The sequence below is a fragment of the Bacteroidota bacterium genome, assembly GCA_026391695.1.
Lineage (GTDB): Bacteria > Bacteroidota > Bacteroidia > Bacteroidales > JAGONC01 > JAPLDP01.
The window spans coordinates 1-57,671 of sequence record JAPLDP010000069.1 but is presented as its reverse complement, the minus strand read 5'-3'; the positions used below and the strand labels follow the sequence as shown (position 1 = coordinate 57,671).

Below are 57,671 nucleotides of genomic sequence, written 5' to 3'. Positions count from 1 at the left end.
CTATCCAGGATAGACCGCTTTATGAAGATCAGATCCTGTTTTCACGCAGTTATAAGCTTTTGAATGATTATGTTAAAAAATATCCTGATTTGCAGATTGTAATAGGTGCATCAACCTATAAGATTTTCAATGACAATGAACCCCTGAGCCATACCGCAAGGAAATTCCATGATGCTGAAAAATATTATGACGCTTATAATACGGCCATTCTTATCAGCCCCAATGACACTTTTCAGCTTTATCACAAATCAAAGCTGACACCTGGAGTTGAGATCATGCCATATTCCGAATACCTTAAGTTTCTTGAAAAAATGACCATAAACCTTGGTGGTACTGTCGGCAGTTTAGGTACAGATAATGAGCGAAGGCCATTCTCAATTCCTTCAAAATCGCTCAAAGTCGCGCCGGCTATCTGCTATGAATCAGCCTATGGTGAATTTTGCGGACAGTTTGTAAAAAACGGGGCCAATCTGATTTTCGTCATTACCAACGATGGCTGGTGGGGTAATACGCCAGGCCATCGTCAGCATCTTACATTTTCATCCCTCAGAGCTATCGAGACACGGCGCAGTATAGCCCGGTCGGCGAACACAGGAATTTCTGCCTTTATCGACCAACGCGGCACTATCCACCAGGCTACAGCATATTGGGAACAAGCTGTTATTAAAGCGGATATCAATGCCAATTCAGGACTGACCTTTTACGTGAAGTACGGAGATTTTATTGCCAGAATTGCAACTTTCGTCAGCATCATATTCATCCTGATAACCGTCAGTATCCGCATAGTGAAAGCTATTAGCCGAAAAGTTCATTATTAATTTGCTTTCTGTTTTACTGCTACAGTAATAAATCAGAAAAGATGGCGGAAAGGAATCAGCAATCGTTCGAATAATTTATCAGGGAAAGGTCTTTTTAACCAGTGTTCATAATCAAAGGGTTCAGAGTTTTTAATAGTATCTTTGATATGCACGCCCAACAGGTCCAGAATCTGTTGATTTCTTCCAATGATGGCTATTTCATGCTGGTATCTGAAACTTCGGTAATCAAAATTCGAAGAAGCAATTGAAAACACCTTGCTGTCAATTAATACACATTTGCCATGAAGATTACCGGGAATATAAAATAAAAATCCGACATTGTGCCTGCACATCAGACCGATGTATCTGTTTCGCAGGATATCCACCAGACGGAGATCGGAATGTTTGGGCATGATGACCTTCACGTCAACACCACGGTGGGCTGCATCTATAAGAGATTTTCGCAGCATGAGACCAGGCAGAAAATATGGTGTTTCAATAACAATTTCTTTTTTTGCGGATTTGATGATATCAAGGTATCTCTTTCTTAATTTCTGCATGGCCATTGAAGGCACATCCCTGATGATTTCAAATTCCCTGTGCTTGATTGTTCTGACATACGACGGTTTCTCAAAAACATATCTTTTATAAATCCTGAAATCCTGCAGGAAAATATGTTTAAAGTGAACTGCAATATCATCAACCATCCTTACCATCAGGTCCCTCCAGTCCATAGCATAATCCACAATATTTGCCGATCCCAGCCAGGTAATTTTATCATCAATAACCAGTATCTTGCGATGATTGCGGCGGTGATTCTTGGTAAAAAAGTCAATGAAGAATTTGATCTTTTTAAAGAACCTGACCTCACCTCCGGACTGGATGAGCTGGGTAAAAGAAGCTTCTGTTACATAAGCCCCCCAGGAGTCAATAAGTAATTTCACTTCAATCCCTTCTTTCGCTTTCCTCGTAAGGGCATCCCTGAATAGATGACCTGCCGGGCCATCACTGAATTTGTACATTTCCAGATAAATGTACTCCCTGGCCTGTGCAATATCATCAAGCATGAGGGCATAAAAGTCAGGAGCCTTCTCGAAGATCTGATAATTTGAATTACTCATTTTCACCCTGTGGCATTTCACTCCAAAGATAACAAAGCCGCTTCATTGTTAATCATAAACTTATAAAAATGTAGAACCGATTTCATACCTTTGTTTAATAATACCAGGACATATGCTCAAATCGATGACAGGCTACGGTAAAACGGTAGTTGATATCCACGGAAGAACCGTCATAATTGAGATTAAAACCCTCAACAGCAAGCAGGCCGATATTTCAATCAAAACACCTCTGTTATACAGGGAAAAAGATTCTGAAATCAGGTCTCTCCTTATTGAAAAACTCGAAAGAGGAAAAATCGATCTTACCATTTATTTTGATAAGAGCGGTGAAGAATCAAATTTTTCGATCAACATACCACTCGCAAAAAAATACTTTCATGAACTAAAAAAATTATCAAATGAACTCGGTGAAAATGATACTGACGAGTGGCTTCCTGTCATCATCCGTTTACCGGAAGTGATATATGTTGAGAAAGGGGAGCTGGAAACCGGAGAATGGAATAAGCTAAAGGAGTCCCTCCTGCTCGTCACAGAACAAGTTGATGAATTCCGGAAAAAAGAAGGAGGCATCCTTGAGAATGATATCTCTAACCGTGTCTCATTGATCATACATTCTCTTGACTACATCGAAAAAATTGAAAAAAACAGGTTACTTATTGTACGAGAGCGGCTTAGAAAGGAACTTGCATCCTTCAAAAATGACCTGGTTATTGATGAAAACCGGTTCGAACAAGAACTGATCTATTACATGGAAAAACTTGATATTACAGAAGAGAGAGTTAGGCTGAAAAAACATAGTGAGTATTTCATAGAAACCCTGAAAAATGGGACTTCCAATGGCAGAAAGCTTGGCTTCATCACTCAGGAAATGGGCAGAGAAATCAATACTATTGGCTCAAAAGCCAATGACGCAGCCATTCAGAAGCTAGTAATCGAGATGAAAGATGAATTGGAAAAAATTAAAGAACAGCTATTAAATATCTTATAGATGGCGGGAAAACTGATCATTCTCTCCGCTCCTTCGGGTTCAGGAAAAACTTCAATAGTTCGACAGGTACTTCAGGCCGGATTGCATATTGAATTTTCTGTATCATCTTGCAGCCGTCCTCCACGCCTCAACGAAGTAAACGGCAAAGATTATTATTTCCTCTCACCGGCAGAGTTCAGGGAAAAAATTAATCACAACGAATTTATAGAGTGGGAAGAGGTTTACCCTGGACAATACTATGGTACTATGAAATCAGAGGTAACCCGTATCTGGAACAACGGTAACCATGTCATCTTTGATGTGGATGTGATCGGGGGCCTGAATATCAAAAATTTATATAAGGAACAGGCTATATCAATTTTTATCATGCCACCATCTATTAGTATTTTGGAAGAAAGATTACGTCACCGGAATTCTGAATCTGAGGATAGCCTGCGTAAGCGTTTAAAGAAGGCGGATTATGAAATGACTTTTGCCGACCGGTTTGATAAAATTATTATCAACGATGATTTACCTATAGCAGTGGACAAAACCATTCTATTAATAAAAGAGTTTATCCAGGATAATGCCAGTTAGAAACATCCAAAAATGAGCACATTGCAGCGAAATACAGTTGGATTATTTTTCGGTTCTTTCAATCCTATTCATATCGGGCATATGGTCATCGCCAATTATATGCTTGAATTTACCGACCTGGAGGAAGTATGGTTTGTTATTTCGCCGCAAAATCCATTTAAAATCAGAGAAGGACTGCTTGCTGATAACCACCGGTATTACATGGTCAATCTGGCAGTTGAAGATAACTACAGATTAAAAGCATCAAATTTTGAATTCCATCTGCACCAACCTTCATATACCATCACAACACTGACATATCTACAGGAGAAGTATCAGAAAAAAAATTTCATTTTAATTGCTGGTTCCGACATACTTCCGACATTCGATAAATGGAAGAACTATAAGCAGATTCTTGAACAGTACAAGATGTATATCTATCCCCGACCTTATACCGAATCCCATCCATACGGGAATCATCCGGGCATCAAATTTGTCAAAGCCCCACTTATGGACATTTCTTCCAGTTTCATCCGTATAGCCATTAAAGAAGGGAAAAATGTATCCTTTCTATTACCACCAAAAGTGTTTGATTATATTACAGAAATGCACTTTTATGAAGAGTAGAAAACATTCTATATAAAAGTTAAAGTTAATCCGCAAGTGAGGATCCTAAGAGGTGCCATCAGTCACTTTTTTCCCTGATTGGCAACCCTTTCCATCTTCTTTTTTATCTCTTCTTCATCTCCAATGAAATAATCGCGAACAACTTTTAAATGATCATCAAAATCAAACACATAGGGTATGCCTGTCGGAAGGTTCAGATTGACTATATCTTTATCGCTAATGCCCTTGAGAATCTTTACAACGGCTCTTAAACTGTTACCATGTGCCGCGATCAGAACATCGTTGGATACTTTCAGAGCATCCATGATTTCGCGGTTCCAATAGGGTGTCAACCGGTTTACCGTGTCTTTAAGTGCTTCCGTTGCCGGTATCTGTGAAGACGTAAGTGATTTATACTTAGGATCAAAGCGGGGATGGCGTTCATCGTTATAATCCAGCGGAGCCGGAGGTAAATCGTAACTCCTCCTCCAGAGAAGTACCTGTTCCTCTCCATACATGGAAGCCATTTCCTTTTTATTCATTCCCTGTAGCATCCCATAATGCTTTTCGTTTAATCGCCAGGTTTTATAAACAGGGATCCACATCATATCCATCTCATCCAGCACCAGCCACAATGTTCGAATAGCCCTCTTCAGGTAGGAAGTGAAGGCTACATCAAAATGATAGCCTTCTTTTTTAAAGATCCGTCCGGCCTCCTTTGCTTCTTCAATACCATATTCAGATAAATCTATATCAATCCAACCCGTGAAACGGTTATCCTTATTCCATATACTTTCTCCGTGACGTAATAATACCAATCTCTTCATAGGTCGATGTTTTTTAAAATATTCTTTTTCAGAATATTATTGATAAAGTTTTAGGTATAAAAAAATTTCGGCAAAGTTAATAAAATAATCAATATTTTTACCCAAAACACTCACCTGATGGAATCATACCGTAAAGTCAATATTGTTCTTGGCTGGCTGATTTTTGTCGCTGCATCTGCGGTTTATATTCTGACTTCAGAGCCTACAGCCAGTTTCTGGGATTGCGGGGAATATATTTCGACTGCCTATAAGTTACAAGTAGGACACCCTCCAGGAGCACCTTTATTCCAGATCATAGGCCGGTTTTTTTCCCTTTTTGCCTTTTCTAACCCCCATCTTGTTGCAAGAATGGTTAACACTATGTCAGCTTTAGCCAGTGGCTTCACCATTCTTTTTCTCTTTTGGTCAATCACTATGCTGGCAAAAAAGATTATTTTACACAATAATGCGATTACAAAGGGGAAACTTTATGCTATAATTGGCAGTGGTATGGTCGGTGCGCTGGCTTATACCTTTTCTGATTCCTTCTGGTTTTCAGCTGTGGAAGGCGAAGTGTATGCCATGTCATCATTTTTTACCGCTATTGTTTTCTGGGCCATACTTAAATGGGAGGAGTCATCCGATCAGATGCATGCATTACGTTGGATCATTCTCATCGCTTATCTCATGGGGCTCTCAATAGGTGTTCATCTTCTTAATCTTTTGGCTATTCCGGCCATTTCATTCATCTATTATTATAAAAAGTATCCCAGGCCTACATGGAAGGGTATCATTAAAACCCTCATCCTTTCATTTCTCATCCTTGCCTTTGTGATGAACGGCATCATCCCCTGGATTGTCAAACTGGCCGGACTTTTTGAGCTGTTCTTCGTCAATTCGCTTCGATTACCCTTTAATACCGGTACACTGATTTATTTTCTGTTACTTGTCAGTGGGATAATATGGGGATTATGGTACACCAGAAAACGCCAAAAAGTTATCTGGAATACCTCTATTCTATGTCTGGCTTTCATACTTATCGGTTATTCTTCATTTTTACTGCTGATTGTCAGGGCCAATGCAAACACGCCTATTAATGAAAACAATCCGCGTGACGCCATAGGACTACTATCTTATCTGAACCGCGAACAATATGGTGACTGGCCAATTCTGCGGGGACAATATTTCAATGCGCCGGTCATCGGCCAGAAGAATGGAAAGCCGGTGTATACCAAAGACAAGGAAAAAAAGAAATATGTAATAACCGATGAAAAAAAGGGTGTCATCCCTGTTTATGATCCGAGGTTCATGACCATTTTTCCAAGAATGTGGTGTAATAATGAACCGTACTATGCCGATGGGTATGAGCAATGGGGAAAAATATCAGGGATTCCTGTTTCGGTTCCCGGGCGCGATGATAAGGCAAGGACTCTCCTTAAACCAACATTCACTGAAAACATCAGATTCTTCTTCAATTACCAGATCAACTATATGTACTTCCGGTATTTCATGTGGAATTTTGCGGGCCGTCAGAATGACAATCAGGGTTATGGCGATTATCTGGATGGTAATTGGATAAGTGGTATTCGATTTATAGATGAAAAGCGACTCGGACCACAGGATAACATTCCCGAAAACCTTAACAGCAAAGCCCGAAACCGTTTCTACATGTTACCATTGCTTCTGGGGCTCATCGGATTGGCTTACCATTGGCAGAAAAGCAGTAAGGATACATGGGTTGTAGCCCTGCTTTTCATTATGACGGGTCTTGCCATTGTCGTATATCTAAACCAGTATGCGCCTCAACCCAGGGAAAGGGATTATGCTTATGCAGCCTCATTCTATGCCTTCGCTATATGGATTGGTCTGGGAGTTTTATACTTTTTTGAACTGCTAAGTAAAAAATTCGATCAGAAGCTTTCAGCAGTTATTGCAACAACGGTATGCCTGTTGCTGGTACCCGGTATCATGGCTAAAGAAGGATGGGATGATCACAACCGGTCAGGAAGATTTATTGTATTAAGCACGGCAAAGAATTATCTCAACTCCTGTGCACCCAATGCCATTCTTTTCACTAACGCTGATAATGACACATTTCCGCTCTGGTACGCCCAGGAAGTTGAAGGATTCCGTACCGACGTCAGGGTGGTTAACCTGAGCCTGCTCAGTACCGACTGGTATATTGATCAGATGAAAACAAAAGTATATGATTCTGAACCTGTGCCTTTTTCCCTGACAAAAGACATCTATAAACAGGGAAGTTTTGACATCACATATCTGATCGAAGAAGATAGTCTAAACGATTATGTCGATTTAACCACTCTTATGGACTTGCTTGAAACAAATCCTGATCAATTCCAGTTTATGAGTGAGATGGGACGCATAGATTATCTACCTGTTAAAAAGTTAAAAATTGCGGTTGATTCGGCCTTGGTTACCAGTAATGGAACGGTACCACTGCATTTGGCAAACCGGATACAACCTGTTGAATGGAAACTGGATAAGTATGTCATTTATAAAAATGAGCTGATGATATTGGATTTATTGGCATCCGACAACTGGGAAAGACCGGTATACTTCGCGTCTACCACCGGTGAAGATGCTTATATCGGGCTTCAGAACTATTTCCAGATGGAGGGCCTTGCCTACCGGCTTATTCCGGTCAGAGCTGATGAAAACGTTAGTCTGACCGGCCAGGTCAATACCGTGGTCATGTATGATAACCTCATGAACAAATTCGACTATACCGCACTGAACCAACCAAGTGTTTACCTTGATGAAACAGCCAGACGTATGATATCGAATTTCCGTAACAGTTTCAGCCGTCTGGCAATAGCCCTTGTTCTTGAAGGCAGGTATGATTCAGCTGTAGCTGTTTGTGATCGCTGTATCGAAATTATCCCTGACAACTGCGTGCCCTATAATACCCTGATTATTCCTATTGCTGAAACTTATTATAATACAGGAACCTTTGAAAAGGGTAATGCCATCTTCAACCGCTTACTTGATTATTATGACCAGGAACTGAACTATTACTTCTCATTCGATGACATCAAGATTCAGGAAATGCAATCACCCATTCAACAGGCGTTGGCCCTAACACAACATATCAGTAAAATTGCCTCTGGCTTCAAGCAGGATGAACTGATCATAAAGGCAGAAGAGATACTTACAACTTACTCAGCCTTGTACATATCAACGTTTAAAAGGGAATAAAGACCATCAAGTCATAATTTTATCACCTTCTGCGCAAAAGAACCGGAATCCTGAATGGCCTTCAGAATATAAAATCCGGGATTGAGTCCAGATAAATTCAGTTGATGGGATTGGTGGGGCTGCAATGTCATTTCGAATTTTGTGTGCAGGCTGCCGTCGATATTAAATATTTTTATTTCACTCACAGGTTCAAATCCTGCTCTGAACCATAGCACATCCATAACGGGATTTGGGAAAATAAAGGGTCTAGATGGATCACCGAACCCCTGAATACTAAGACTGACAGTGCTGCCTTTTGAGATTATCCATTTGTCCGGGTCGAAAAATACTGAGTCAACATGAAAACCCGGTCTTATCATAAAAGACTGCCCTGAATATTGATGATCAAAAACGATAAGGGTATCGGCACTTTCTCCCTTGAACAATAGAGGAACGGGAAGTTCGAAAAAACCAACAGAGGGAAGTGACTGCGACTGGTTAATAACGACCTCAATCTGATCATTTTCCTTATAAGTACATTTAATAAAATAAACAGGAAATCCTTCACCATAGTACCAATCGCTAAAAAAGCCGGTAAGATCCTTGCCACTGACTGATTCAAGGTGTTGCTTAAGATCAAAGGTAGTGGCATATCCATAGGCAAGATCGGGGTCATTAAGATAATTCCTGAGGGCTGAATAAAAATTGTAGTCACCAATAATCCATCTGATCATGTGGAGTATCATAGCCCCTTTACTGTATGATAAACGTGAACTGAATATCCTGGAAACCGAAGTTGTATCCTCACAATATACCGAACCTCCGGGTTGACTGGTCACATAATTGATGTTATTCCTTTTCCAGATCGGCCACCAATAGCCGTCGAACATATGTTCATAGGTTAAGCCTGCCAGATAGGTAGCAAAACCCTCATTCAGCCATATCTCATGCCATGACCTGCAGGTTATATAATCTCCAAACCAGGAATGAGCAAGTTCATGTGCCAATATCTCATGATTAAATGTACCGGAGAAAGTTATTGTTTGATTTTCCATGGCTCCGGAGGCTATCTGCTGGGCATGTCCATATTTCTCATTTCCAAAAGGATAAGGTATAAAAAGTTCATTGAAAAGTTCCATAACAGGAATTACGCCCGGAGTGATTCCTTTTATTCTTTCCAGATCTTCAGGAAATACAAAATTCATTATTTCCAGAGAATCAGAATACACATTTACATAATCAGAATATACCGAATAATTTGTCACAGCAATGGCGATCAGATAGGTAGCTATCTGGTAACGGTGTTTCCAGTGATAAATCCTATATTCCCCGTTAAAAGTCTCACTAAACAGAATACCATTACTCGCTGCACAGAATTGACCGGGAGTTGTAATGAATATATCGACAGAATCTATCTTATCTGAAAGATCATTTTTGCATGGCCACCATTCTTTTGCAAAGTAAGGTTCAGAAAAAGTATAGATAATTGGCGAGCCATTGTGGTGATCCTGCATAAAACCTTCATATCCGGTACCGGATCCAGGTATACCCTGATAAAATACGATGATGGAATCTAACTGATTTAGAGGCAATTTCTCATCAAGAAAAATCTGTAGTCTATCGGTGATAGTGAGGTCATATCCTACATGCGTACCATGAAATTTTATGGAATCTATGGTCATTTCATGGAATAATTCAAAACTGATTGTGTCAACAAGTGGTTTAACCGTTCGGAAATAAGATGTCACTGATCCTTTAATATATTTTAACGAAGGATCAATGAACCAGTTAAAGCGATGATAAACCAGATCATAATTAGATCCGATAAAGTTGGGAGCATGTGGTACAAACCGGGAGATACTTTTCTGTTCGTTGAATGCTAATTCTCTGATGTTATCGATTCCCGGAGGATACTGGCAATAAGCAGGAATTGCTGCAAGGACAAGAAATGTGAAAACCGGGATTATCCTGATTGAAAAATTCATCATCTTTGTAATATCAATTATAAAATTACGCGAAAGATTTGAACATCAGAAGAAAAATTATACCGGTACTGTTGGAACTGGCAGTGGTCATTATCATTTTCTCCTGTGCCAATCCGGTTGCTCCGACTGGTGGTCCAAAGGATATCAGGGCCCCGAAGGTCGTATCCTGTGATCCGCCTGACCATTCCATACATTTTACTAAAAAAAACATATCGATCACATTTGATGAATTTATTACCCTTGACCAGCCGCCGGAAGAAAAAATCATCCTGTCACCCCCGTCAAAAAATAAACCCGAATATAAATTAAAAGGTAAATCACTGATCATCACACTCACTGATACGCTGTATAAAAATACTACTTATACATTTTTCTTTGGCAACGCCATTAAAGACATGAATGAGGGGAATCCTATTGGTGATTACCAGTATATATTTTCTTCAGGTGATTATCTGGACTCATTAACATTAAAAGGCAGTGTTGAAAATGCATTGACCTGCGAGCCTGAAAAGAATGTCTGGGTAATGCTTTACGAATCATCTGAGGATTCGTTACCCTATAAAGCTATACCTTATTATATTTCAAGGACAGATGATAATGGTAACTTTTCTTTTTTCAATCTGCGAAGCAGGGCATATAAGTTATTTGTTCTTAGGGATGCAAACAGTAACTATCTGTACGATCTTCCCGATGAGCAGATAGCTTTTAGTGACAGTTTGGTGGAACCGTGGATCCAAAAACCTGTCATTCTGGGTGACACTGACGCCTCCACACCTGCTAAAACACGGATATTCTATTTATTTCAGGAATCAGATTCCGTTCAACGCTTAATGGAAGCTAAAACAATCAGAGAAGGCTTCATCCAAATGGTATTCCGTTATCCGGTTAAGAATTTGGACATTCAATATTTGAATCAGGAATATACCAGTGACAGGTTTATTCAGTCAATGAACCAGGCCAGAGATACTTTACTGCTTTGGATAAAACCACAGATACCGGATTCTCTCAGTTTTGTGATCCGGGATGAAGGTATGGAACCAGATACTCTTAGTTTATCTCTGGCTGCACCCCGGAGAAACTTGAAATCATCTAAACGCGAGACAGAAGTGCCAAAACTTGTGTTTTCGACCAACCTTGTTAACCTGAACAGACTGGCGGTCTATAAACCTTTATTGCTGAACTCTCCCTATCCATTAAAAACCGTTGATTTTTCGCGCATCCTGCTCCTTGAGGGTAAGGATACAGTAAAGACTGTCATCAGTATGACTGATCCAATTGGAAGAAGCATTTGCCTGGAATATAAATGGAAAGAGAATAAAAGTTATGAGATGCTAATTCCTGATTCTGTTTTCAGCGATATTATGGATTACCGCAATGATTCAATAATTCTGAAATTTACTACCACTTCATATGCAGATTATGGAAGTCTAAAAATGGATATACAAACCGGAGTGGTAAATAGACAAATTATTATCCAACTGCTCGATGAGAAGAATACTATTCTGAATTCAGAGGTAATCACCACAGATGCAACTCTTGAATTCAGAAATTTGCTGCCTGGTAAATACAGACTCAGGGCTGTGATTGACGACAACCGGAACAGACACTGGGACACAGGGACATACTTATCCCATCAACAACCCGAAAAGGTCATTTATTACAGTAAGGTTATTGATATCCGGGCAAACTGGATATACGAAGAATCCTGGTCACTTTAAGAAATCAATCTTCGCCACATCTGTTGATGCAGTGAATGATTTCAGTGAGGGATTCACTTCTCAGTGAGTAATAGATTTTCTTGCCATCTCTCTTGGAGTAAAGAACACCCTTACCTTTCAAAATATTCAGGTGATGTGATGCCGACGCCTGTTCAATTTTCAGGTGCTTGTAAATCTCGGTCACGCTGAGTTTTTTCTTCTCTTCCAGTAATTCAATGATGGCAATTCGCATCGGGTGGGCCAAAGCCCTCAGCTTACTGGCTGCTGATTCTAGTTTTGTAATATCAAGGACTGTTTTCATTACTTAAGATTTTTATGCAAATATATGAAATAACATAATAGATCAGTAAATATGTACATTATTTATTTTTCAATTTGAAAATAAATCAATTATAGTGAACTTTTTTCCGTCAAATAGCCCTTTATCACTTAATTTGAGTTCCGGAATTACCAGCAAAGCCATAAAAGAGAGTGTCATATAAGGAGCATGGAGTACAGAGCCGAGGGCTTTTGCTTTTTTATCCAGCATATCATATAATTCTGCTACTTTATTTCCATCATTTTCCGACATGAGGCCAGCAACAGGGAGTGGCAGAATGAGCTTTTCATGACTATCGGCGAGTGCAATACCTCCCTTAGTTCCTATCACCATGTTAACGGCACTTACAATATCCTCGTCATTTGTACCCAGAGCAATAACATTATGACTGTCATGAGCAACAGACGAGGCAATAGCCCCCCTTTTAAGTCCAAACCCGTGAATAAAATTTACAGCTGGTTTAGAGGGAATATACCGGTTAATGACAGTCATTTTCAGGATATCCCGGTCTGTATCGCTGACAATTAAGCCATTTACTACCTTTGGATTAACCTTTTCACAACCTGTGATCAACTGACCGTCAATAGCTTTCTGAATCCTTATCATCCCGCTTTGTGCCTGAATCTGGAGGTCTTCAACCGAAATTCTGGAGGCGGTAAAACAATTTGGAAGAGTATCACTTATCGATTTAATGAGGCTGGTGCCATTTTCCGCTACTTTAATCCCCGTGATATATGTTCCCAGAACCTTAAAATCAGTAAGATTATTTATCAGAATAAAATCGGCAGGATCACCAGGCTGTAACAGGCCGACATGAAGATTATAGTGCTGAACAGGATTATATACACAACTTCTCAGCACTGTTATAGGATCATAACCTTTTGCAATTGCTCTTTTCACAAGGGCATTCATATGTCCCTTTTGCAGATCATTGGGGTGCTTGTCATCAGAACAAAACATGATCTTATCGGGATGCAGGTTTATCAGTTCACTGAGTTCTTCAAAGTTCTTTGCTGCACTGCCTTCCCTGATCAGTATCTTCATACCGTATCCGATTTTATCCAAAGCCTCTTCCAAACTATAACATTCATGGTCGGTGGAAATTCCGGCACCTATGTATTTTTGTGCGTCTGGGCCTGTAACACCGGGAGAATGACCGTCAACAGGTTTATTATACTTTACGGCAAGTGCTATCTTATCCATCACCACTTTATCATTGTTCAACACTCCCGGAAAATTCATCATTTCGGAAAGGTATTTCACCTCATCCATTTGCAACAGATAATCAATTTCAGATAGTCCGATAGAAGCACCGGCAGTTTCAAAGGGGGTAGCAGGCACACAGGAAGGAGCACCAAAATAAAATTTAAATGGCACTTTTTTCCCGTTCGTGATCATGAACAAAACTCCGTTCAGGCCCAGCACGTTGGCAATCTCATGCGGATCAGAGACTGTTGCGACTGTTCCATGCACAACAGCCATTCTGGCAAACTCAGAAGGCACCAGCATAGAACTCTCCACATGTATGTGCGAATCAATAAGGCCTGGCAAGATATATTTTTCTTCGGAAGTCCTCTCCTCCTTAACTGAAAGTATCCGACCGTTACCGACAGCCAATGTTCCCCTGAATATTTTTTTTCTGACAATATCCACAATATGCCCGGAAATCGTAAACTGACTATCGGATTTCATATGTATAAAATATTTTCATGTACAGGTCACCAATTATCATCTTTTTTGGCCGGTGGAGGCTTCATAAACTTCTTCAAACTTGCAATGAGATCCTTCATTTGTTCATCCACCTTCATAAGCTTTGGATCACAGGTTTCATTATATACCGGATCATTTTTATCCAGCCAGCGTTCAAGCGGAAAGCTTGATTGTGCCTGAAGCAGAAAGTTATCAAATGTATATCTGTACCTGCCATCCTTGAATTCGAGTTTGAACGAATATAGAATGGTACCCCAATCCATATTTATTCCTTCATTGTTTGAGGTATAGATTCTAAAACGGTAACTTCCTTCTATTTTACCTGTTTGTGGGTCTCTGACTGATGTAATGCCGGATGGATTTTTGTAAGTTTTATTGATCCAGTTGACAGCCCGGTTGAAAAAGTCATTTTTCGTTCCCTCCTCATAAACAACTTCCTGATAAACGATTAGTCTTGTATCCGGATCAACAGGGACAATTGTATCGGAAGAACTGACAGTTTGTCCGGCCATCATTTTAAGAAAACCAAGGAAGAAAAAACCACTTACCGCTAGAAATACATGCTTCCTCATTTTAAAAAAAAGTTATATTATATAGGTATTTATAATCATGAATATTTACGTCAGATCCGTAAAATTATTGCAAGTTTACATAACTTTTTAACATACCAAATAAAAAAGGCTGTACCAAAACCGGACAGCCTCAAAACCAAGTAAAGTTAATGAAGTCTTCTTACTTTTACATCATTCCTCCCATACCACCCATTCCCGGATCATGTGTATGAGGTTTATCTTCTTTGATTTCGGCCAGAACACACTCCGTAGTCAACAACATACCTGACACGGATGCGGCCTGTTCAAGAGCAATACGAGCAACCTTTGTCGGGTCGATCACGCCTGACTTATAAAGATTCTCATATCTATCCGTGCGGGCATTAAATCCAAAGTCATCCTTACCTTCTTTTACCTTCTGAACAACGACAGAACCTTCCATTCCTGCATTTTCGACAATTTGACGCAAGGGTTCTTCGAGAGCCCTAAGCACGATAGCAATACCAGTGTCTTCATCATCATTTTCGCCTTTTAAACCATCAAGAGCTTTCATAGCCCTGATATAAGCAACACCACCACCGGGGATAATACCTTCTTCAATGGCAGCCCGTGTGGCATGCAATGCGTCCTCAAAACGGTCTTTCTTTTCCTTCATCTCAAGTTCACTTGCAGCACCGACATAAATAACAGCTACACCGCCTGCCAATTTGGCTAATCTCTCCTGCAATTTTTCCTTATCATAATCGGATGTAGTGGATTCAATCTGTTTTTTAATCTGGTTAATTCTGGCTGTGATATCTTTTTTATCCCCCTTACCACCTACTATCGTAGTATTCTCTTTATCGACGGTCACTTTTTCAGCCTGGCCCAGATAGGATACCTGGGTATCTTCCAGTTTATAACCTTTTTCTTCAGAAATGACATTTCCGCCTGATAATACGGCTATATCCTCAAGCATTTCCTTTCTTCTATCGCCAAATCCCGGAGCTTTGACTGCAACGATCTTTAACGAACCTCTCAATTTATTTACTACCATGGTAGCCAATGCTTCCCCATCCACATCTTCAGCAATCACTATCAGCGGACGACCCGTCTGCACGACCTTTTCCAGGATTGGCAGAAGGTCCTTCATAATGGAAATCTTCTTATCATGAATAAGTATGAATGGTTGTTCATATACGGCTTCCATTTTATCTGTATCAGTCACAAAATAGGGAGAGATATAGCCTCTGTCGAACTGCATACCTTCAACAACTTTAACAGTGGTTTCAATCCCTTTTGCTTCTTCTATTGTGATCACGCCTTCTTTCTTGACTTTGCTCATTGCTTCGGCAATGAGTCTGCCGATCGACAAGTCGTTATTGGCAGAAATTGCGGCAACCTGTTCAATTTTCTCAATGCTGTCACCAATCTGCTTCGTTTGTTTTTTCAGGTCGACAATGACGGCTGCAACAGCTTTGTCAATACCTCTCTTCAGATCCATCGGATTAGCGCCGGCAGTGACATTCTTCAGCCCTGTAGTTATGAGAGATTGTGCAAGTAAAGTAGCTGTCGTAGTGCCATCGCCGGCTGCATCACTTGTCTTGGAGGCTACTTCTTTTACTAATTGTGCTCCCATGTTCTCCACGGGATCTTTCAGTTCAATCTCCTTTGCGACGGTAACACCATCTTTGGAGATGATGGGAGAACCAAAGGATTTTTCAATAATTACGTTACGGCCTTTGGGTCCTAAAGTAACTTTAACTGCATCGCATAAAGCATCAGCGCCTTTTTTTAGTCTATTGCGTGCTTCAATATCGAAAATAATCTCTTTTGCCATTTTCATAGTTTTTTAATAGTTAATAAAATTTTCCCTGATGATATTAGATAATTGCTACGACATCCGATTCACGCATGATAAGGTAATTTGTTCCTTCAATGGTTATTTCGGTACCGGCATATTTACCGTATAAAACAGTGTCACCAACCTTGACAGTCAGTGGTTCGTCTTTTTTGCCTTTTCCAATAGCAACCACTTTTCCTTTCTGTGGTTTCTCCTTTGCTGTATCAGGAATAATAATTCCGCCAGAGGTTTTTTCTTCAGCTTTGGCAGGTTCAATTAAAACTCGATCTGCCAAGGGTTGAATCTTCAACTTTGCCATAACTTGAATATATTAATGTTAAACAATAAAAATAAATGAATCCGAAAATTTAATCTGATCGATAGCAATCATATTTTATGCCAATGCCCGAAAGTAAAAAAAATGTCAGAATGATATGACATTCTGACACTTTTGCTAATATTCCTGGAATCATATCTTCTATTCCTGTGGGGGGGCTTGATAATCAACTGGTGGTGATTGTTCCTCGGCTGCTTTTTGCTGGATCTCGCTCTGAGGTACATTAGATACTTGTATATTCCTTGGAATGACCAGTATCGACACCAGACTCATGACTAAAAGAGCAATGGCTAATGTCCATGTGGCCTTTTCGAGAAAATCAGCTGTTTTTCTCACACCCATAAATTGGTTCGATGAAGAAAAATTAGAAGCCAGCCCTCCTCCTTTGGAATTTTGAACCAGAACCACAAGACCCAATAAGAAACACGCAATGATGATTAAAATAGAAATCAAAACATATATACCCATTTCCTTATATTTTTAATTGTAAATATAACTATTTTTTTAATTTCTCAATTTGAGCTGCAAAGTAACTACTTTTTTCTGGAAATTTCAATAATAAACGTTCATAAATTTTAATTGCCCTGGCAATATTTTCTTGTTTGACATAAATCAGGGCTAATGTTTCACTGGCGATATCATCATTTTCTGACGCACCTTTACGTGCAACATCAACCGGATTAAAAAATTCAGTCTTCGACGGAGTAATTTGTGGATTCAGTTTTATAAATTCTTCGATTAATTCCTGGTTTACATTTTTACTTGCCTGAGATTCTCTATCTCCTGACGCTGCCAGATCTAAGGCGTCTAACTCAGCAATATTATATTGGCTGACAGCTTTTTGCCGTTCTTTTTGTAATGATAACACCCGAATTTTCAATTCGTCCAACAGTTGTTTGAGCTCTGCAAGTTCCTCCGATTCATCTTTTATATCATCGGTATAGGATTCCATCTGTTTTTCAGAATGAGGTGTCGCGTACTGGTCCTGCATCATGAATTCTTTTTCCCAGACAGAATTTCTATTATGCTCTGATCTTTCTGACATTAACTTTTTAAGCTTTTTACGGTCAGATGCATATGCTGCAGCTATTTTCAGCTGATTGGGGAAATGGATATGGTTAATATTGACCAGATTCTTGGCAAAGAGAAAATGAATGGTCTGACAGTAAGGATATTCCTGAACGAGTGAAGAGAGGATGGCCAGACTTCCGGAATCTAATTTTTCAGGTAGTTTAAGCCATGATTCAAACTGAGTACGGTACATCTGACAAAATTTTCTATAATAAACCTCACTATATAAACAATGACAATGGTTACCAGTTAACAACAGCTTTGTTAAAAATATCCTGAATCAAATCCTGGTCAATCACATCGATCAATCCGTCTTCCACATCTGCCAGGCTCAAAGAGCTTTCATAGTCCTGGAATCGCGAAAAGGATGTCTCAAAATTCTGTGACTCATTGAATTTATTTACGAATTTGACTTTGACCGTGATGGTAAGCCTGTTCAGGGCAGCCTGTTGATTACTTTGAATAGCAACAGGTTGTGTGTTATAGCCCGATACCTCCCCTTCGATGAGCAGGTCACCATTATTCTCAACCAGACTCAGGTTGGTTTCCCTCATGAATTTATCTTTCAATGCATCTGTAAAGCGTTGGCTTAAAGTAGGCTGGACAAGAGCAGCCCGGTTTGGGAAATATTTTATGGATATTGTTTTGACCTCAGGAGAAATAGATGCACCTGTAAATGAATAAATATGACATCCGGTGAGCAACACAAAAAAACCTATGAATGTCCATCCATTGAAAATACCTTTCACTGCTTCCTGTCCGATATCAAATAAAGCCGATAATTTTGGAATATTCACCACTATCCAAGTTTATATTCTTTGATTTTCCGGTATAGGGTTCGTTCAGATATGCCCAGCTCTTTGGCTGCATTTTTCCGTTTACCGCGATATTTATCAAGAGCCCGCCTGATCAGGTCCACTTCTTTTTTTTGTAAAGAGAGGGATTCTTCGAGAACTTCCGGATGCTGAATGGGTTCAGGATATTGATCATGGTCTTCATGATGGATTCTCATTTCCTCAATATCATTCCCAACAGGTTCCAACTCATGTATTAATTGCTTAATAATCTGTGCATTATCTTCCTGAAGGCTTTTTGCAGAACCCTCATTGCGTAAGATATCAATTACTAATCTCTTCAAGTCAACGATATCTTTTTTCATATCGAAGAGTACTTTATAAAGAAGATCTCTTTCAGAAAATTCGCTCTTCACAGTTTCCCTGTTATCATAGACTACCGGTAATTCACTGTACTGGCTTTGTGGTAGATATTTCAGCAGGATGTCTAATGTAATATATCTTTTCTCTTCAAGTATAGAAATCTGCTCTGTGACATTTTTCAACTGTCTGACATTTCCCTGCCAGCGGTAATCCATAAGATACCTTATTGATTCGTCGTCCAGTTGCAAGGGTGGCATTCTGTATTTTTCTGCGAAATCAGTAGCAAATTTCCTGAAAAGAAGGATGATATCTTCTTTTCTTTGGCGCAGGGGAGGAACAAAAATTGGAACCGAGTTCAACCTATAATAGAGATCTTGCCGGAATGTTCCTTTACGAATGGCATCAGGTACGGTGATATTGGATGCTGCTACAACACGTACATCGGTCTTTATCACCTTGGATGATCCAACACGGATAAATTCGCCGCTTTCGAGCACTCTGAGCAGCCTGACCTGTGTCGATAAAGGCAACTCAGCTACTTCATCCAGAAAGATAGTTCCTCCATTAACCACTTCAAAATACCCCTTTCGCGATTCATGCGCTCCGGTAAATGAACCTTTTTCATGCCCGAATAATTCGGAGTCGATGGTTCCTTCAGGAATTGCACCGCAGTTAACTGCGATATAGGCTCCATGTTTTCTTGCACTGAGGTTATGGATAATTTGGGGGAACACCTCCTTGCCAGTGCCGCTTTCTCCAGAGATAAGTACCGTTAGATCAGTGGGAGCCACTTGCCTGGCAATGTCAATGGCCCTATCCAGCAAAGGTGAATGACCAATGATACCAAAACGTTGTTTGATAGATTGAATATCCATTCTCAGATTGCGTTTTTAGTAACTTATCTTTCTTTTATCGGCCGAATTACGATACAAAATTACTTAATTTTCTTTGAAATCAATGAATCAGAGATATAGAGTACACATACCGACTCATTGATATTGGCATAATAAAGAACTCTATTTCGCTTTCAGAATAGCCCAGTAACTATCAAAGTTAACAATTAATGATGGACAAAGGATATTTAATCATTTTTGATAACGATGATGCGGAGATCTTATATTATCTTGGAATAGCTTATTATCAGGATTATAATTACACGAAAGCCAAAGAAATATTAGACCTGTCAGAGTCATTATATCCCAATTACAAACAAAACAGAACAACACTCCAACAATTAAACCAGTGAGGTCTTATTATCTCACGGTGGCATGCAATTTTCCCTGAAAGGCAATTATCAATTTCTTCATGACCTGGTCAACTTCTTCATCTGTCAAAGTCTTCTCTTCATCCTGTATGAACAGACTTATGGCATAAGATTTTTTCCCAGATTCTATCTGATCTCCTTCATACACATCAAAAAGGCTAATTCGTTTTAACAGTTTTTTCTCTGTCTGATAGGCTATCTTTTCAATTTCCTTATACTGGATATTTTCAGAAAGCAGCAGGGCAAGGTCGCGTCGGACACCTGGAAACCTGGGAAGTTCGTGATAACTGATATGGTTTTCTTTTGTAAGATCCACGAACAGTTCCCAATCGAAATCGGCATAGAAAACATCCTGCCTGATATCAAATCGTTTGAGCACACGCTGATGTATCATGCCAAAGGAAATAAGTATCCTGTGATTGTATTTATAAACCAATCCATTGCTGAAAACACCGTTGGAAATGCCCTGACAAGATAAACGGGCAGAACAGATACCGGCTTTTAACAAAAGATTATTGACAATTGCTTTGACCGAATAGAAATCAACAAGGTCATCATCGGTATACCAGCTCTCTGGGTGTTTCTGGCCTGTCATAAAAACAGCCATATGATTATATTCCCTGTACCTGTCGAGGACATCAGATGAGGGAGGAGATTCAGAATATGAGAGATATATTTTGCCGAACTCAAAGAGCTTTAAATCCGGCATTTTCCGGTTGATATTGTGAATGATCGTTTCTAATCCGCCGAAAAGAAGTGTCTGCCGTAATACATTAAGGTCCTTGCTAATAGGATTGAGAATTTCAACATGATGCTCGGGTAAAAACTCATTTAACTCATTGATATACCCGGATGTCGTTAATGAATTATTCATGATCTCATAAAATCCGTTACCTGTAAGATAATCCGATATCAGATTCTGGATTTTGTTTTTATCCGGTTTTTCAGAGAATGAAAGGGAAGAATGCACACGATCCGGAATTTCTACATTATTATATCCATATATCCTGAGTATTTCTTCAATGATGTCAGCTTCACGAGTGACTTCAGCCTTGAATGTGGGAACAGATACATGCATACCTCTCCTTGTTTCATTCATGACCTCAACACCAAGGTCATGGAGGATATGCCTGATGACATCATGGTTCATTTTCTTGCCAATAAGTCTGTTAACATTCTGAAAATGAACATCAATTTCCTTATTTAAGGTCATCTTTGGATATATATCTTTTATCTCTGAGGAAACGCAACCCCCGGCCAGATCTTTTATGAGGATGGCTGCTCTTTTCAGGGCATATACAGTTCCATTGGGGTCAACACTGCGCTCAAAACGAAACGATGCATCGGTCTGCAATCCATGATGCTTTGATGTTTTCCGTACGCTTCTTGGGTTGAAATGAGCACTTTCGATGAAAATACGCCTAGTGCTCTCAGTCACTCCCGATTTAAGACCTCCAAATACACCGGCAATACACATCCCTTCATGAGCATTACATATCATAAGATCCTGTTCTGTCAATTCCCTTTCAATCTCATCTAATGTTATAAATTTCGTTCCGTGAGGTAATTTCTTAATGATGACCATATTGCCCTTGATCAGGTCTGCGTCGAAGATATGCAACGGTTGACCTGTCTCGAACAATACATAATTACTGATATCAACAATATTATTGATGGGTCTTATGCCGATAGCATTAAGGCGGTTTTTGAGCCATGGAGGGGAGTCGTCCACACGAATACCCGTCATTGAGACGCCCGAATAACGTGGACAAGCGTCCGTATCGTTGATGACAACCTGAATATCAAGGTCATGATTTTCAACTTTAAAGGATTCAATGGAAGGTAACAATAAATTCATTTTTGCGGTGCCTATACCAGCTCCGCCAATGTTATTCAATACAGCTGCAATATCACGGGCGACACCAATGTGTGACATAGCGTCTGTTCGGTTTGGTGTAAGGCCAATTTCATAAACATAGTCATTCCAAATATTAAAATATTGCCGGGCATGAGTACCTGTAACCGACTGAGGGTCAAGCTCCATAATACCTTCATGTGAAGTACCCAGACCGAGTTCATCTTCGGCACATATCATACCTTCTGAAAGTTCGCCACGAATAGCTGATTTCATAATTTCATAGGTTTGATTGCCCTCGTAAAGAATTGTACCCACAGTGGCAACAGGTACCTTGAGGCCTGTTCTGACATTGGCTGCACCGCATACAATACGTAATAATTCAGGTTTCCCAATATCTACCATGGTAATGCTCAGGTGATCAGAATTCGGATGCTTCTCACAGGATACAACCTCACCGATGACCACACCTTCCAGTCCGCCCTTCACGCCGAAAACCTTCTCATGGTTTTCCACTTCAAGACCGCAACCTGTCAGTAAAGTTGCCAGTTTTTCCTGATCAACTGCCAGATTGATGTAATCTTTAAGCCAGCTATAACAAATCTTCATGTGTATATAATAATGGTGAGTACAAATGTAAGGAAATAAATTCTGACAGGGTAAAATTACCGGATGAAATGTTCAGCTGATCAAGCCCCACTCAGTATCGTGACTGGTTAAATGCATCAACTGATCAGATAGTGGTTTATTTTCAGCATGTTCAAGTAATGGATCTTTTTCCAGGAGGCGGATGGCTATGTCTCGGGCATATTTCAGCAGTTTCTCATCACGCACCAGATCGGCAATTCTTAGTTGAAGGATCCCGCTTTGCTGAGTGCCTTGCATATCGCCTGGTCCCCGAAGACGTAAGTCTTCTTCAGCTATTTCAAAGCCATCGGAAGTCCTTAACATTGTTTCAATCCGTTTCCTGGCATCATGACCCAGATCGTCTTTGGTCATTAATATACAATATGACTGATCTGCACCTCTTCCAACCCTGCCCCTGAGCTGATGCAGCTGCGACAGCCCAAACCTTTCCGCGTTTTCGATGATAATGACGGTTGCATTGGGAATATCCACACCAACTTCAATGACTGTAGTCGCGACCATGATTTGAGTCTCACCCCGGATAAAACGCTGCATTTCAAAATCCTTGATTTCAGATTTCAACTGTCCATGGACAATACTTACTGCAAATTCAGGCAGCGGAAACTCTCTTATTATGGTTTCATACCCTTCCATGAGGGCTTTAAGATCAAGAGTTTCAGATTCCTGTATAAGTGGATAGACAATATAAATCTGACGTCCTTTTTTAATTTCCTGCCGCATGAAACCATACACTTTAAGGTGGCCAGACTCATAAAAGTGATAGGTCTTGATTGATTTTCGTCCTGGCGGAAGCTCATCGATGACTGAATAATCCAGATCACCATATAAAGTCATTGCCAGTGTCCGGGGAATAGGAGTAGCTGTCATGATAAGTACATGAGGAAGAATGGCATTTTTTTTCCAGAGACGTGCACGCTGTGCTACACCAAAACGGTGCTGCTCATCGATGACCACCAATCCGAGATTTTTAAAACTCACGGTTTCCTCAATAAGCGCATGTGTGCCAATAACTATTTGTAATTCCCCTTTAAGAAGCTGTTCATAAAGAATTTTCTTCTCTGAAGATTTTGTTGAACGGGTCAGTAAACGTATGGTAATATTCAGACCTGCCAGCAAACGGTTTAAAGATTCATAATGCTGGAATGCAAGTATTTCTGTCGGCGCCATCAAACAGGCCTGAAATCCATTATCAATAGCGATCAGCATTGACATCAGTGCAACCATTGTTTTACCACTACCCACATCGCCCTGAAGCAAACGGTTCATTTGTTTTCCTGATCCGACATCGGCACGGATTTCCTTCATTACCCTCTTTTGGGCATTTGTCAATGGAAAAGGCAAATTGCGGTAATAAAAGCTATTGAAATATTCACCCACATGAGAAAAGGGATGTCCCTGGATTTTACTTATCCGGATCAGTTTCAGCCTTAGTAACCTCAACTGAATATAAAACAACTCTTCAAATTTCAGCCTCGATTCGGCTTTTGCAAGAATTGGCTGATCCTTTGGAAAATGGATATTAAGTAAAGCTTCTTCTCTTGAAATAAAGCCAAAGTGCTCGGTGATATCTTTTGGAAGCGTTTCAGGAATATGACCTTTTGCTGAAGTAACAAGGATTTTCATTACCTTACTGAAACCCCTTGAATTAAATCCGCTGGCCTTGAGTTTTTCTGAGGAATTATAAAAGGGCTGAAAAGTTTCGCTGACAGCAGATGCCTGAGCATTAAAAACATCGATCTCAGGATGAGGAATGTTATAGCGACCACTGAACAGTGCAGGTTTACCGAATACCAGATATTCTGATCCCGAAACAAGTTTATCCTTTATCCATTTTATACCCTGAAACCATACCAATTCGATTTCACCTGAATCATCCTGCAGGGTGGCCACCAATCGGCTGGCAGGTCCCTTACCGACCATTTGAATATGCCTTAGACGACCACAAATCTGCACATATGACAGGTCATTGTTTATTTCTATTATTTTATAAAGACGGCTTCTGTCGATGTACCTGAAAGGGAAATATTCCAACAAATCGCCGAAGGTATAAATGGAGAGTTCGTTCTTAAGCAGTTCGGCCCTTTTCGGTCCAATCCCCTTCAGATACTCTACAGGTGTTGTCAGAAATGTATAAGACAATGGAGATGCAATTTATATCCTGACAAAAGTACGATTAACGGTAGACGATAACAAAAAAAATCCCGCTCAGGGCGGGATTTCTCAATGTATAAACAGTTTTTGACCATTAATATTCCCAGAGATCCTGTTCGTACTGAAATATCTCATTTTTAATTCTTTCCGACTCGAGTATGGCATCCATACCGGCTGCATAATCCGAAATCTTTCTGTCAAAAACATTATCTTCTTTGTAGATATAACTGCTGAACATACGCTTCCAGAAGACATCATCATAAGTTAAACGTTGGGAGCTGTTATGACGGTTAAATACTTCAGATTTAGCGAATACTGTACGTGCTTCGGGGAAATATATCCAAAACATCGGTTTGATGCCCCTGTAATTTCCATTTTCGTCATAGTCATCAACAATGGGACAGATACCAAGAATTCTGACATCCATCTGTGACCGTTGTTTGTCAAAAAACCAATCTTCTTTAATTCTGAACATTTTGACATCTGTCGGTTTAAATTCGGTAACAACAACGGTATCATAGTAGTCATAAGGAGGAGAGGTTCTCTGGAATTTTTCCACTTTACGTATTTCAAACGTTTTAATAAGCTCATTGTAATTGAGAGGCAGGGTAAATTCATCTGTACCCCCTATGGGTGCTTCATAAGCTATGATTGTACCTTCCTTTAATGCATCCAGGATAACCTGCATAAGACTTCTCCATTGATTGTGAGGGGCCAGGGGATAATAGAAAGGCTGATTCAATTTTTCCCTCATGTCGATCACCCTCCATATTCTCTTTTGCCACAAAATATCTGCTTCGCGCACATAGGTATAAGGTACTGGTGCTTTTGACAGTATAGTCATCTTATCATAGATACCATCTCTTGGAGGGTTATTTTCCAGTACCTGAGAATATGAGGAAAGACTTAACAGTGTGATAAATCCGACAATTAAATAGCAAAATAGTTTATTCATAATATCCTCCTGAAACTAATTATTATCTTAATTCCAATAATATACTTGCCAACCTGCGTTCTCCGTCAGGTCCCTGAGCAATAATATTTTCAAACCATACACGAGTGCCGGCACTGGCGGATTGAATGATGGATTTCATTTCCTGTGAAAGCAAATTTCCCTGAGCATTAATTTGCTGGGTTTCAATCCCTTTCTGGTAGACAAATGTGAATGATTTGATAATATAATTGAGGTCAAAATCAAAATCTTCGGGCATTCTGGGTATTATACCACCGGCGGCGACAAGTGAATTCTTATTTACTTTACCTTCTCTTACATTTGCTATGTAGGCAACCGGATCGGGAACTCTTTTTACGCGGAATTCAATGGTTCCCATATCCCGGAAAGTACCTTCATATTCTGCTTTTACGGTAACCACGGCTTTACCAGTAGTACCGGCCGGTATTCTAGCAATATAGTTGTACCCGGATTCGAGAGGCACCTGTGTCAGGGTGCCAACACTCATAGAAGCCTGGATTTTTTCGGAGCTTATGCCAGGAACCGAAATAGACATAGGATTCTCGACGCTGGTATATAGAACATTCATCTTTGTTGCTGAAACAGTCAATGAGGGTTTGGCAACAATATATTCATCCTTGAAAGAATAGCTTTGGATATCTCCGGCAGGGGAAGCTACACGGATAATTCCGGCATATTTTTTAATGCCGGCGGAAGTTGCAGGAAAGTTCAGCTTCACCACGCCGCTCTGACCAGCAATTTTGCGGGCGTTGGTGATATCCCTGACGGTATCGACACCTTCAAGGTAATAGACTTCCGGATTTCCTTTTGTATCATAAGCCGCCACGATGACTTCTGCTTCATATTTATCACCTTCCAAAATATAATTGCTTTTCGGAATGACCTTGGCAGCTATCTTGTCAAATTTAAAATCCTCTGCAGTTATCTGGCTATATAAATGTGAAACCACGTCAAATTCTGCATTTTTAATCTCCGTCACCATCTTATTCAGGATAGCCACATCAGCAGCAAGTACGGTATAATAAAACAGATGCTGTTCCCAGGTTTGTTTTTTACCATCCGCATTCCTGAAATCCCCTTCAGTTATCAATCCAAGCCTGTCGCTATCTGAGGGCAAATCCATATAGGCCAGCATTTGTTGCCTGAAGGCACTTATCCTTCTTTTAAGTGCACCTGCTGTTCCCTGTTCACCGGTAGTGGATCTGCCAAAGAAAAACCGCGTTGGTTCCGTAAAACGGTCTTTGGCTCTTATTTTGGAAAGAGGTGTGGACTTAGCTGACTCAAGGGTTTTCGTCCTTGCGTCAGTAGTCATGATCACAGTATATTTCAGACTATCCAGGTAGTTAACCATTGCATTCGACAGACGCTGAACTTCTTCAGCCTTCTGGTAATAAAAACCAACCTTGTTGGGATTAAGTGCATACTGCTGTTGGAATTTACTGTAGGTCTGATCAATCTTATCTGAGAAAGTCTTATTGGTAATCTCCATGCTCTCGTTCACCACAACAAAGGCATCGAGCATCTGTTTTGACACGTTTAATGCCAAAAGAGAGGTCAACACCAGATATATCATGGCGATCATCTTTTGTCGGGGAGTTTCCTTATATCCAGCCATTTGAATAATTTGTTTTAAATCGTGAATTATTCTTCCTTCAACTCATGCTAACTTAACATTCATTGCCGAGAGCATATTTCCGTATACTTTATTCAGGGCTGCAATGTTTTGTGCCAGAGCGTTAACTTCATCTCTGTATCTGGATGTCATCTCTGTTGAAGCATTCAGATTTTCAAGGAATTTTTCCAGAGATGCCTGCATTTGAGTCGTTGACTCAACCTGTTTTCCGGTCCCTTTCAGATGTTTATCATATATTTCATTTAAAGCAGACAGGTTCTGATGATATTTGGATGTTTTATCGACCGATTCATTCAGGCTGTTCAAGAGTTGATTCATAGTGATCTGAAGCTTACTGCCGGTTTCCACATTCTCATGAGAACCCAGAAGTTGCAACTCATAGTTGGCATTCAACGCGCCGATTTGATCGGTCATTTTCTTAAGCTGATCGTTAAAATCCTTCATCTCCGTACCTGAAAAACTGAGATTCTGTGTGGATTTGGAGATTTTGTCAGCTGATTCGGTATATTTTTGTGCCAGAGTATTGGCTGAAGTGACGGCAGCCTTTATGGAGCTTGAAAATTCATCACTGGCTGACAGGTTACCTTTAAGGCTCTCGGAAGCTTTTGAATAAACGGACGATAGATTGGCGACACTTTGCGAGGCATTCTTTAGGTTGTTAAAATGGTCCTCGGCTGTGACAATATCTTTATTAAGCACTTCGGAAGTCTGGCGGTATGATGTTGAAAGTTCGCCAGCTGACTTGGATGCATCTTTTATATTCCTGACAAAGTCATTAGTAGCAAAAGCCGCATCAGAAATGTCGGACAACTTTGCGGTACTCTGGCTCAGGTTCTTCAATCCTTGCCCGAGACTTTCGATCAGTTGCTGATCTATCTTGGCATTGGCCAGCATATCATCCAGTTCTTCAGTGGGCTTCTTTTTCCCTTTTTTCAGCTGAGAGTCATCAACACCGGTATCGTGATACAATCCTGCCAATTCCGGATAGACCAGACTCCAGTCAGGCTCAACATAGGGAGGCTCAAAGCCAGAGAAAAAGAATATCAGGGATTCTGTTCCCAACCCGGCAATAAGCATATAATCAGCTCCGGGATAATGGTTGATTTTAAAAAGTGCGCCCAGAATGACCACCGATGCACCCCAGCCATACAACCTGGACATAAAGTGTTTAAACCCTCTGCGTCTCACTAAATTACTAATACCCATAACTGTTTTTGTTTTGTTAAATGTTATTATGTTATAAAATTATTTTCAATTAAAAGGCTTCTATTTATAAATATAAGAAGCTTTAGAAGGATTATCATCTTTTTGTCTGCCGAGATAGTTTTGAACGCATCTGAAGCCGACATAAGCTTTTGCTGTATCCTGAAATTCATAACTGCGTGAATAGACTTGCAGAAAGTAAGCAATATCTTTCCAGGAGCCGCCTCTGATCACTTTACGTTTCAAGGTGGGCGGATCAGTTTCTTTAGCGTTGTATGTATAGGATTGATTCATATCCCAGGCAAAATTGTAAGCTGACTCATCAAAGGCATCATTAGTCCATTCGGCGACATTTCCTGCCATGTCGAACAGTCCAAAGTCATTAGGAGGATAATGTGCGGCAATGACGGTAGTAATACCACCATCAGCAGCGTAATTTCCGCGCAATGGTTTAAAGTTTGCCAGAAAACAGCCTTTACCATTTCTGGTATAAGGACCTCCCCATGGATAAGGATTAAGGGCATTGCCTCCTCTGGCAGCCCATTCCCATTCAGCTTCTGAAGGTAAACGGAATTCATTGACACTGGCATCCTCTTTCAGGGACAGGAAGGAGCTGAGCAGCTGAGACCTCCAGATACAGAAAGCTTTGGCTTGTTTCCATGTAACTCCCACAACAGGATAATTATCATAGGCAGGGTGCCAGAAGTATTTTTCGGTCATCGGCTCATTATAAGAATAGATATAATCATGGAGCCAACACAACGTATCCGGGAAAATATTAATGGTTTCTTTCATGATGTATACCGAACGGTCCGTCAATCCCTGTGGACGGTTAGATAAGGCTCCCTCCTTAATATCACCCTGCTGGTCAAAATCTTTTTTTGCAGCGGCAGCCAGATCAATCCAATAATATTCATAATACAGCTTCCTTGTATCGAATTCTTTCTTCCTGTAATATCTCTCATGTTCAGGTAGATAAAGTTCTTCAAGTGCTGCACGTTCTTCTTCTCCATCCCAAACGATTTCATTCTCCCAGTTGAGAAAAGGAGGATCATAAACTTCACCGGTTTTATCATTTTGTTCGATCAGATAGACTTCTGGTTTGATGACTCCCAGGAGACGGCGTGCAATGGAATCCCTTACCCAATAGACGAATTGTCTGTATTCATTATTGGTGATCTCTGTTTCATCCATATAAAAAGCAGCCACTGTAATGGTTTTGGGCTGCTGTAGTTGTGTATACGGCACATCCTCATCGCCGGTACCGATCACATAGCTTCCTGCAGGGATATAAGCCATGCCATATGGATCAGGCTGATAAAAACGAGGCCGTTTCTGTACACCAATGAGTTCCCCGTTCCCGGAGTTTCCGCAGCTGCTCAGGATTAAGAGAACCACTGAATAGAAAAACAGTTTCTTCATATGTCGTTTTCGTTTTAAATTCCAGAAAAACTTATTATAAACGATTACTGTCAGCTATTTATTATAAATTACCAAATTTAGAAGTATTTTTTAATTCTTTACATGAAAACTTTTATAAAAATCGGGTGTTCTTGTAACTCTGCCGTAATTTCTCGACATCCAGTCGGAACCGATACCCTGCCATAATTTCATGACTCCCGCTGCTCCTATTCCCTCCAAGTGTTGAGGTAGTTATATCATATGAATAGCCTATTTCAAAATTTTTATATTCCATGCCAAGAATGACCACCACTGCATCCTCGAATCTATAGCTTAATCCACCCCAAAAGCGTTCCTTATATTTCAGCAAGGCAGAAATATCGAACTGGGCTGATGCAAAATCAGTCTTTAACAGTACGGATGGATCAAGCTCAAATGACGGATTGTAAGGCAATGTATATTGATATCCTGCCGTTATATAATAATGTCTTTTTAACTGCATTTTAAGTGCAGTGTTTTGTGATTCGGCCAAAGGTTTACTGGCAGACTGAATAAGCTGTGACGCGGATATGCTCAAATAATACTGATTAGGAACTTTATAATAAGCCCCTAAGGAAAAGTCAGCCAGCATCTGACGTTCTGCACCCAGTTGGGATAACAATGGATCATCGTCAACGGGTTTGAATTTTGAAAAATCTATGGCTTTGTCGAGAAAACCGACCATAAGACCAATACCCAGCAAACCCGATGGTGTATTCAGATGATATGAATATCCGATTTTTACAGTTATGTTTTTTTCAAATCCCAATTTATCATTTGTAATAGTTGCTCCCAACCCTCCATGTAATATTCTTAACGGTCCGTCAAGCGAGATTGTATACGTTTCGGGAGCTACTTTGTTACCATCAACATCTTTAAAGCCTACCCATTGCTGCCGGTAGAGCCCGGTTGCACATATCGCTTCACTCGTACCTGCAAAACCGGGATTAAAAAACAGATGATTAAACATGTACTGGCTGAATTGTGCATCCTGCTGTGCAAAAGAAATCACCGAATAGGAAATTAACATTAAAATTACAGTGGCTTTTTTATACATGACTGTAATGGTAGTTATGCCTCTTTTTAAAGTTTGCTAAAATACTAATTTTTTATCTATTCACAAAACGGTGAAATAAAACGGCTTTTCAAGATGAAATCCCAGTGATTCTTTCAGTGCTATATCGATAAAAATTTGTACCCGTGCAAATAAGCACAATATATAACTTCATTTCCGCACAAATAGTACACTTAACAATGAAATTATTTGTGGATGTATGTTTAAGGAATCCCAGATAAGTCTAATTATTATTCTTTTGCCCTTTCCGGATGTAAATATAATGTTTTTTATTTTAAGAAGTCATGGCATTCATTCAAAATGAAAAATTGTTTTCCAGAAAATGGTTTTATGCATACTCCCTGATGGTACTGGGCTCATTCATTATGACAGCAGGCTATGCCTTTTTTATATCACCAAATAAGATTGTACCTGGTGGTGTATATGGTCTGGCTATTGTTGCCCATTATTTGACAAAGGGCGTTTTTTCTTTTGCTCCCAATGGCTTACCTATCGGGCTGGTCGGATTGGTTCTTAACATACCCCTTACCATAATCGGAATCAGAATTCTGAATGCAGGTCAATGCTTAAGTAATTTGATGATATCGTTGCCATTTGCAAAAATGAGCAGTCCAAACAGGATGATCATACCCACAATCTGTGCATATTCCAGGAATTTATCACTGGGTTTGCGGCGTGTGACGATCTCATAAAATATGAAAAGGACATGCCCTCCATCCAGAGCAGGAATGGGAAAGACATTTAATATGGCCAGCATGATGGAGAGGAAAGCTGTCAGCCCCCAGAATGATTGCCAGTCCCAGACTGAGGGAAATATCCGTCCGATAGTTATGAACCCCCCGACCGATTCATAGGCTTTTTCCTGTGAGAACAAGAGTTTGAGAGACTTAAGATAGTTACCCACACCCTGATATGCTTTGATAGTTCCGGCAGGAATAGCTGAAAATACTGTAAAGTGCTTTTTCTGATATTGATAATAGTTCTCCATTCCCTTAGGGAATACGCCGATCAATCCTGAAGCAGGAATGCTGACCAGCAAATGAAGAGTATCAGCACCCCTGACCAGGTCGATAGTGACATTTTGATTTTTAAAATTTTGCAATTCAGCACGGAATTCCCTGAAATATGGGATATATCTCCCGTTCAAACCGATAATGTCGTCATCAGGCATCATTCCTGCTGATTTTGCGGCCGACTCACCAGTGAATTCACTGATCTCAAAGGGTATGCGTGGCCATATAATAGGATCCTGTGACTTAATGAGTTGGCTGATGATACCTTCAGGGATGTTTATATCCATTGAATGTCCATTGCGTTCGACCTGAATAGTCTTGGCCTCTTCAAGGACAATGGTAGGCGTGATTTTAAGAAAGTCCTCTACTTTATTGTTGTCAATGGATAATATCTTGTCGCCATTTCTCAGGCCCATTTCCAATGCCAGAGAATCGCAGGATATACCATATTTGTTGACCTCTGATGTAGGTAAGAATTCTTCTCCCCATGTAAAAAGCATCAGGATATAAATGGCAATAGCCAGCAGAACATTGACCGTGACACCGCCAAGCATAATAATAAGCCGCTGCCATGCAGGTTTGGAACGAAATTCCCATGGTTGCGGAGGTTTTTTAAGTTGTTCCTTATCCAGCGACTCATCAATCATCCCTGTAATCTTCACGTATCCTCCCAGCGGGAGCCAACCCAGACCATATTCTGTTTCACCTCGCCTGAACCTGAAAACAGAAAACCATGGATTGAAAAAAAGATAAAATTTTTCAACCCTTGTTTTAAAGATCTTCGCAGTAATAAAATGTCCAAATTCATGAAATATCACGAGAATGGATAAACTCATCAACAGTTGTAAAATCTTGATCACAATCTCCATGTCAGTATCTGATTATTATGCAACATAAAGTAATAACATAACGTCTTTTCATTTGTTCAATAAGCCAATGGCCTTTATACGTGTTTCGGCATCGGTTTGAAAATAATCCTCAAAAGAGGGTTTCTGAATAAACGGAATTGTCTGCATACAGGTGGCAATGACATCAGTCATCTCCATAAAGCCAAGGGTTCCTTTTAAAAAGGCATCTACAACGATCTCATTGGCTGCATTCAATACGCAGGGAATATTTCCGCCCCTTTTCAGTGCATCGTAAGCCAGTACCAGATTAGGAAATTTTTCCACATCAGGAAGTTCAAAAGTCAACAGTGGATAATCTATGAAATTGAAACGGGGATAATCTGTTTTAATTCTATATGGAAAGGAAAATGCATATTGGATAGGGAGTTTCATATCCGGCAGGCCCATTTGTGCTTTCATTGATCCATCCTGAAACTGAACAATGGAATGGATGATAGATTGTGGGTGTATGATCACCTCGATCTGGCTGGCATCGAGATTGAAAAACCATCTGGCTTCGATGACCTCAAGACCCTTATTCATAAGCGTCGCTGAATCGATGGTGATCTTGTCACCCATATCCCAGTTAGGGTGTCTGAGGGCTTCTTCCTTTTTAACCTGTTTCAGTTCAGGGCTGGTTTTGTTCCGGAAAGGGCCTCCGGAAGCTGTGAGGTAGATTTTTTCAACCGGATTTTGAACTTCTCCTGCAAGGCATTGAAATATGGCGGAATGTTCCGAATCGACCGGGAGAATGGCGACACCCTTTTCACGTGCTAATCGTGTGACAAACTCACCTGCAACAACAAGGGTTTCCTTATTGGCTAATGCTATCCGTTTTCCTTCCTCAACAGCTTTTACTGTTGGCTTTAAACCGGCAAATCCAACAATTGCGACAAGAACTATATCGATAGACTCCAGCTCGAGAATTCCCAAAACAGACTCCTGGCCGGCGAAGACTTTTATATCATACTGTGAAAGTGCCTCTTTTACCTTGTGGTAATGGGTGTCATCACCAATGACCACCGCGTTGGGTTTGAACTCGGCAGCCTGCTCAATCAATAAACTGTAATTGCTTTGAGCTGTGATGACCTCACATTCAAAAAGAGATGGATGTTGCCGCAAAACCTCCAGTGCCTGACGTCCGATTGAACCCGTAGATCCTAATATGGCGATTCGTTCCTTCACACATTGTGCCTGTTTGGACTATAATAATTTACCATCATAATATTGTCATTTCTGTCACCCTTCGGTCCGGATTTCATTTTTTACTGTCAAAAAAGTATATAATCCTGCGGATTAATCGGAAGGCCGTTGTACCATAATTCAAAATGCAGATGCGGGCCTGTTGACAACTCTCCTGACTCGCCAATAATAGCAATGGGTTCGCCTGCCTTTACAAAATCACCTACTTTCTTCAGCAGAACAGAATTATGTTTATAGACAGAGATAATATTCTGCACATGTTGGACCATTATAACATAGCCGGTCTCAAGTGTCCAGCCCGAAAAAATCACCATACCCTCCAGTGTAGACTTGACTGCTTCATTCCTGTCGGCAACAATATCGATCCCATAATGGTTCTCCCGAGGACTGAATGTATTTGTGATGATACCCTCGAGTGGAGTAAAGAATAAAAATCCACTGATGGAGGAGCGGGCCGAATTCATTGATTCATTGTAAAACCGGAGATCATACATGTCCTGGCTTTCAAATTCCGCACGGAGAATAGAATCTTCCATCGAATGCCCTAATGTGACATTCTGATAATTGGCCTGAGTATCCTGTGGCAAGGAAAGGTCACTCCCCACATCAGCACCGCTGATGATATTTTTTAAATTCACAATATAGATATCCTTCAGCTTGAATTCCCGCTCAATAGAATCAGCACGAAGTTGGAGTTCATAGACTTTTTTTTGGAGGTCCACATCCATATAACCCGGAATATATTCTCTCAGAGGGGTGAAAGCGATAATATAAGTAGTAAGGAATATCAGCAAGGTTGCCCCTGCTCCAAGAGCGACAAAAACATTCAGACGGGATAACCTGAATGACACCTTTTCCTCATAGGTTTCCTCATTCATGATCACCAGGCGATACTTGTCATGAAGCTTTTGAACCCACTTTTTTTTCCTTCTCTTTCTTTCCCTGGGAACTGGCATCAGTATTTATTTATACCAACGAAAATTTCTGCAAATATCGCAATTTTGGGTAGTTTCATAAAAATAAAATATTTTTGCACTTTTATAGTTATAACGATAACGCAACGTTCAGATATATTCCTATCAGTGAAAATATCATCAAATCTCTTGAGTATCCGCACATCATATCCGATAAAATATTCAGCACTCCTGGCTTTCCTGTTGGTTAGCCTGTTATGGTCATGTTCCACCAAGAAAAACACATTTACCCGAAGGTTATATCATAACCTCACTGCACATTACAATGCTTACTGGAACGGCAATGAAAGTTTTAAAGAGGGAGAAATTGAACTTTTCAAGGCCCTTCAGGATAACTACACCCAGATCCTGCCGGTTTTTAATTATGGTACATCAGCCAATGCTTCAGCCATCAATCCATACATGGACAGGGCTATTGAGAAAGCCTCCATCGTCATTCAGCGACATTCGATGTATTTTAATAATACCGAGTATGTCCGTTGGATTGATGACAGCTATCTGCTGATTGGCAAGGCCTATTTTTACAAGCACGAATACTCATTGGCCAGAAGGACGTTTGACTTTATCATCAAGCGCTATAGCAATGAACCCCTTTCATACAGTGCCATGGTATGGCTAGCCAACACCTATAATCAGCAGGGAGAGTGGGATAAGGCCCAATCGCTCCTTGATCTGGTTCAAAGCAAAATCGACAAAGAAGCCGTACCACGGGATGTAATTCAAATGCTTCCTTTGGTTTATGCTGATCTATATATTAAACAGGCTAAATATGACCAGGCTATCACTTACCTTGAACGGGGTGCAGAAATTAATACAAATAAATACCTGGTGACAAGGATCTATTTTATTCTGGGTCAGCTTTATCAGCGTAAGAAAGACCTGGAAGCAGCTTTTGATTACTTTACGCAGGTTGTAAGACGTAACCCGCCCTATGAAATGGCCTTTAATGCCAAAATAAATATGGCCAAATCATATGATGTCACATCCGGCAGCCGAAAGATTATTACAAAGGAACTCGAAAAAATGATCAAGGATATTAAGAATAAAGATTACCTTGACCAGATCTATTTTGCACTGGCAGAAGTGGCTCTTCGGGAAAAGGATGACACCTCGGCTGTAAAATATTTAAAACTATCCGTAAGTAAGAGTTTATCAAATAACTACCAGAAAGCTATCTCTGCTCTTACCCTGGCTGATCTGTATTTCTCATATCCGGACTATGAAAATGCCCAGACCTATTATGACAGTGCCATGATGGTTCTGCCTAAGGATTTTCCTGACTTTGACCTTTTGCAGAATAAAACACTCCTATTGACCGATCTGGTCATAAACCACCGGACTGTTAAAGAGCAAGACAGCCTCCAAAAGATTGCCCGGATGCCGGAAAAGGAACGAAATGATCTCATCGACAAGATCATTGCTGATTATGTTGAATCAGAACGAAAAAAACAGGAGGAAGAGGCTCAGCTTCAGAGACAGATCGGCAATGCCACACAAGATTATACACTGAAACAAAATATGGAACGGTTATCGGGCGGGCAATGGTATTTTTATAATCCCTCAACGCTGAGCTATGGTTATAATGAGTTTATAAAACGATGGGGTAACAGGAAGCTGGAAGATCTGTGGCGTTTGACCAATAGACAAATCATGTCATCTTTCGAAAGCGGCGATGAGGTTGCAAAAAATGACACCATTGCTGCCGACAGCCTTAAACTGAATGATCCAAAAAAACGCGAAACCTATCTGCAAAATCTCCCAATGACCGAGGATCAGATGAAAGCTTCGACCGACATGATCATTGAAGCGCTCTATAAACTCGGGTATATTTATAAGGAAGGTCTAAAAGATTATAAAAAATCCCTCGAATCGTTTCAAACACTCATTGATCGATATCCTGACAATATCCATCTGTTGGAATCGTATTATAACATGTATAAGATTTATGAAGAACGGGGTAATCAGGAGATTGCAGATAATTATAAAAATATCATACTTAATACTTACCCTGATAGTGATTACGCCAAAATCATCAAAGATCCCAACTATAATATAGTTCTGCAAGCCCAAAGAAATAAAGCTGATTTGCTGTATGAAGAGACCTATCAGGCCTACATCAATGAGCAATATCGGATGGTTCAGATTTATAGTGATGAGGCCATCGCCAATTATTCACACCATGCTGACCTCATACCAAAATTTGAATTCCTGAAAGCACTGTCAAAAGGAAAAACCGACGGTGTGGATTCGATGGCATTCGGATTACAGAATCTGGTTATAAAATATCCTGACAATGAGGTCACGCCACTGGCACAGAATATCCTTGAACATATCAAGAACAAAGGGCTGGCTCCTGCTGTCACGGGAGCTTCCGGCGAAAAAGCTCCACAGGAAACCACCCAAGCACCATCACCATATATCGTTGATCCCAAGGCTCTCCATTTTTATTTGCTCATCGTCGATGGTACCAAAGTCAATGCTAATGCCACGAAGATCAAAATCGCTGATTTTAATCTGAAGTATTATAAACTGGAGAACCTCGCCATCAGCAGTATTTTGCTGGATAATCAACGGCAGATGATAACCGTCAGCAATTTCCCCAATAAAGAAAAGGCCATGGCATATTATGAAGCTATCACAATTAGTGATTATGTATTTTCCAACATCAAACCAGGTGATTATACACACTTTGCCATATCCGGAGATAATTATAAAACCTTCTACCAGATAAAAAATACCGACCAATATCTGGATTTCTTCAATAAAAATTATTTATCCGGAAAATGATGATTCTATGAGAAATCACAAGAACAAACTATTATTTTGATTTTGTTTATATTTGCAATACGATAATACTATGCAATTTACATTCATAACCCATTCAGAGTAATAAAAGATCAAACATTATGGCTAAAACAAATATACCCGAAACTCCTTCCATTAATTTATTAGGTGCAGGAACAACTGTAAAGGGAGATATCAAATCCACGGGTGATTTTCGCATTGACGGATCACTGGTTGGATCCATTAACTCCCAGGGAAAAGTCATCGTCGGTGTGACCGGAAAATTAGAAGGTGAAATCATCTGTCAGAATGCAGATATATCAGGTGATGTCAAAGCAAATGTAGTAGTCACGGAGTTATTGTCGTTAAAATCCTCAGCAAAGCTTAGCGGTGACATCACAACCAACAAGTTAGCCATTGAACCTGGCGCCAAGTTCTCAGGAACATGCAACATGGACAATGCAGGGTTTAAACTTCCCCTAATCTCTGCAGAAGATGAAAAACCAAAAATCAAAGAAAAGATCGCTTGATAATTATGCCAGATATTCCAGTATTGCATTCCAGATGCTTTTCATCATTCTTGCTGGTGTATTTGCCGGAGTAAAACTTGATGACCTGGTGAACATCAGATTTCCTGTTTTTACTATTATTTTATCTCTCGGTTCTGTAGTTCTGGCCATTTATTATGCAATAAAAGACGTCATAAAAAAGGATGACCCATGATATCAATCCTTCCCGGTTTTTTGCAACGTCTGATGATTTTTTCACTAATCCTTGGAGTGATTGTATATCTGATATGTTACTTTCTACCAGAGCAATACGTTTCACGTGCCCTGCCTTTTTTATTTCCTTTTTTCATGGCTGTCACACTGATTGTCTTCCATTTCCTTATTAAAACCACTGAAAAAAAACCAGGTAAATTTTTCTCAAGGATTATGCTCATCACTGTAACTAAATTATTATTCTTCATACTGGTTATGGTCATCTACATGTTGATGCATCCAACGGATAAAATACCTTTTATGATGGCCTTTTTTATTCTGTACGTTTGTTATACGATTTTTGAAGTACATTCTTTTATCCATTATAATAATAAAACAAGATACTGATGATTTATATCACCCGCCGAGAAGGATTTAATGCTGCTCACAGGTTATTCAGACCAGACTGGCCGGATGACAAGAATATGGAGGTATTCGGGAAATGCTCCAATCCAAACTGGCATGGACATAATTACACCCTTTTTGTGACCGTGAAGGGAGAAATCGATCCTGAAACGGGATTTTTGGTAAACCTGAAAGATCTGAGCCAGATTATTAAAATTCAGGTCATTGATGTTGTAGATCATAAAAATCTTAACATTGAAGTCGACTTCATGAAAGGAAAACTGGTTTCGACGGAGAACCTGGCAATAGCTATTTGGGATATCCTTGAACCCCACATTAAAAAGCTGAATGCCACATTGCACAGTATAAAACTGGTAGAAACCGAAAACAATTCTGTCGAATACTATGGCATGTCATAAATACTCATTTAATGCCTAATAATATGAACAATGAAAACATAAAAGAGATGCTCCGGGAAAATGTCATGGATGGTTATGAGAAGTTTGATCTTTACAATTACGAGATAATAGAAAAACTCGGTTTTCATTATAAAGAAATCCTGAAGCTTATTGGTGAAGATCCCACTCGTGAGGGTTTATTGAAAACGCCGGAACGTATAGCCAAGGCCATGCAATTTTACACGCATGGATACGATCTTGATCCGGAAGAAATGATCAGGTCGGCCTTATTCAAAGAGGATTACAAACAGATTGTGATTGTTAAGGACATTGAGATTTACTCTCTTTGTGAGCATCATTTGGCACCGTTCTTTGGAAAAGCTCATGTAGCTTACATTCCTGATGGTGTCATTGTCGGTTTGAGTAAGATTCCCCGGGTAGTGGATGCATATGCCCGTCGTCTTCAGGTGCAGGAAAGGCTGACCACACAGATCAAAGAATGTCTTGAGAAGACACTGCATCCCCTGGGCGTTGCTGTGGTCATCGAAGCGCAGCACATGTGCATGTCTATGCGCGGTATCCAAAAGCAGAATTCTGTCACTACGACATCTGATTTTACAGGTCAGTTTCAAAATGAGGCGACGCGGGCAGAATTTAACCACCTCATCGGATCTAAACTGCACTGATGATCCCCGGCTAGACGACAGTCATTTAATAGCATAGCCAATTTCTGAAGTCATTTATCCAGACACAATGACTGATGGCATAAAGTTTGCCGACGAGGTTGAACTTTTTTATGGCCAGAATGTTTTTAATAAACGAAATTAAAAAAGAATACTATGGAGAACGAAATTCGTCCGTTTAATATATCACCATCAAAGTCAGAAGGATTTGCTCTTACCAGGACATTCCTTTCCGGTGTATTTCTCTGGATGTTCCTGGCATTGGCAATAACTGCAGTAACGGCTTTATATTTTGCCAGTCATCCATCACTTCTTTCATATCTTGTCACGACCACAGGATTGACCACGCTGGGCTGGATTGTCATGCTTGCACCTATTGGATTCGTTTTACTTATGTCGTTTGGTTATCAAAAATTATCGGTATCAGCCTTGACTTTATTATTCGTGGTATATGCCGTTATCATGGGTATGAGCCTGAGTTTTGTTTTTCTCCTCTATACCAGTGCCTCCATTTTCAAGACATTTATTGTGGCTTCGGCCATGTTTGGCACCATGGCAATTGCGGGATATACGACAAAAATCGATCTGACAAGGTTCGGTTCAATCATGTTTATGGGTTTGATCGGCATCATCATCGCCAGTCTGGTTAATATCTTTCTAAAGAGCAACACATTGGATTTCATCATCAGCTTTATAGGAGTGTTGGTTTTTACCGGTCTCACGGCCTATGAAGTACAAAAATTAAAGAATCTTGGAAATGTAGTTGTATCAGGCTCTGAACCAGCGCGTAAGATGACCATTATGGGAGCCCTGACGCTTTATCTTGATTTTATTAATTTATTTCTATTTTTGTTGCGCTTTCTGGGAGACCGCAAGTAATTCTTTTCTCCTGTTGAAGTATCACTAAACAATCACACTATGAAAGCTTATATTTTTCCGGGACAGGGTTCTCAGTATGTTGGTATGGGTAAGGACCTGTTTGATAAATATGAGGGAGCCAGGAAATTATTCGAAAGAGCTAATGATATCCTTGGATTTCGCATCACCGATATGATGTTTAGTGGAACTGACGAGGATCTGAAACAGACAAAAGTCACCCAGCCGGCAATTTTTCTGCACTCTGTCGTTCTGACACGGATGCTGGGTGATGATTTTAAGCCTGACATGGTGGCAGGACACTCTCTTGGCGAATTTTCAGCCCTGGTTGCCAACAAGACTTTAAGTTTTGAAGATGGACTGCGTTTGGTGGCCAAAAGGGCCGAGGCTATGCAAAAAGCCTGTGAAATCCAGCCATCTGCAATGGCGGCCATTCTGGGACTTGATGATAAAGCCGTTGAAGATACCCTTAAAACCATCAAAAATGAAATTGTCGTGGCAGCCAATTTTAACAGTCCCGGACAGGTCGTTATATCAGGTACTGTCAAAGGGGTTGAAACAGCCTGCGAGAAGCTTAAGAATGCCGGAGCCAAAAGAACCCTCATACTGAATGTCGGCGGCGCTTTTCATTCCCCATTGATGGAACCGGCCAGAGTGGAACTGGACAAAGCTATTAACAGCACCATCTTTAAAATACCTGTATGTCCTGTTTATCAAAATATCAATGCGCAACCGGTAACCAATCCCGATCTCATTAAAAACAACCTCATTTCTCAGCTGACTTCTCCTGTCCGCTGGACTCAGACTGTTCAAAACATGATTGCCGATGGTGTGCGTACATTTGTAGAAGTCGGACCTGGGACGGTATTGCAGGGATTGGTCCAAAAAGTAAAAAAGGATATTGAAGCTTATAGCGCTAAACCAGGTGCATAAAAAAGACCTGTTCTGACACACTCAGCTGGTGCCTGAAACAATTATCTTTTCCGATACTGTTCGTCATAATATTTCTGGTAATCTCCCGATGTGACATTGTTTAACCACGCTTCATTCTGAAGATACCAGTCTACTGTTTTTTCCAGACCTGCCTCAAATTTCACTGAAGGACTCCAATGCAGTTCCTTTTGCAGTTTAGAAGAGTCAATGGCATAACGCTGGTCATGACCAGCCCTGTCTTTGACAAATGTGATCAGATTAGCTGATGTACCTGCAGGCCGGTTCAATTTATTGTCCATGATTTCACACAATTTTCTGACTAACCGGATATTTTGCCATTCATTACTTCCGCCAATATTATATGTTTCTCCGTCACGGCCATTGTGAAAGATCAGATCTATAGCCCGGGCATGGTCTTCAACATATAACCAATCCCTGATATTTTCGCCCTTTCCATAAACCGGAAGAGGCTTGCTATGCCTGATATTGTTGATCACCAGCGGAATCAGCTTTTCAGGAAACTGGAAAGAACCATAATTATTTGAACAGTTGGATATGACAACAGGAAGATGATACGTATGATAATAAGCTCTCACAATATGATCAGAACCTGCCTTTGATGCAGAATATGGACTGCGGGGATCATAGGCCGTTGTTTCAGTAAAATACCCTTCATGACCAAGTGAACCGTAAACTTCATCAGTGGAAATATGATAAAACCGTTTCCCGGAATAATTTTCTCCCCACGAGTGCCTGGCGGCATTCAGAAGTACCAGGGTCCCAATGATGTTAGTCATTATAAAATCCTTGGGATGAGCAATGGAACGGTCAACATGGGATTCGGCTGCCAGATGAATGACCCCGTCGAATCCTTTTTTATGAAAAAGCCCGTCGACAAAATCTTCATCCGAGATATCTCCTTTCACGAATTCATAATTCGGCTTATTTTCAATATCTTTCAAGTTTGCCAGGTTGCCGGCATATGTCAGCTTATCCAGATTAACTATACTGTATTCAGGATACTTATTAATAAAAAGCCTGACAACATGCGATCCAATAAAACCAGCTCCACCGGTAATTAAAATGTTCTTTCTCATAATACTATCGGGGTTTAAATATGAATTATTTTATCAATGTTACACCTGATAACTGTCGGCTGTCAACTGTTTTTGCCTAATGCCTTTTCCCATTCCCATGCTGAAAGGATCATCTCGTCAAGATCTTTTAAGGCTTTCCATCCAAGTTCCCTGTTGGCTAATGAGGTATCGGCCCAAACCTGTTCCATATCTCCCTGTCTTCGATCGACAATTTCAAAGGGCAACTTCATACCCGACACCTTTTCAAATGATTTGATGACCTCCAATACAGAATATCCGCGCCCTGTTCCCAGATTAAAGATCTCATAATCCCGTTTATTTCTACCTCGTATTAAACGTTGCAGAGCGACAATATGGGCTTTGGCCAGATCCGTGATATGAATATAATCCCTGATGGGGGTGCCATCCGGAGTAGGATAATCTCCGCCAAAGACCCGTAAATGATCGCGTTTTCCAATAGCTGTCTGGGTCACATATGGAATAAGATTATCCGGAACGCCAAGCGGCATTTCACCGATCAGAGCTGACTCATGAGCTCCTATCGGGTTGAAATAACGCAGGGATATGGCCTTTATTCCAGAGGACATAACGGTATCTTCAATAATTTCCTCTGACATCTTTTTTGTGTTCCCGTAAGGCGAGGATGCGGATTTAAGCGGAGTATCCTCACTTACCGGCAACTGATCAGGCTGACCATAAACCGTACATGATGAAGAAAAAACAAAAAATGCCAGGCTGTGCTTTTTCATCGCGTAAAGCAGGTTCAACAAGGCTACGATATTATTCCGGTAATACTTCAGCGGCTCTTTCACCGATTCTCCTACCTTTTTAAAAGCAGCAAAATGAATAATACCTGTCAGGTCACTATGTCTTCTGAAGAAGTCTGCAACTTTTTTTTCATCCGTCAGATCGAAAATTTCAACATCGGGTGATATACCGGTAATCTTTTTAATAGCCTGAACAACCTCGAACTTTGAATTGCTCAGATTATCAATGATCACCACTTCGAAGCCTTCCTGCTGGAGTTCAACAACCGTATGTGATCCAATATATCCTGTTCCTCCTGTGACCAAAATTTTCATGCCGAATGATTAAATACTAAAATTAATCAAAGTCCATCACACTGTTTTCACTTCCGCATGATTTTTTGCAGAAATGGGTGATAATCGCCTTTTAATCCGGAAGGCAAGGCATTCCGGATTTCATAGGCGATTCGAATACCTGGCCGTGCATCATGTACGGTGAAACCATCACCCTCCAGAATTTTCTTGTAGCTCACCGTATGCAAGTCGGTAAATCCTTCACTGAATTCAATCTCTTTTCCATCGAGAGTTAAAGAACGGTATGTTTGCTGACCTCTGGCCTTTATTTCGTCAGGAAGCAATTCAAAATCAAGGCTTAAAAGCCACCTGATCCGGGCATTTTTAAGGTATAAGAAACCGGCTACTGTTTTCTGGTCAGAAAAATGAACCGTACTTTGCTCAACATCCCCGAAGATGCTGGTTAACACATCAAAAAAATGTACGCCGATATTTGTTGCCACACCTCCTGATTTGATGATATCCCCTTTCCATGAATAGAAATACCACCGCCCCCTGCTGGTTATGTACGTGAGGTCAATATCATAAATTTTATTTTGCGAGGATTCGGAAATCTTTTTTTTAAGCTCCTGAATAACAGGATGGAGACGTAACTGAAGAATGACATTAATCTTTTTGCCTGTCTCTTTTTCAATCTCATCCAAGGCATCTACATTCCAGGGATTAAGGACCAGGGGCTTTTCACAGATGGCATGTGCATCATTTCGAAGGGTCAGCCTGATGTGGGCATCATGAAGGTAATTGGGAGAGCAAATGCTTATGTAATCGATCTTCTTTTCACCCTGTCTTCTCAACTTATCAATATGCCTGTCAAACCGTTCAGGTTCGGTGAAAAAATCGGCATCGGGAAAATAACTGTCAATTACGCCGACACTATCGCAGGGATCGAGCATAACTATCAGGTCGTTGCCGGTTTCTTTGATCGCCTTCATATGCCTTGGAGCGATGAATCCGGCTGCTCCGATGAGGGCGAATCTGACTTTGTTCATATTTTTTTTCATAACACGCAGGCTTTATTATCTTTTCATGACCTGGCCATCTTTCAGGATATAAACCTCTTTGCTTTCCGGGCATATAGCGATACCTTTATCATCAAAGTGAAGACGATGTCCATACTCACTCATCCATCCTACATGGCGGGCCGGATTTCCAACAACGAGAGCGTAAGGAAGAACAGGCCGGGTGACCACTGCACCTGCACCGATGAAGGCATAAGCTCCAATCTCATTTCCACAGATAATTGTGGCATTTGCGCCAACAGTAGCTCCCTTTCGGATGTATGTGCCGGTATACTTATCCTTACGGACCACAGCACTCCTGGGATTGATGATATTGGTAAAAACCACCGATGGCCCCAGGAATACATCATCTTCACAAATCACCCCGGTGTAAATAGATACATTATTCTGAACCTTGACATTAGCACCCAGCCTGACGCCGGATGCAATGAATACATTTTGCCCTATATTACATAACCGGCCAATAACAGCGCCGGTCATAATATGGGAAAAGTGCCATATTCTGGTTCCCTTACCGATCGTACAACCCTCATCGATAATGGCTGTTTCATGGCAATAATAAGTTTTGTCCATAGTATTATGAATTGACATATTCCAGGACAGCTGCCGTGATGTATTCCAGCTGGTCCGTGTCGAGTTCTGAATGCATTGGCAAAGAAATCACCGAACGGCACAACTTTTCAGTAAATGGGAAATCTCCATCTTTATATCGCGGATCTCTATATGCCTTTTGCATATGTAAAGGTACAGGATAATAGATCATAGCTGGAATATGTTTCGAATTTAAATACTGCTGTAATCCATTCCTGTCTATGTCGTTGGTAATCAAGGTATACTGATGAAAGACATGCGTAGATGCCGGGAACCTGTATGGCACTTTCAGCCTGGGATGCCCGACAAAGGCGCGGTCATAGAAATCTGCCGCCTGACGTCGTCTTGAAGCATATTCATCAAGATACTTCAGCTTAACATTGAGTATGGCCGCCTGGATGCTGTCGAGACGTGAATTCACCCCTACCAGGTCATGATAATATCTCACCACCATTCCGTGATTTACAATAGCCCTCATTTTTTCGGCCAGACGGTTATCATGGGTAAAAATAGCTCCACCATCACCATAGGCACCAAGATTTTTAGATGGAAAAAATGATACGCAACCGATCTCACCCATTGTGCCAGACTTTTTCTTTTGATCATCACTGAAAATATAATCAGCTCCTATCGACTGGCAAGCATCCTCAATGATAAAAAGGTGATGTTCCCTGGCAATGTTCATAATGGACTCCATGTCGGCACATTGACCAAAAAGATGCACAGGAACGATCGCTTTTGTTTTCGGTGTAATGACTTTACGAATGGCTTGAGGGTCAATATTAAAGGTTCCGGGATCTACATCCACAAGTACCGGCGTCAATCCTAGCAAAGCAATGACTTCTGCCGTAGCGATAAATGTGAAGGAAGAGGTGATCACCTCATCGCCGGGCTTTAAACCAAGTGACATCATGGCAACCTGCAAGGCATCCGTTCCATTGGCACAAGGAATGACGTGCCTGACGCCAAGATATTTTTCAAGATTCACCTGGAATTCCCTGACAGCCGGACCATTGATAAAGGCGGTGGAATCCAGGACTTCATGAACAGCTTTATCTATCTCTGTCTTAATTTTTTCATACTGACCTTTCAGGTCAACCATCCGGATCTCTTTCATGAATTGAATTTTACATAAAAACTGATAAGATCAACGATTAGTATATCAAGGCGGCAAAATTAATGATATTTTGACGTTCTGTGGAGTGTTCAACAAGTCAGATCAAATTTTCAAAACAACAAAACGTTATATTGTTAACTTTGCCCTGATTATACAAAGTCATGAACAGATACAGATTATTCATAGTGGCCATCTTATTTTCATTGCATGCCTCAGGACAATCGAGTATAAAGGATTCTGTCATTTCTATGTCGCTGATAGCAGCAAACTTTGGTTTTCATATTCCCGGAGGAGACATGGCAGACCGTTTTGGTGCAGATTTCAACATCGGCGGTTCATTTCTGATCAAGACGGGACATAACTTTCTTTTAGGTGCAGAAGGGAGTTTTATTTTCGGAGGTCAGGTCAAGGATAAGGATCTCATACTGGCTGACATCTCCACCAGCCAGGGTTATGTTATTGACAGGTATGGCAATTATGCGGATATTTTCTTTTATGAACGCGGCTTTTCAACTTTCTTCCGTTTGGGAAAAATAATTCCTGTCATTGGTCCGAATCCTAATTCAGGTTTGTACGCTTCCGGCGGCGTTGGTTACCTACAGCACAAAGTGCGGATTGAAAACAAGGAAAATACAGCTCCCCAGGTTGAAGGCGATTATAAGAAGGGCTATGATCAGCTTACAGGAGGATTTGCTATCAGCGAACAGGTCGGGTACCTGAACTTAAGCAATAAACATATTTTCAACTTTTCTGCCGGTCTCGAGTTCATCCAGTCATGGACAAAAGCACTGAGAAGCTATGATTTCAATCTGATGGGGAAAGACCTATCCAGGCGGCTGGATCTGTTCTTCGGGATGAAGTTCAGCTGGTTTATTCCGCTATATAAAAAAGCCCCGGATAAATATTATTATTTTTAATCTGACGGGGTTATACTACAATTGCTTTGCCCTGAAACAACAGGAAAATTTGCTACACGATGCATTATATATATGATCTGGTTCTAAAGGTTTTCTATCTGGCTATCCGTTGTGCCGGCATATTTAATTTCAAGGCAGCAAAATGGATACAGGGCCGGAGGAATCAATTCGATCATATCAGCCAGGCCATCAAAACCGAAAGGCCATTGGTATGGTTTCACTGTGCGTCACTGGGTGAATTCGAACAAGGACGGCCGGTACTGGAAGCCTTCCGTCGTGAACATCCTGATTTCCTAGTTCTGCTCACATTTTTCTCGCCATCTGGTTATGAGGTCAGAAGAAATTATCCCGATGCAGATTATATCTTTTACCTTCCCTTTGATATCAGAAAAAACGCTGAAAAGTTTATCTGCTATACTAAACCCACACTCGTTTTTTTTGTAAAATATGAATACTGGTATAATTATATTGATATCCTATTCCGTCATAGTATCCCGATACTCATGCTGTCGGCCATCTTTCGTCCAAATCAGGTGTTTTTCAAATGGTACGGTGGCTGGTTCAGGCATCAGCTGAAGAAAATATCCTTTTTCTTTGTTCAGAATGACCTGTCGGTCGGGCTGCTCTCAGATATAGGCATCACAAATGTCATGACAAGCGGCGATACCCGGTTCGACCGTGTATATGATATTTCACAAAAACCCGGATCTTACCCGTCACTTGAGACCTTTAAGCAAAATCACCCTCTCCTTCTTGCCGGCAGCACATGGCCTCAGGATGAAGACATCCTGACAGATTTTATCAATAACAGCAACGATGAGATGAAGTATATCATTGCACCCCACGAAGTTGCAGAGGAACATATACATGGATTACTCTCCAAACTTAAGGGAAATGCCGTCAGATACTCCCGTGCATCTCAAGAAGAGTTAAATCGGACAAAAGTGGTGATTATTGATTCAATCGGGATGTTGTCACACCTCTATCAATATTGTACGGTAGCTTATATTGGCGGAGGATTCGGCAAAGGCATCCATAATATACTTGAAGCTGCTACATTCGGTAAACCTATAATTTTCGGGCCAAATTTCAGCAAATTCCAGGAAGCCCGTGATCTTATCAAAGCCGGTGGAGCTTTCAGCATTGATAACCGGATTCAATTAACCGAAATAGTGATGAAATTATTTGAAGATAAAATTTTTTATTCGTCATGTTCTGATACTTGTCATCATTATATTGTCGACAATAAAGGAGCTACTGAAAAGATCATGCTGAAAATGAAAGATTTCCTGAATCATTAAACAAACCGTATTATGTTACACAAGATCAACAGACTGAATCAAAAAGATAGCACTATCCTGTTTATCAAAAATATACAGGACATAATCCCGGGTATTCTGACCAAGGAAGAGGCAGCATATGTAAAGGAACAACGGGAGAAGCGTGAAAAGGACACCATTGTGCTTAATCATTTAAAGAGGTGGCTGATCATCCAGTTCATAAAAAAAGAAAATGAAACTTACAGATACCTTGAAAACTGCCGGAGAGACGGAGATAAACTGCTTTCCCTGATAAACGAAAACAATATCAGCAGGGTAGTGATACATGACCTGGCAGGCCGACCGGAAGAAACACTTGCACTGGCCGAGGGTATGGCGCTTGGCAACTATCAGTTCCTTAAATATAAAACAGATCCTGAAAAGAAGAAGAATGCCCTGAAATCCATACATATCTTCTCAGAAAAAGTCAGCAAACAGGATATTGACACTATGAATATTATCATTGATGGGGTTTGCAGGTGCCGCGACCTTGTTAATGAGCCGGTTTCTGCATTGAATGCCGTCAATCTGGCGGAAGAGATTGAAAAAATGGGTGTTGTCTGTGGTGCCAAGGTGGAGGTCTTTAAGAAAAAAAAAATAGAATCTCTTAAAATGGGTGGTCTTCTGGCTGTAAATAAAGGGAGCTTGGATTCACCGACTTTCACTGTGATGGAGTGGAAACCGGTGCGGCCTGTCAATAAGAAACCCTATGTTTTTATAGGTAAAGGTATTGTCTTTGACAGCGGGGGGCTGAACCTGAAGCCCTCAGGCAGCATGGAAACCATGAAATATGACATGGCCGGCGCTGCAGCAATGGCTTCGGCAGTATATACTATCGCTATGGCTAAACTGCCTGTACACGTCATTGCATTAATGCCCGCTACCGACAACCGACCGGATGGTAATGCCTATGCACCGGGTGATGTGATTACCATGTTTGACGGAACAACGGTGGAAGTCCTTAACACCGATGCCGAAGGTCGTATGATCCTTGGTGATGCTCTGAGCTATGCTAAAAAGTATCAGCCTGAACTGGTCATCAATGCAGCTACTTTAACAGGATCAGCTGCCGCTGCAATAGGGAAGTACGGCATCGTGGCCCTGGCTATCCGCAGCGATGAAGAATTCCGGAAATTGAAAGAAAGTGGCAATAACGTCTATGAACGGCTCGTCGAATTCCCGGCATGGGAAGAATATGGGGAATTGATCAAGTCGGATATTGCTGATATTAAAAATATTGGCGGCAAAGAAGCCGGTGCCATCACAGCAGGCAAGTTTCTTGAACATTTCACCGATTACCCTTTCATTCACCTGGATATTGCAGGCCCGGCTTATGTCGAAAAAAGAGACAGTTACCATGGAACAGGAGGCACCGGGATCGTCGTCAGACTTCTTTTCGACTTTATGAAGAATAAATGCGTGTAAACACTCCATTTTAATCCTATTTTTGCAAAAAGATTTTTAGAAATGGATGTAAACGACCCTATTGAAGAACAGGAAGAACAATTCCCTGAAGAGAATGAAAGTGAAACTTTAGGCGGGGAAGATTTTGAACTGGATGAACAGCCGGAAGATTTTGAACTTGTAGAAGAGCCGGAGGATTTTGTAGTTGAACAGATTGAGGATACTGACGTGGTGGAAATACCGGAAGAAGAGACCGTAGAAGATGATGATCTGATCATCGAAGATGGACTTAGCTTTGACCAGGATCAGGAACGTCCTAATTTACCACAGGAAGAAATCCAGCGCTTCAGGATAGGAATTACCTCTGGTGACTTCAATGGAATAGGTTATGAAGTGATCATCAAAACCTTTGCTGATCAGCAAATGCTTGATCTGCTCATCCCCATCATTTATGGATCCGCCAAAGTGGCTTCATACTACCGTAAAGCCCTAAACATGACGGATTTCAACTTCTTCCCTATCCGTCGAGCCGAACATGCTGATCCAAAAAGGGTCAATCTTCTGAATATTTTCGAACGGGAAGTGAGGATCGAATTCGGAAAATCTTCAGAAGTGGCCGGACAGTTGTCTGTTCTTGCCCTTGAACAAGCTGTTAGCGACCTCAAAAACAACCAGATAGATATTCTGGTCACAGGGCCAGTCAACAAAAAAAATATCCAGTCACCTGGCTTTAATTTCCCCGGTCATACAGAGTACCTGGCCAGCAAATTCGGTTGTGAAGATTATCTGATGATGATGGTCTGGGAGAAGCTTAAGATCGGCTTTCTCACCGGCCATATTCCATTAAAAGATGTTGCGGGAAAGTTATCCAGAGAATTGGTACTGAAAAAATTGCGTGCCTTCAATCACTCCCTTATTAAAGATTTTGGTATCCGAAAACCCCGCATAGCCTTGCTTGGCCTGAATCCTCATGCAGGCGAAAACAACCTGCTGGGCAGCGAAGAGGAGGATATCTTCCTGCCGGCTATCCATGATGCCCTCGAAGAAAATATTCTTGTCGTCGGGCCTTATCCTGCTGATAGTTTCTTTGGAACACTCACTTATACAGGATTTGATGGTATCATGGCTGTTTATCATGACCAGGGACTTATACCATTTAAAACTTTCGCCTTTGATAAAGGAGTAAATTATACCGCAGGACTGCCTTTCATCCGCACCTCTCCTGCTCATGGCACGGCGTATGAAATCGCCGGTAAAAATGAAGCCTCTCCCGATTCGTTTCGCCAAGCTGTTTATCTTGCCATTGATATTTATAAGAAACGAAAAGAATATGAAGAACTCACTGCCAATCCTCTCCAAAAGAGTGAGGCGGCAGAGGAAGGGACTGACGGTGAGTAAAAATCCTTTGTTTCCTATCCTATGCCGGATGGACTAAATCAATATACTATCGGTCAGATCAACAGGATTGTCGGTGGACAACTGATCCTCACCGTAGATGTCGAATCACCTGTCAGTGACCTTCTTATCGACAGCCGCCGGCTGGTATCACCGGATCACTCAATATTCTTTGCTTTGAAGAGTCCGCGAAATGACGGACACTTGTATATCCCAGAACTCCTCGATAAGGGGGTACGCAACTTCGTTATATCGGATATTCCTGACACCATAAAACATGCTCATCCATCCCTCCAGGCGAATATTGTGCAAGTTGACAATACGCTGACTGCATTACAGCATTTATGTGCCAGCCATAGAAAACGTTTCTCTATACCGGTTATTGGAATAACAGGCAGCAATGGCAAAACTATCGTCAAAGAATGGCTTTTTCAGCTCATGGGAAGAGATAAGAATATGGTCAGAAGCCCAAAAAGCTATAACTCACAGATCGGCGTTCCTTTATCCGTATGGCAGTTGAACTCAACTCATGACCTGGCTGTTTTTGAAGCCGGTATCTCCAAACCGGGTGAAATGTCACGACTTCAGGCTATCATCCAGCCTGATATCGGCATCTTTACAAATATCGGACAGGCCCATGATGAGAATTTCAAAACAGTTGACCAGAAAATCAAAGAAAAACTGATCCTGTTTAAAGATACACAAACCCTGATTTATTGTACCGACCAGGTACTTGTCCATCAACATATCAGGGATGATGCCACCTTCGCAGATAAACAGTTTTTTACATGGGGAAATGATGCATTTTGTGACCTGATAATCTCTTCAGTGATCAGTCATCCACAGGGAACGACCATCATGGCCGAGTATCACAAAAACCATATTGAGATTACGATTCCCTTTACCGATGAGGCATCTGTTGAAAATGCCATTCATTGCTGGGCGGTGATGCTCTATTTCGGGTATGATACCAGGGACATTGCACCCCGGATGCGTATACTCACCCCTATCGCCATGCGCATGGAGATGAAGGAAGCCATCAACCACTGCTCCATTATCAACGACAGCTATAGTTCCGACATTAAATCACTTGGCATCGCTCTTGACTTCCTTGATCAGCAAAAACAACATACCGGGAAGACTGTCATCTTATCCGATATCCTGCAAAGCGGCAAGAAAGATAAGGATCTGTATAGCGAAATTGCCGAAATTCTCAGCAGGAAGAATGTCAGCCGGATAATTGGTATTGGACCTGTAATAAGTAACCAGGCCAAACAATTTAAAATGAAAAAGGAATTTTATCCTGATACAGATTCCTTTTTATCCGGTTTTGATGCTGCTTCGTTTCATGATGAAACGATCCTGCTGAAAGGCGCAAGAATATTTGAATTTGAGAAGATCAGCAAAGTATTACAGCTTAAGGCACATGAAACCATCCTTGAAATCAACCTGGATGCTCTCATTCATAACCTCAACTTTTATCGTTCCAAACTGAAGCCCACCACTAAAGTGATGGCGATGGTCAAGGCCTTTTCATATGGCAGCGGCAGTTTTGAGATTGCCAACACGTTACAATATCATCATGCCGATTATCTTGCGGTAGCTTATGCCGATGAAGGGCTGGAGCTTAGACAAACGGGAATCACAATGCCTATCATGGTCATGAATCCCGAGGAGCCTGGCATGGAAACCCTTATCCGGTATGATCTTGAACCGGAGATTTATAATTTCAGGGTTTTAGAACAACTGATGACTGCCATCAGGAATAGTAACGGTAAGAACGACCACCCGGTGTCGATCCATATTAAACTCGATACCGGAATGCATCGCTTGGGTTTTGAAGAAGAACATCTCGACGGACTTGTTACACGCCTTAAAAATGATCCGTTAATCCATATACAATCCATCTTTTCACACCTGGCCTCAAGTGAAAATCCTGAGCATGATGATTTCACCCTGAAACAGATTGAACGTTTCCGGATGATGAGCAGTAAGATTCGATCAGCCTTTAGCCACAAAATTCTTTTACATATTCTCAATTCAGCAGGTATTGTCCGTTTCCCGCAAGCGCAGTTCGACATGGTCAGGCTGGGCATAAGCCTTTATGGGGTGGATACCAGTAACGCAGAGCAACGGCACCTGATCAATGTCAGCACATTGAAATCAAGCATATCACAGATAAAAAAAGTTGTTGCAGGAGAAGCTATAGGTTATAACCTGCAAGGTGTGGCCAGCAGGGACATGAACATGGCGGTGGTGCCTATTGGTTATGCTGACGGGCTCAGCCGCAGGCTGGGCAACGGCAGAGGCAAACTCCTGGTTAACGGGCACTTCGCACCTATTATTGGCAATGTATGCATGGATATGTGCATGATCGATGTGACGGACATCACGGTAAAGGAAGGTGACGAAGTCATCATTTTCGGTGATGAATGGCCTATCACACGAGTTGCGGAAGATATAGGTACAATACCTTATGAAGTTCTCACTGGTATATCCAGGAGGGTCAAACGTGTGTATTTCCGTGAATAGTTATCCCGTATCACCATTATTGATGCGGGTGTTGTATCTGTTCATGGCCCGCTCAATCCCATCATGTACAAAACTTTTAATAGCTTCCACAGCCACCTCTATGCGGGGAATGAGGATCTCCTCCTCTTTTTTTGTCCACTTGCCAAGGACATATTCCACCTGATAACCCTTGGCAAAATCATCACCGATACCGATTCGTAACCGTGGGAATTCTGTTGTTCCCATCTGAGCGATGATATCGATCAGGCCATTGTGCCCGCCATCACTGCCCTTTGTTTTCATTCTCAGTGCACCCAGTGGCAGTGCAATATCATCAACAATGACCAGGAGATTTTCCAGTGGAATTTTTTCTTTTGCGAGCCAATATGTAATGGCCTTGCCGCTAAGGTTGACGTAAGTCGTGGGTTTTATCAGGATCACCTTACGTCCTTTGTGACTTGTCCGGGCGATAGAAACATACTTGTCGGACAGGAAAGACGCCTCAGATGCCTTTGCAAAGGCATCCACAGTCACAAAGCCGATGTTATGGCGCGTATTGGCGTATTCCTCGCCAATGTTACCAAGTCCTGCTATAAGGTACTTCATATATGGATAGCCCCGCCCCTTGCCCCTCCTCAATTTGGGAGGGGTTGAGGAGAGGTGGATTTATTTTACAGCCGGAGCAGCCGGCACAGCGCCGCCTTCTGCAGCAGGAATAGCCGGAGCAGCTTCACCTTCAACGACAGGCGCGACAACCCTGGTCACTTTCACATTGACAACGACATCTCTTGCTGAATCCAGCATCTCCAGATGTTCAATATGAATATCACCAACTTTTATGGAATCACCGATTTTTAACGGGGTTATATCCAATTCGATATAGTCGGGAAGATGCTCAACCAGACCCTTGACTCTGATCTTTCTCTTTTTCTTGTGTAGTTTGCCTCCCTGAAGAACACCTTCGGAGGTGCCTTTGGTCTTAAACGGAAGAGCGACGATTACTGGACGACCGGGCACAAGTTCAAGGAAATCGGCATGCATGACCACATCGGTAACAGGATGGTACTGAACATCCTGTAGAATGGCATCGTGCTCCTGGTTATCAATGTTTAACCTGATTTGAAAAACTTCAGGCGTGAACAGTACCTTTTTAAAGGCTTTTTCCTCCACGGCAAACTTGATCTGTTCTTTCCCCCCATAAAGCACACATGGGACTTTACCTTCCCTGCGGTGCATCCTGGCATCTTTCTTCCCTACGTTCTCGCGCTGAGAACCGCTCATAGAAATTGTTTTCATGATGTAGCAGATTTAATTAGTATTAATGATTCAGATCATCAAATCGAAATAATGAACTGATTGACTTATGTTTGTGTACTCTTCTGATCACGTCCGACAGCAAGCCGGCTGTAGAGAGAACAGTGATCTTGTCAAGAGGTTGCTTTAACGGTATGGTATCACTGACGACAATCTCGGTGAAAGCTGATTTTTGCAGTAACTCATAAGCTTGACCGGAGAGCACGGCATGAGTACAAAATGCCCTTATACTTGTTGCTCCCTTATCCATTATGAGTTTAGCAGCCTGACTGATCGTACCGCCAGTATCAATGATATCATCCACCAGCACCACATCTCTTCCTTTCACGTCGCCAAGAAGGGCCATCTGTGTAACTTCATTTGGTTTAGCCCTCTGTTTGTAAAGGACTACCATATCGGTACCCAATATTTTGGCATAAGCTGCAGCTCTTTTTGTGCCACCTGTATCAGGGGAGGCAATAGTCAGGTTAGGCAGGTTTAATTCCTTAAGGTAAGGAATAAAAATAGAAGATGCATAAAGATGATCCATAGGTATATCAAAGAAGCCCTGTATCTGGTCGGCATGAAGGTCAATGGTGATGATGCGTGTGATACCGGCGGCTGATAACAGGTTGGCCACCAACTTTGAAGCGATGGAAACCCGGGGCTTGTCCTTACGGTCCTGCCGGGCAAAGCCGAAATATGGGATGACGGCGATGATCTGTTCGGCAGAAGCTCTCTTGGCTGCATCGATGAGCATCAGCAATTCCAGCAGATTTTCTGCCGGAGGACAGGTCGATTGTATAATGAATACATCATTCCCACGCACATTATCCTCAAAAGAAGGCTGAAACTCCCCGTCAGAAAATTCGGCGACAATAACATTGCCGAGTTCTTTTCCGTAAACTTCGCATATTTTCTCTGCCAGGTATTTACTGGCGCGACCGGAGAAAATGTTCACTTTTGCTGCCATAACTTATAATTTAAATTCAGCTTTTAAGCGGAGTGCAAAGGTATGAAATTCCAAATTCCAAGCACCAAATCCCAAATAAATCGCAAATTCCAATCATTCAAATTTGCAGTGAATAAGAAACAAACATGCATTTTCAAAAATCATCGTGATTTTTGGAGTATGGATGCTAATATCTTACGAAGTTCAGTGGTCTCATTGATCAATTCGCCAAACTCCTTGACCAATCGATTTTCAAATGTATTGCTTGCCATGATTACCTTAAGCCAGTACTCACTTTCTTTAGTTTCTTTAAGGCTGATTTTCAGCCTTAGGATAAAGTCCTTTTTGCTAAGCGCTTCATTGGCTTCAATATAATTAGCTCCGAGAGAACCAGATGACCTAATCAACTGTTTTAAATCTTCAATTAAAAAAATCGTCAGCGGTATCTTTTTAATCAAGCTTCTGATTTGGACTGCATACTTTAAGGTCCTTTCCTCTAAATTATTCATCGGACTTTAATTATTCAAGTGTCATATTATTAATCCAATATTATTACAATTGTGACCCAATTTTTTTTGATTGTCTAGAATTTGGTAATTGAGATTTAGAATTTATTTGGTATTTGGTGCTTGGTTTTTGGAATTTATTCCAACTTTAGTGCTTATAATAAGGAATTTAATAATTTTGCCACACCCACACCCACACTCACACCCACACCCATGTCGCCCGGATGGCGGAACAGGTAGACGCGTTGGTCTCAAAAACCAATGGGCGCAAGCCCGTGCCGGTTCGATTCCGGCTCCGGGTACAGCTAATAAATGAAAAACCATGTATTACAGATTGTTAGTACATGGTTTTTTTATGAGGTGACGTAAAAGGTGACGAAATAACCCTTTTATTCGTTTATATCGACTTTCGTTGTGGAGGTAATAATATCATTCATTTAAAGGGGATCGTTTATTACAGGGCTTAATATTAAAGGGTACTTCTAAATACTAAAATGTTAATAACTATTTGAATATCAATATTTTGATATATTAATAATGCGTATTTTTGTATAAAAAATTGAAAAATGCGTAAAAATAAATCCTACGGACTATTTGATGAGCAATTTCGCCT

At 40.9% G+C, this 57,671-nt stretch carries 51 protein-coding genes and 1 tRNA gene (1 of these 52 running past the window's edge); 21 read left to right on the top strand and 31 right to left on the bottom strand.

Annotated features, from left to right (window positions below; translation table 11 throughout):
- Positions 1–818, top strand: the 3' portion of a protein-coding gene (lnt, locus tag NT175_09460; GenBank protein ID MCX6234930.1) for an apolipoprotein N-acyltransferase. It extends 817 nt beyond the left edge of the window; the window shows 818 of its 1,635 coding nt (coding positions 818–1,635); its start codon lies off the left edge, out of view; its stop codon occupies positions 816–818.
- A 32-nt stretch (positions 819–850) separates the two neighbouring features.
- Here lnt and NT175_09455 read toward each other — a convergent pair whose 3' ends face one another.
- Complete coding sequence (locus NT175_09455; GenBank protein MCX6234929.1) at positions 851–1,918, bottom strand: phosphatidylserine/phosphatidylglycerophosphate/cardiolipin synthase family protein; 1,068 nt, start codon at positions 1,916–1,918, stop codon at positions 851–853.
- A gap of 112 nt (positions 1,919–2,030) precedes the next feature.
- On the opposite strand from NT175_09455, the gene NT175_09450 reads away from it, so the two are divergent.
- From NT175_09450 to nadD, 3 genes are read left to right on the top strand one after another with little or no spacing between them, the layout of a single operon-like run.
- Positions 2,031–2,906, top strand: coding sequence for a YicC family protein (locus NT175_09450; protein MCX6234928.1), 876 nt, complete (start codon positions 2,031–2,033; stop codon positions 2,904–2,906).
- Positions 2,907–3,482, top strand: a complete 576-nt coding sequence (gene gmk / locus NT175_09445) for a guanylate kinase (protein ID MCX6234927.1) — start codon at positions 2,907–2,909, stop codon at positions 3,480–3,482.
- A gap of 12 nt (positions 3,483–3,494) precedes the next feature.
- The gene (gene nadD, locus NT175_09440; protein ID MCX6234926.1) at positions 3,495–4,088 is read left to right on the top strand and encodes a nicotinate (nicotinamide) nucleotide adenylyltransferase; all 594 of its coding nucleotides are present in this window, start codon (positions 3,495–3,497) and stop codon (positions 4,086–4,088) included.
- 62 nt (positions 4,089–4,150) lie between these two features.
- On the opposite strand, the gene gpmA is transcribed toward nadD, so the two are convergent.
- The gene (gpmA, locus tag NT175_09435; GenBank protein ID MCX6234925.1) at positions 4,151–4,894 is read right to left on the bottom strand and encodes a 2,3-diphosphoglycerate-dependent phosphoglycerate mutase; all 744 of its coding nucleotides are present in this window, start codon (positions 4,892–4,894) and stop codon (positions 4,151–4,153) included.
- Between the two features lie 117 nt (positions 4,895–5,011).
- Between gpmA and NT175_09430 the strand changes: the two genes are divergently transcribed.
- Positions 5,012–8,089 (top strand): DUF2723 domain-containing protein, encoded by a 3,078-nt coding sequence (locus NT175_09430; protein MCX6234924.1) that lies wholly within the window; start codon positions 5,012–5,014, stop codon positions 8,087–8,089.
- Positions 8,090–8,100: 11 nt separating this feature from the next.
- Here NT175_09430 and NT175_09425 read toward each other — a convergent pair whose 3' ends face one another.
- Positions 8,101–10,056 (bottom strand): M1 family aminopeptidase, encoded by a 1,956-nt coding sequence (locus NT175_09425; protein ID MCX6234923.1) that lies wholly within the window; start codon positions 10,054–10,056, stop codon positions 8,101–8,103.
- 35 nt (positions 10,057–10,091) lie between these two features.
- On the opposite strand from NT175_09425, the gene NT175_09420 reads away from it, so the two are divergent.
- The gene (locus NT175_09420; GenBank protein MCX6234922.1) at positions 10,092–11,771 is read left to right on the top strand and encodes an Ig-like domain-containing protein; all 1,680 of its coding nucleotides are present in this window, start codon (positions 10,092–10,094) and stop codon (positions 11,769–11,771) included.
- Between the two features lie 4 nt (positions 11,772–11,775).
- Here the strand turns inward: NT175_09420 and NT175_09415 are convergent, their stop codons facing one another.
- The 9 genes from NT175_09415 to NT175_09375 form a co-directional block, all read right to left on the bottom strand.
- Positions 11,776–12,072 (bottom strand): metalloregulator ArsR/SmtB family transcription factor, encoded by a 297-nt coding sequence (locus NT175_09415; protein MCX6234921.1) that lies wholly within the window; start codon positions 12,070–12,072, stop codon positions 11,776–11,778.
- A 69-nt stretch (positions 12,073–12,141) separates the two neighbouring features.
- Positions 12,142–13,782 (bottom strand): adenine deaminase, encoded by a 1,641-nt coding sequence (ade, locus tag NT175_09410; GenBank protein MCX6234920.1) that lies wholly within the window; start codon positions 13,780–13,782, stop codon positions 12,142–12,144.
- 26 nt (positions 13,783–13,808) lie between these two features.
- Entirely contained in the window at positions 13,809–14,372 is a 564-nt protein-coding gene (locus NT175_09405; protein ID MCX6234919.1) for a DUF4468 domain-containing protein, read from the bottom strand.
- Between the two features lie 166 nt (positions 14,373–14,538).
- Positions 14,539–16,170, bottom strand: a complete 1,632-nt coding sequence (gene groL, locus NT175_09400; protein MCX6234918.1) for a chaperonin GroEL — start codon at positions 16,168–16,170, stop codon at positions 14,539–14,541.
- 43 nt (positions 16,171–16,213) lie between these two features.
- Positions 16,214–16,492, bottom strand: a complete 279-nt coding sequence (locus tag NT175_09395; GenBank protein MCX6234917.1) for a co-chaperone GroES — start codon at positions 16,490–16,492, stop codon at positions 16,214–16,216.
- 159 nt (positions 16,493–16,651) lie between these two features.
- A complete protein-coding gene (secG, locus tag NT175_09390; protein ID MCX6234916.1) occupies positions 16,652–16,972 on the bottom strand; it encodes a preprotein translocase subunit SecG in 321 nt (106 codons plus the stop codon).
- 34 nt (positions 16,973–17,006) lie between these two features.
- Positions 17,007–17,774: a hypothetical protein gene (locus NT175_09385; GenBank protein MCX6234915.1), complete on the bottom strand. Its 768-nt coding sequence runs from the start codon at positions 17,772–17,774 to the stop codon at positions 17,007–17,009.
- 49 nt (positions 17,775–17,823) lie between these two features.
- A complete protein-coding gene (locus NT175_09380; protein MCX6234914.1) occupies positions 17,824–18,378 on the bottom strand; it encodes an LptE family protein in 555 nt (184 codons plus the stop codon).
- A gap of 2 nt (positions 18,379–18,380) precedes the next feature.
- On the bottom strand, positions 18,381–19,613 hold the full coding sequence (locus NT175_09375; protein MCX6234913.1) for a sigma-54 dependent transcriptional regulator: 1,233 nt from the start codon (positions 19,611–19,613) through the stop codon (positions 18,381–18,383).
- Positions 19,614–19,801: 188 nt separating this feature from the next.
- On the opposite strand from NT175_09375, the gene NT175_09370 reads away from it, so the two are divergent.
- Positions 19,802–19,984 (top strand): hypothetical protein, encoded by a 183-nt coding sequence (locus tag NT175_09370; GenBank protein ID MCX6234912.1) that lies wholly within the window; start codon positions 19,802–19,804, stop codon positions 19,982–19,984.
- Between the two features lie 7 nt (positions 19,985–19,991).
- Here NT175_09370 and pheT read toward each other — a convergent pair whose 3' ends face one another.
- The 10 genes from pheT to NT175_09320 form a co-directional block, all read right to left on the bottom strand.
- On the bottom strand, positions 19,992–22,466 hold the full coding sequence (gene pheT / locus NT175_09365) for a phenylalanine--tRNA ligase subunit beta (GenBank protein MCX6234911.1): 2,475 nt from the start codon (positions 22,464–22,466) through the stop codon (positions 19,992–19,994).
- Positions 22,467–22,538: 72 nt separating this feature from the next.
- Positions 22,539–24,644, bottom strand: a complete 2,106-nt coding sequence (recG, locus tag NT175_09360; protein MCX6234910.1) for an ATP-dependent DNA helicase RecG — start codon at positions 24,642–24,644, stop codon at positions 22,539–22,541.
- 106 nt (positions 24,645–24,750) lie between these two features.
- Positions 24,751–25,611 carry a gliding motility protein GldN gene (gene gldN, locus NT175_09355; GenBank protein ID MCX6234909.1) on the bottom strand — a complete coding sequence of 287 codons (861 nt, stop codon included), beginning with the start codon at positions 25,609–25,611 and terminating at the stop codon, positions 24,751–24,753.
- Positions 25,612–25,633: 22 nt separating this feature from the next.
- On the bottom strand, positions 25,634–27,244 hold the full coding sequence (gene gldM / locus NT175_09350) for a gliding motility protein GldM (protein ID MCX6234908.1): 1,611 nt from the start codon (positions 27,242–27,244) through the stop codon (positions 25,634–25,636).
- A gap of 42 nt (positions 27,245–27,286) precedes the next feature.
- Positions 27,287–28,423 carry a gliding motility protein GldL gene (gene gldL, locus NT175_09345; protein MCX6234907.1) on the bottom strand — a complete coding sequence of 379 codons (1,137 nt, stop codon included), beginning with the start codon at positions 28,421–28,423 and terminating at the stop codon, positions 27,287–27,289.
- A gap of 105 nt (positions 28,424–28,528) precedes the next feature.
- On the bottom strand, positions 28,529–29,887 hold the full coding sequence (locus NT175_09340) for an SUMF1/EgtB/PvdO family nonheme iron enzyme (protein MCX6234906.1): 1,359 nt from the start codon (positions 29,885–29,887) through the stop codon (positions 28,529–28,531).
- A gap of 112 nt (positions 29,888–29,999) precedes the next feature.
- Positions 30,000–30,962 (bottom strand): type IX secretion system membrane protein PorP/SprF, encoded by a 963-nt coding sequence (locus NT175_09335; protein ID MCX6234905.1) that lies wholly within the window; start codon positions 30,960–30,962, stop codon positions 30,000–30,002.
- A 577-nt stretch (positions 30,963–31,539) separates the two neighbouring features.
- Positions 31,540–32,829, bottom strand: a complete 1,290-nt coding sequence (gene rseP, locus NT175_09330) for an RIP metalloprotease RseP (GenBank protein ID MCX6234904.1) — start codon at positions 32,827–32,829, stop codon at positions 31,540–31,542.
- Positions 32,830–32,910: 81 nt separating this feature from the next.
- Positions 32,911–34,065 carry a 1-deoxy-D-xylulose-5-phosphate reductoisomerase gene (locus NT175_09325; GenBank protein ID MCX6234903.1) on the bottom strand — a complete coding sequence of 385 codons (1,155 nt, stop codon included), beginning with the start codon at positions 34,063–34,065 and terminating at the stop codon, positions 32,911–32,913.
- 86 nt (positions 34,066–34,151) lie between these two features.
- Positions 34,152–35,039: a M23 family metallopeptidase gene (locus tag NT175_09320; GenBank protein MCX6234902.1), complete on the bottom strand. Its 888-nt coding sequence runs from the start codon at positions 35,037–35,039 to the stop codon at positions 34,152–34,154.
- A gap of 126 nt (positions 35,040–35,165) precedes the next feature.
- Here NT175_09320 and NT175_09315 point away from each other — a divergent pair, with 126 nt between their 5' ends.
- The 8 genes from NT175_09315 to fabD all read left to right on the top strand — a co-directional run bounded on the left by NT175_09315 (position 35,166) and on the right by fabD (position 41,837).
- Positions 35,166–37,844: a tetratricopeptide repeat protein gene (locus NT175_09315; protein ID MCX6234901.1), complete on the top strand. Its 2,679-nt coding sequence runs from the start codon at positions 35,166–35,168 to the stop codon at positions 37,842–37,844.
- Between the two features lie 119 nt (positions 37,845–37,963).
- A complete protein-coding gene (locus NT175_09310; protein MCX6234900.1) occupies positions 37,964–38,371 on the top strand; it encodes a polymer-forming cytoskeletal protein in 408 nt (135 codons plus the stop codon).
- Positions 38,337–38,564: an AtpZ/AtpI family protein gene (locus NT175_09305; GenBank protein ID MCX6234899.1), complete on the top strand. Its 228-nt coding sequence runs from the start codon at positions 38,337–38,339 to the stop codon at positions 38,562–38,564. The genes NT175_09310 and NT175_09305 overlap by 35 nt, the downstream gene beginning before the upstream one ends.
- Positions 38,561–38,950 (top strand): hypothetical protein, encoded by a 390-nt coding sequence (locus tag NT175_09300; protein MCX6234898.1) that lies wholly within the window; start codon positions 38,561–38,563, stop codon positions 38,948–38,950. Before NT175_09305 ends, NT175_09300 begins: the two co-directional genes overlap by 4 nt.
- The gene (locus tag NT175_09295) at positions 38,950–39,366 is read left to right on the top strand and encodes a 6-carboxytetrahydropterin synthase (GenBank protein MCX6234897.1); all 417 of its coding nucleotides are present in this window, start codon (positions 38,950–38,952) and stop codon (positions 39,364–39,366) included. Before NT175_09300 ends, NT175_09295 begins: the two co-directional genes overlap by 1 nt.
- A gap of 65 nt (positions 39,367–39,431) precedes the next feature.
- Positions 39,432–40,031 (top strand): GTP cyclohydrolase I FolE, encoded by a 600-nt coding sequence (gene folE, locus NT175_09290; GenBank protein ID MCX6234896.1) that lies wholly within the window; start codon positions 39,432–39,434, stop codon positions 40,029–40,031.
- A gap of 153 nt (positions 40,032–40,184) precedes the next feature.
- A complete protein-coding gene (locus NT175_09285; GenBank protein ID MCX6234895.1) occupies positions 40,185–40,907 on the top strand; it encodes a Bax inhibitor-1/YccA family protein in 723 nt (240 codons plus the stop codon).
- Positions 40,908–40,946: 39 nt separating this feature from the next.
- The gene (gene fabD / locus NT175_09280) at positions 40,947–41,837 is read left to right on the top strand and encodes an ACP S-malonyltransferase (GenBank protein MCX6234894.1); all 891 of its coding nucleotides are present in this window, start codon (positions 40,947–40,949) and stop codon (positions 41,835–41,837) included.
- A gap of 41 nt (positions 41,838–41,878) precedes the next feature.
- On the opposite strand, the gene rfbB is transcribed toward fabD, so the two are convergent.
- The 5 genes from rfbB to NT175_09255 form a co-directional block, all read right to left on the bottom strand.
- Complete coding sequence (gene rfbB, locus NT175_09275; protein MCX6234893.1) at positions 41,879–42,934, bottom strand: dTDP-glucose 4,6-dehydratase; 1,056 nt, start codon at positions 42,932–42,934, stop codon at positions 41,879–41,881.
- A 62-nt stretch (positions 42,935–42,996) separates the two neighbouring features.
- Entirely contained in the window at positions 42,997–44,016 is a 1,020-nt protein-coding gene (gene galE, locus NT175_09270; GenBank protein ID MCX6234892.1) for a UDP-glucose 4-epimerase GalE, read from the bottom strand.
- A 47-nt stretch (positions 44,017–44,063) separates the two neighbouring features.
- The gene (locus NT175_09265) at positions 44,064–45,035 is read right to left on the bottom strand and encodes a Gfo/Idh/MocA family oxidoreductase (protein ID MCX6234891.1); all 972 of its coding nucleotides are present in this window, start codon (positions 45,033–45,035) and stop codon (positions 44,064–44,066) included.
- A 15-nt stretch (positions 45,036–45,050) separates the two neighbouring features.
- Positions 45,051–45,626, bottom strand: a complete 576-nt coding sequence (locus NT175_09260) for an acyltransferase (protein MCX6234890.1) — start codon at positions 45,624–45,626, stop codon at positions 45,051–45,053.
- Between the two features lie 4 nt (positions 45,627–45,630).
- A complete protein-coding gene (locus NT175_09255; GenBank protein MCX6234889.1) occupies positions 45,631–46,761 on the bottom strand; it encodes a DegT/DnrJ/EryC1/StrS family aminotransferase in 1,131 nt (376 codons plus the stop codon).
- Between the two features lie 161 nt (positions 46,762–46,922).
- Here NT175_09255 and NT175_09250 point away from each other — a divergent pair, with 161 nt between their 5' ends.
- From NT175_09250 to NT175_09230, 5 genes are all read left to right on the top strand, one after another.
- Positions 46,923–47,678, top strand: a complete 756-nt coding sequence (locus NT175_09250; GenBank protein MCX6234888.1) for a hypothetical protein — start codon at positions 46,923–46,925, stop codon at positions 47,676–47,678.
- Positions 47,679–47,737: 59 nt separating this feature from the next.
- Positions 47,738–48,979, top strand: coding sequence for a 3-deoxy-D-manno-octulosonic acid transferase (locus NT175_09245; protein MCX6234887.1), 1,242 nt, complete (start codon positions 47,738–47,740; stop codon positions 48,977–48,979).
- 12 nt (positions 48,980–48,991) lie between these two features.
- On the top strand, positions 48,992–50,422 hold the full coding sequence (locus tag NT175_09240; GenBank protein ID MCX6234886.1) for a peptidase M17: 1,431 nt from the start codon (positions 48,992–48,994) through the stop codon (positions 50,420–50,422).
- Positions 50,423–50,737: 315 nt separating this feature from the next.
- Entirely contained in the window at positions 50,738–51,799 is a 1,062-nt protein-coding gene (pdxA, locus tag NT175_09235; GenBank protein MCX6234885.1) for a 4-hydroxythreonine-4-phosphate dehydrogenase PdxA, read from the top strand.
- A 21-nt stretch (positions 51,800–51,820) separates the two neighbouring features.
- Positions 51,821–54,328: a bifunctional UDP-N-acetylmuramoyl-tripeptide:D-alanyl-D-alanine ligase/alanine racemase gene (locus NT175_09230; protein MCX6234884.1), complete on the top strand. Its 2,508-nt coding sequence runs from the start codon at positions 51,821–51,823 to the stop codon at positions 54,326–54,328.
- On the opposite strand, the gene pth is transcribed toward NT175_09230, so the two are convergent.
- The 4 genes from pth to NT175_09210 all read right to left on the bottom strand — a co-directional run bounded on the left by pth (position 54,329) and on the right by NT175_09210 (position 57,061).
- The gene (gene pth / locus NT175_09225; GenBank protein ID MCX6234883.1) at positions 54,329–54,913 is read right to left on the bottom strand and encodes an aminoacyl-tRNA hydrolase; all 585 of its coding nucleotides are present in this window, start codon (positions 54,911–54,913) and stop codon (positions 54,329–54,331) included.
- Positions 54,914–54,973: 60 nt separating this feature from the next.
- Complete coding sequence (locus NT175_09220) at positions 54,974–55,603, bottom strand: 50S ribosomal protein L25/general stress protein Ctc (GenBank protein ID MCX6234882.1); 630 nt, start codon at positions 55,601–55,603, stop codon at positions 54,974–54,976.
- Positions 55,604–55,625: 22 nt separating this feature from the next.
- Positions 55,626–56,573 (bottom strand): ribose-phosphate pyrophosphokinase, encoded by a 948-nt coding sequence (locus tag NT175_09215; protein ID MCX6234881.1) that lies wholly within the window; start codon positions 56,571–56,573, stop codon positions 55,626–55,628.
- Between the two features lie 140 nt (positions 56,574–56,713).
- Complete coding sequence (locus NT175_09210; protein ID MCX6234880.1) at positions 56,714–57,061, bottom strand: four helix bundle protein; 348 nt, start codon at positions 57,059–57,061, stop codon at positions 56,714–56,716.
- A 215-nt stretch (positions 57,062–57,276) separates the two neighbouring features.
- On the opposite strand from NT175_09210, the gene NT175_09205 reads away from it, so the two are divergent.
- Positions 57,277–57,360: transfer RNA gene (locus tag NT175_09205), tRNA-Leu, on the top strand.
- Positions 57,361–57,671: the final 311 nt, after the last annotated feature.

Coding starts and splice junctions, on each gene's coding strand:
- NT175_09240 (MCX6234886.1), top strand. CDS start 48,992: ATGTTACACAAGATCAACAGACTGAATCAAAAAGATAGCACTATCCTG.
- NT175_09370 (MCX6234912.1), top strand. CDS start 19,802: ATGATGGACAAAGGATATTTAATCATTTTTGATAACGATGATGCGGAG.
- NT175_09245 (MCX6234887.1), top strand. CDS start 47,738: ATGCATTATATATATGATCTGGTTCTAAAGGTTTTCTATCTGGCTATC.
- NT175_09425 (MCX6234923.1), bottom strand. CDS start 10,056: ATGATGAATTTTTCAATCAGGATAATCCCGGTTTTCACATTTCTTGTC.
- gmk (MCX6234927.1), top strand. CDS start 2,907: ATGGCGGGAAAACTGATCATTCTCTCCGCTCCTTCGGGTTCAGGAAAA.
- NT175_09250 (MCX6234888.1), top strand. CDS start 46,923: ATGAACAGATACAGATTATTCATAGTGGCCATCTTATTTTCATTGCAT.
- NT175_09395 (MCX6234917.1), bottom strand. CDS start 16,492: ATGGCAAAGTTGAAGATTCAACCCTTGGCAGATCGAGTTTTAATTGAA.
- pheT (MCX6234911.1), bottom strand. CDS start 22,466: ATGAAGATTTGTTATAGCTGGCTTAAAGATTACATCAATCTGGCAGTT.
- galE (MCX6234892.1), bottom strand. CDS start 44,016: ATGAAAATTTTGGTCACAGGAGGAACAGGATATATTGGATCACATACG.
- groL (MCX6234918.1), bottom strand. CDS start 16,170: ATGGCAAAAGAGATTATTTTCGATATTGAAGCACGCAATAGACTAAAA.
- rseP (MCX6234904.1), bottom strand. CDS start 32,829: ATGAGTTTATCCATTCTCGTGATATTTCATGAATTTGGACATTTTATT.
- NT175_09335 (MCX6234905.1), bottom strand. CDS start 30,962: ATGTATAAAAAAGCCACTGTAATTTTAATGTTAATTTCCTATTCGGTG.
- NT175_09415 (MCX6234921.1), bottom strand. CDS start 12,072: ATGAAAACAGTCCTTGATATTACAAAACTAGAATCAGCAGCCAGTAAG.
- fabD (MCX6234894.1), top strand. CDS start 40,947: ATGAAAGCTTATATTTTTCCGGGACAGGGTTCTCAGTATGTTGGTATG.
- NT175_09215 (MCX6234881.1), bottom strand. CDS start 56,573: ATGGCAGCAAAAGTGAACATTTTCTCCGGTCGCGCCAGTAAATACCTG.
- folE (MCX6234896.1), top strand. CDS start 39,432: ATGGATGGTTATGAGAAGTTTGATCTTTACAATTACGAGATAATAGAA.
- NT175_09260 (MCX6234890.1), bottom strand. CDS start 45,626: ATGGACAAAACTTATTATTGCCATGAAACAGCCATTATCGATGAGGGT.
- rfbB (MCX6234893.1), bottom strand. CDS start 42,934: ATGAGAAAGAACATTTTAATTACCGGTGGAGCTGGTTTTATTGGATCG.
- NT175_09385 (MCX6234915.1), bottom strand. CDS start 17,774: ATGTACCGTACTCAGTTTGAATCATGGCTTAAACTACCTGAAAAATTA.
- NT175_09210 (MCX6234880.1), bottom strand. CDS start 57,061: ATGAATAATTTAGAGGAAAGGACCTTAAAGTATGCAGTCCAAATCAGA.
- NT175_09295 (MCX6234897.1), top strand. CDS start 38,950: ATGATTTATATCACCCGCCGAGAAGGATTTAATGCTGCTCACAGGTTA.
- NT175_09450 (MCX6234928.1), top strand. CDS start 2,031: ATGCTCAAATCGATGACAGGCTACGGTAAAACGGTAGTTGATATCCAC.
- NT175_09230 (MCX6234884.1), top strand. CDS start 51,821: ATGCCGGATGGACTAAATCAATATACTATCGGTCAGATCAACAGGATT.
- NT175_09320 (MCX6234902.1), bottom strand. CDS start 35,039: ATGCCAGTTCCCAGGGAAAGAAAGAGAAGGAAAAAAAAGTGGGTTCAA.
- NT175_09285 (MCX6234895.1), top strand. CDS start 40,185: ATGGAGAACGAAATTCGTCCGTTTAATATATCACCATCAAAGTCAGAA.
- NT175_09300 (MCX6234898.1), top strand. CDS start 38,561: ATGATATCAATCCTTCCCGGTTTTTTGCAACGTCTGATGATTTTTTCA.
- NT175_09375 (MCX6234913.1), bottom strand. CDS start 19,613: ATGGATATTCAATCTATCAAACAACGTTTTGGTATCATTGGTCATTCA.
- NT175_09265 (MCX6234891.1), bottom strand. CDS start 45,035: ATGAAAAAAAATATGAACAAAGTCAGATTCGCCCTCATCGGAGCAGCC.
- NT175_09310 (MCX6234900.1), top strand. CDS start 37,964: ATGGCTAAAACAAATATACCCGAAACTCCTTCCATTAATTTATTAGGT.
- NT175_09255 (MCX6234889.1), bottom strand. CDS start 46,761: ATGAAAGAGATCCGGATGGTTGACCTGAAAGGTCAGTATGAAAAAATT.
- pth (MCX6234883.1), bottom strand. CDS start 54,913: ATGAAGTACCTTATAGCAGGACTTGGTAACATTGGCGAGGAATACGCC.
- NT175_09405 (MCX6234919.1), bottom strand. CDS start 14,372: ATGAGGAAGCATGTATTTCTAGCGGTAAGTGGTTTTTTCTTCCTTGGT.
- NT175_09455 (MCX6234929.1), bottom strand. CDS start 1,918: ATGAGTAATTCAAATTATCAGATCTTCGAGAAGGCTCCTGACTTTTAT.
- NT175_09220 (MCX6234882.1), bottom strand. CDS start 55,603: ATGAAAACAATTTCTATGAGCGGTTCTCAGCGCGAGAACGTAGGGAAG.
- gldL (MCX6234907.1), bottom strand. CDS start 28,423: ATGTCCAGGTTGTATGGCTGGGGTGCATCGGTGGTCATTCTGGGCGCA.
- gldM (MCX6234908.1), bottom strand. CDS start 27,244: ATGGCTGGATATAAGGAAACTCCCCGACAAAAGATGATCGCCATGATA.
- gldN (MCX6234909.1), bottom strand. CDS start 25,611: ATGAATAAACTATTTTGCTATTTAATTGTCGGATTTATCACACTGTTA.
- nadD (MCX6234926.1), top strand. CDS start 3,495: ATGAGCACATTGCAGCGAAATACAGTTGGATTATTTTTCGGTTCTTTC.
- gpmA (MCX6234925.1), bottom strand. CDS start 4,894: ATGAAGAGATTGGTATTATTACGTCACGGAGAAAGTATATGGAATAAG.
- NT175_09430 (MCX6234924.1), top strand. CDS start 5,012: ATGGAATCATACCGTAAAGTCAATATTGTTCTTGGCTGGCTGATTTTT.
- ade (MCX6234920.1), bottom strand. CDS start 13,782: ATGAAATCCGATAGTCAGTTTACGATTTCCGGGCATATTGTGGATATT.
- NT175_09305 (MCX6234899.1), top strand. CDS start 38,337: ATGAAAAACCAAAAATCAAAGAAAAGATCGCTTGATAATTATGCCAGA.
- NT175_09340 (MCX6234906.1), bottom strand. CDS start 29,887: ATGAAGAAACTGTTTTTCTATTCAGTGGTTCTCTTAATCCTGAGCAGC.